Origin of the sequence: Exiguobacterium sp. s193, from assembly GCF_018618755.1 — a bacterium.
In the GTDB taxonomy this organism is placed as follows: Bacteria; Bacillota; Bacilli; order Exiguobacteriales; family Exiguobacteriaceae; genus Exiguobacterium_A.
This window is the reverse complement of record NZ_JACSMR010000015.1, coordinates 1-54898: the sequence shown is the minus strand read 5'-3', so window position 1 is coordinate 54898 and position 54898 is coordinate 1. Positions and strand designations below refer to the sequence as shown.

71 protein-coding genes (1 of these 71 cut by a window edge) are annotated in these 54898 nt (G+C 46.9%); 20 read left to right on the top strand and 51 right to left on the bottom strand.

Translation table 11 applies throughout. The features are described from left to right. On the bottom strand, positions 1-347 hold the 5' end (the start) of the coding sequence (locus tag KNQ04_RS14460; RefSeq protein WP_214851624.1) for an SDR family NAD(P)-dependent oxidoreductase. It extends 418 nt beyond the left edge of the window; only the first 347 of its 765 coding nucleotides appear in the window; its start codon is at positions 345-347; the stop codon falls past the left edge of the window. An 82-nt stretch (positions 348-429) separates the two neighbouring features. On the opposite strand from KNQ04_RS14460, the gene KNQ04_RS14455 reads away from it, so the two are divergent. After that, positions 430-825, top strand: coding sequence for a MerR family transcriptional regulator (locus KNQ04_RS14455; protein WP_214808007.1), 396 nt, complete (start codon positions 430-432; stop codon positions 823-825). On the opposite strand, the gene KNQ04_RS14450 is transcribed toward KNQ04_RS14455, so the two are convergent. After that, on the bottom strand, positions 822-1895 hold the full coding sequence (locus KNQ04_RS14450) for a threonine aldolase family protein (RefSeq protein WP_214851622.1): 1074 nt from the start codon (positions 1893-1895) through the stop codon (positions 822-824). The two genes, KNQ04_RS14455 and KNQ04_RS14450, sit on opposite strands and share 4 nt — an antisense overlap. A gap of 313 nt (positions 1896-2208) precedes the next feature. Here KNQ04_RS14450 and KNQ04_RS14445 point away from each other — a divergent pair, with 313 nt between their 5' ends. Further along, positions 2209-2691, top strand: coding sequence for a hypothetical protein (locus KNQ04_RS14445; protein WP_251137074.1), 483 nt, complete (start codon positions 2209-2211; stop codon positions 2689-2691). A gap of 158 nt (positions 2692-2849) precedes the next feature. Then, positions 2850-3146 carry a hypothetical protein gene (locus KNQ04_RS14440; RefSeq protein WP_214851620.1) on the top strand — a complete coding sequence of 99 codons (297 nt, stop codon included), beginning with the start codon at positions 2850-2852 and terminating at the stop codon, positions 3144-3146. A gap of 63 nt (positions 3147-3209) precedes the next feature. Here the strand turns inward: KNQ04_RS14440 and KNQ04_RS14435 are convergent, their stop codons facing one another. From KNQ04_RS14435 to KNQ04_RS14410, 6 genes are all read right to left on the bottom strand, one after another. Next, positions 3210-4352: a GGDEF domain-containing protein gene (locus tag KNQ04_RS14435; protein ID WP_214851619.1), complete on the bottom strand. Its 1143-nt coding sequence runs from the start codon at positions 4350-4352 to the stop codon at positions 3210-3212. Between the two features lie 129 nt (positions 4353-4481). Continuing rightward, a complete protein-coding gene (locus KNQ04_RS14430; protein WP_214851618.1) occupies positions 4482-4718 on the bottom strand; it encodes a phage holin in 237 nt (78 codons plus the stop codon). Beyond that, the gene (locus KNQ04_RS14425) at positions 4715-5377 is read right to left on the bottom strand and encodes a M15 family metallopeptidase (protein ID WP_214851617.1); all 663 of its coding nucleotides are present in this window, start codon (positions 5375-5377) and stop codon (positions 4715-4717) included. Before KNQ04_RS14425 ends, KNQ04_RS14430 begins: the two co-directional genes overlap by 4 nt. 17 nt (positions 5378-5394) lie before the next feature. Next, on the bottom strand, positions 5395-6207 hold the full coding sequence (locus KNQ04_RS14420; RefSeq protein WP_214851616.1) for a helix-turn-helix domain-containing protein: 813 nt from the start codon (positions 6205-6207) through the stop codon (positions 5395-5397). 145 nt (positions 6208-6352) lie between these two features. After that, positions 6353-6553 carry a hypothetical protein gene (locus KNQ04_RS14415; protein ID WP_029333566.1) on the bottom strand — a complete coding sequence of 67 codons (201 nt, stop codon included), beginning with the start codon at positions 6551-6553 and terminating at the stop codon, positions 6353-6355. A 15-nt stretch (positions 6554-6568) separates the two neighbouring features. Beyond that, positions 6569-6748: a hypothetical protein gene (locus tag KNQ04_RS14410; RefSeq protein WP_214851614.1), complete on the bottom strand. Its 180-nt coding sequence runs from the start codon at positions 6746-6748 to the stop codon at positions 6569-6571. Positions 6749-7265: 517 nt separating this feature from the next. Here KNQ04_RS14410 and KNQ04_RS14405 point away from each other — a divergent pair. Both KNQ04_RS14405 and KNQ04_RS14400 read left to right on the top strand, forming a co-directional pair. Then, complete coding sequence (locus KNQ04_RS14405) at positions 7266-8378, top strand: GGDEF domain-containing protein (RefSeq protein WP_214851612.1); 1113 nt, start codon at positions 7266-7268, stop codon at positions 8376-8378. Positions 8379-8393: 15 nt separating this feature from the next. After that, positions 8394-8651 (top strand): hypothetical protein, encoded by a 258-nt coding sequence (locus tag KNQ04_RS14400; RefSeq protein WP_214851610.1) that lies wholly within the window; start codon positions 8394-8396, stop codon positions 8649-8651. Positions 8652-8729: 78 nt separating this feature from the next. On the opposite strand, the gene KNQ04_RS14395 is transcribed toward KNQ04_RS14400, so the two are convergent. Continuing rightward, positions 8730-8921, bottom strand: a complete 192-nt coding sequence (locus KNQ04_RS14395) for a hypothetical protein (RefSeq protein ID WP_214851608.1) — start codon at positions 8919-8921, stop codon at positions 8730-8732. Between the two features lie 124 nt (positions 8922-9045). Between KNQ04_RS14395 and KNQ04_RS14390 the strand changes: the two genes are divergently transcribed. The 7 genes from KNQ04_RS14390 to KNQ04_RS14360 all read left to right on the top strand — a co-directional run bounded on the left by KNQ04_RS14390 (position 9046) and on the right by KNQ04_RS14360 (position 14037). Beyond that, positions 9046-9267, top strand: a complete 222-nt coding sequence (locus KNQ04_RS14390) for a DUF4177 domain-containing protein (RefSeq protein WP_214851606.1) — start codon at positions 9046-9048, stop codon at positions 9265-9267. A gap of 14 nt (positions 9268-9281) precedes the next feature. Continuing rightward, on the top strand, positions 9282-9734 hold the full coding sequence (locus KNQ04_RS14385) for a GNAT family N-acetyltransferase (protein WP_214851605.1): 453 nt from the start codon (positions 9282-9284) through the stop codon (positions 9732-9734). A gap of 461 nt (positions 9735-10195) precedes the next feature. Then, a complete protein-coding gene (locus KNQ04_RS14380) occupies positions 10196-11461 on the top strand; it encodes an MFS transporter (protein ID WP_214851603.1) in 1266 nt (421 codons plus the stop codon). A gap of 371 nt (positions 11462-11832) precedes the next feature. Next, a complete protein-coding gene (locus KNQ04_RS14375) occupies positions 11833-12399 on the top strand; it encodes a hypothetical protein (protein ID WP_214851602.1) in 567 nt (188 codons plus the stop codon). Between the two features lie 413 nt (positions 12400-12812). Continuing rightward, positions 12813-13256, top strand: coding sequence for a MarR family winged helix-turn-helix transcriptional regulator (locus tag KNQ04_RS14370; protein ID WP_214851601.1), 444 nt, complete (start codon positions 12813-12815; stop codon positions 13254-13256). After that, a complete protein-coding gene (locus KNQ04_RS14365) occupies positions 13253-13678 on the top strand; it encodes a MarR family winged helix-turn-helix transcriptional regulator (RefSeq protein WP_214851600.1) in 426 nt (141 codons plus the stop codon). Before KNQ04_RS14370 ends, KNQ04_RS14365 begins: the two co-directional genes overlap by 4 nt. A 23-nt stretch (positions 13679-13701) precedes the next feature. Continuing rightward, positions 13702-14037: a hypothetical protein gene (locus KNQ04_RS14360; RefSeq protein WP_214851599.1), complete on the top strand. Its 336-nt coding sequence runs from the start codon at positions 13702-13704 to the stop codon at positions 14035-14037. A gap of 37 nt (positions 14038-14074) precedes the next feature. Here KNQ04_RS14360 and KNQ04_RS14355 read toward each other — a convergent pair whose 3' ends face one another. The 9 genes from KNQ04_RS14355 to KNQ04_RS14315 form a co-directional block, all read right to left on the bottom strand. Next, entirely contained in the window at positions 14075-14434 is a 360-nt protein-coding gene (locus KNQ04_RS14355; protein WP_214851598.1) for a hypothetical protein, read from the bottom strand. Beyond that, positions 14431-14649 (bottom strand): helix-turn-helix transcriptional regulator, encoded by a 219-nt coding sequence (locus tag KNQ04_RS14350; RefSeq protein WP_214851597.1) that lies wholly within the window; start codon positions 14647-14649, stop codon positions 14431-14433. The genes KNQ04_RS14355 and KNQ04_RS14350 overlap by 4 nt, the downstream gene beginning before the upstream one ends. 99 nt (positions 14650-14748) lie before the next feature. After that, complete coding sequence (locus tag KNQ04_RS14345; RefSeq protein WP_214851594.1) at positions 14749-15543, bottom strand: ATP-binding cassette domain-containing protein; 795 nt, start codon at positions 15541-15543, stop codon at positions 14749-14751. Continuing rightward, the gene (gene nikD, locus KNQ04_RS14340; RefSeq protein ID WP_214851593.1) at positions 15540-16334 is read right to left on the bottom strand and encodes a nickel import ATP-binding protein NikD; all 795 of its coding nucleotides are present in this window, start codon (positions 16332-16334) and stop codon (positions 15540-15542) included. Before nikD ends, KNQ04_RS14345 begins: the two co-directional genes overlap by 4 nt. Before the next feature lie 14 nt (positions 16335-16348). Further along, a complete protein-coding gene (gene nikC / locus KNQ04_RS14335) occupies positions 16349-17203 on the bottom strand; it encodes a nickel ABC transporter permease subunit NikC (RefSeq protein WP_214851591.1) in 855 nt (284 codons plus the stop codon). Beyond that, the gene (locus KNQ04_RS14330; protein WP_214851589.1) at positions 17200-18144 is read right to left on the bottom strand and encodes an ABC transporter permease; all 945 of its coding nucleotides are present in this window, start codon (positions 18142-18144) and stop codon (positions 17200-17202) included. Before KNQ04_RS14330 ends, nikC begins: the two co-directional genes overlap by 4 nt. A 424-nt stretch (positions 18145-18568) precedes the next feature. Next, on the bottom strand, positions 18569-20182 hold the full coding sequence (gene nikA / locus KNQ04_RS14325; RefSeq protein ID WP_214851587.1) for a nickel ABC transporter substrate-binding protein: 1614 nt from the start codon (positions 20180-20182) through the stop codon (positions 18569-18571). A gap of 427 nt (positions 20183-20609) precedes the next feature. After that, positions 20610-20969 carry a DUF2178 domain-containing protein gene (locus tag KNQ04_RS14320; RefSeq protein ID WP_214851586.1) on the bottom strand — a complete coding sequence of 120 codons (360 nt, stop codon included), beginning with the start codon at positions 20967-20969 and terminating at the stop codon, positions 20610-20612. Between the two features lie 64 nt (positions 20970-21033). Next, on the bottom strand, positions 21034-21711 hold the full coding sequence (locus KNQ04_RS14315) for a VOC family protein (protein WP_214851585.1): 678 nt from the start codon (positions 21709-21711) through the stop codon (positions 21034-21036). 110 nt (positions 21712-21821) lie between these two features. Between KNQ04_RS14315 and KNQ04_RS14310 the strand changes: the two genes are divergently transcribed. Then, complete coding sequence (locus tag KNQ04_RS14310) at positions 21822-22688, top strand: alpha/beta fold hydrolase (RefSeq protein ID WP_214851584.1); 867 nt, start codon at positions 21822-21824, stop codon at positions 22686-22688. Between the two features lie 121 nt (positions 22689-22809). Here the strand turns inward: KNQ04_RS14310 and KNQ04_RS14305 are convergent, their stop codons facing one another. Continuing rightward, the gene (locus tag KNQ04_RS14305) at positions 22810-23859 is read right to left on the bottom strand and encodes a DUF871 domain-containing protein (RefSeq protein ID WP_214851583.1); all 1050 of its coding nucleotides are present in this window, start codon (positions 23857-23859) and stop codon (positions 22810-22812) included. Between the two features lie 134 nt (positions 23860-23993). On the opposite strand from KNQ04_RS14305, the gene KNQ04_RS14300 reads away from it, so the two are divergent. Continuing rightward, positions 23994-24482, top strand: a complete 489-nt coding sequence (locus KNQ04_RS14300) for a DUF4825 domain-containing protein (protein WP_214851582.1) — start codon at positions 23994-23996, stop codon at positions 24480-24482. 516 nt (positions 24483-24998) lie between these two features. On the opposite strand, the gene KNQ04_RS14295 is transcribed toward KNQ04_RS14300, so the two are convergent. The 5 genes from KNQ04_RS14295 to KNQ04_RS14275 form a co-directional block, all read right to left on the bottom strand. Further along, a complete protein-coding gene (locus KNQ04_RS14295; RefSeq protein ID WP_214851581.1) occupies positions 24999-25616 on the bottom strand; it encodes a hypothetical protein in 618 nt (205 codons plus the stop codon). 77 nt (positions 25617-25693) lie between these two features. Continuing rightward, positions 25694-26308 (bottom strand): hypothetical protein, encoded by a 615-nt coding sequence (locus KNQ04_RS14290; RefSeq protein ID WP_214851579.1) that lies wholly within the window; start codon positions 26306-26308, stop codon positions 25694-25696. A gap of 589 nt (positions 26309-26897) precedes the next feature. Further along, complete coding sequence (locus KNQ04_RS14285; RefSeq protein ID WP_214851577.1) at positions 26898-28271, bottom strand: PTS transporter subunit EIIC; 1374 nt, start codon at positions 28269-28271, stop codon at positions 26898-26900. 12 nt (positions 28272-28283) lie between these two features. Next, a complete protein-coding gene (murQ, locus tag KNQ04_RS14280) occupies positions 28284-29168 on the bottom strand; it encodes an N-acetylmuramic acid 6-phosphate etherase (RefSeq protein ID WP_214851575.1) in 885 nt (294 codons plus the stop codon). Between the two features lie 148 nt (positions 29169-29316). After that, positions 29317-31257 carry a glycoside hydrolase family 3 protein gene (locus KNQ04_RS14275; protein WP_214851573.1) on the bottom strand — a complete coding sequence of 647 codons (1941 nt, stop codon included), beginning with the start codon at positions 31255-31257 and terminating at the stop codon, positions 29317-29319. Positions 31258-31569: 312 nt separating this feature from the next. Here KNQ04_RS14275 and KNQ04_RS14270 point away from each other — a divergent pair, with 312 nt between their 5' ends. Next, positions 31570-32232: a type 1 glutamine amidotransferase domain-containing protein gene (locus tag KNQ04_RS14270; protein WP_214851571.1), complete on the top strand. Its 663-nt coding sequence runs from the start codon at positions 31570-31572 to the stop codon at positions 32230-32232. A gap of 75 nt (positions 32233-32307) precedes the next feature. Here KNQ04_RS14270 and KNQ04_RS14265 read toward each other — a convergent pair whose 3' ends face one another. Further along, the gene (locus KNQ04_RS14265) at positions 32308-33171 is read right to left on the bottom strand and encodes a LysR family transcriptional regulator (RefSeq protein WP_214851570.1); all 864 of its coding nucleotides are present in this window, start codon (positions 33169-33171) and stop codon (positions 32308-32310) included. 117 nt (positions 33172-33288) lie between these two features. On the opposite strand from KNQ04_RS14265, the gene KNQ04_RS14260 reads away from it, so the two are divergent. Beyond that, positions 33289-33798, top strand: coding sequence for a hypothetical protein (locus KNQ04_RS14260; protein WP_214851569.1), 510 nt, complete (start codon positions 33289-33291; stop codon positions 33796-33798). 56 nt (positions 33799-33854) lie between these two features. Here the strand turns inward: KNQ04_RS14260 and KNQ04_RS14255 are convergent, their stop codons facing one another. Further along, positions 33855-34154 (bottom strand): hypothetical protein, encoded by a 300-nt coding sequence (locus KNQ04_RS14255; RefSeq protein WP_214851568.1) that lies wholly within the window; start codon positions 34152-34154, stop codon positions 33855-33857. A gap of 157 nt (positions 34155-34311) precedes the next feature. Continuing rightward, positions 34312-34641 (bottom strand): winged helix-turn-helix transcriptional regulator, encoded by a 330-nt coding sequence (locus KNQ04_RS14250; protein WP_214851567.1) that lies wholly within the window; start codon positions 34639-34641, stop codon positions 34312-34314. A gap of 336 nt (positions 34642-34977) precedes the next feature. Between KNQ04_RS14250 and KNQ04_RS14245 the strand changes: the two genes are divergently transcribed. Next, positions 34978-36180, top strand: a complete 1203-nt coding sequence (locus KNQ04_RS14245) for an MFS transporter (RefSeq protein WP_214851566.1) — start codon at positions 34978-34980, stop codon at positions 36178-36180. A 77-nt stretch (positions 36181-36257) separates the two neighbouring features. Here KNQ04_RS14245 and KNQ04_RS14240 read toward each other — a convergent pair whose 3' ends face one another. Next, complete coding sequence (locus KNQ04_RS14240; protein ID WP_214851564.1) at positions 36258-37004, bottom strand: class I SAM-dependent methyltransferase; 747 nt, start codon at positions 37002-37004, stop codon at positions 36258-36260. A 157-nt stretch (positions 37005-37161) separates the two neighbouring features. On the opposite strand from KNQ04_RS14240, the gene KNQ04_RS14235 reads away from it, so the two are divergent. Next, positions 37162-38067 (top strand): TerC family protein, encoded by a 906-nt coding sequence (locus KNQ04_RS14235; RefSeq protein ID WP_014970243.1) that lies wholly within the window; start codon positions 37162-37164, stop codon positions 38065-38067. Between the two features lie 83 nt (positions 38068-38150). Here the strand turns inward: KNQ04_RS14235 and KNQ04_RS14230 are convergent, their stop codons facing one another. From KNQ04_RS14230 to KNQ04_RS14205, 6 genes are all read right to left on the bottom strand, one after another. After that, positions 38151-39005, bottom strand: a complete 855-nt coding sequence (locus KNQ04_RS14230) for a hypothetical protein (protein ID WP_214851563.1) — start codon at positions 39003-39005, stop codon at positions 38151-38153. A gap of 105 nt (positions 39006-39110) precedes the next feature. Further along, the gene (locus KNQ04_RS14225; protein WP_251137073.1) at positions 39111-39341 is read right to left on the bottom strand and encodes a hypothetical protein; all 231 of its coding nucleotides are present in this window, start codon (positions 39339-39341) and stop codon (positions 39111-39113) included. Position 39342: 1 nt separating this feature from the next. After that, positions 39343-40134 carry an ankyrin repeat domain-containing protein gene (locus KNQ04_RS14220; protein ID WP_214851562.1) on the bottom strand — a complete coding sequence of 264 codons (792 nt, stop codon included), beginning with the start codon at positions 40132-40134 and terminating at the stop codon, positions 39343-39345. Positions 40135-40175: 41 nt separating this feature from the next. Further along, positions 40176-40853: a UbiA prenyltransferase family protein gene (locus KNQ04_RS14215; protein WP_214851561.1), complete on the bottom strand. Its 678-nt coding sequence runs from the start codon at positions 40851-40853 to the stop codon at positions 40176-40178. Further along, positions 40850-41464 carry a hypothetical protein gene (locus KNQ04_RS14210; RefSeq protein WP_214851560.1) on the bottom strand — a complete coding sequence of 205 codons (615 nt, stop codon included), beginning with the start codon at positions 41462-41464 and terminating at the stop codon, positions 40850-40852. Before KNQ04_RS14210 ends, KNQ04_RS14215 begins: the two co-directional genes overlap by 4 nt. A 66-nt stretch (positions 41465-41530) precedes the next feature. Then, complete coding sequence (locus tag KNQ04_RS14205; protein WP_214851559.1) at positions 41531-41788, bottom strand: hypothetical protein; 258 nt, start codon at positions 41786-41788, stop codon at positions 41531-41533. A gap of 337 nt (positions 41789-42125) precedes the next feature. On the opposite strand from KNQ04_RS14205, the gene KNQ04_RS14200 reads away from it, so the two are divergent. Continuing rightward, on the top strand, positions 42126-42344 hold the full coding sequence (locus KNQ04_RS14200; RefSeq protein WP_214851558.1) for a hypothetical protein: 219 nt from the start codon (positions 42126-42128) through the stop codon (positions 42342-42344). Positions 42345-42430: 86 nt separating this feature from the next. On the opposite strand, the gene KNQ04_RS14195 is transcribed toward KNQ04_RS14200, so the two are convergent. From KNQ04_RS14195 to KNQ04_RS14180, 4 genes are all read right to left on the bottom strand, one after another. Beyond that, positions 42431-42811 (bottom strand): DUF5412 family protein, encoded by a 381-nt coding sequence (locus KNQ04_RS14195; RefSeq protein ID WP_214851557.1) that lies wholly within the window; start codon positions 42809-42811, stop codon positions 42431-42433. 46 nt (positions 42812-42857) lie between these two features. Continuing rightward, positions 42858-43250, bottom strand: coding sequence for a hypothetical protein (locus tag KNQ04_RS14190; RefSeq protein ID WP_214851555.1), 393 nt, complete (start codon positions 43248-43250; stop codon positions 42858-42860). 31 nt (positions 43251-43281) lie between these two features. After that, positions 43282-43473, bottom strand: a complete 192-nt coding sequence (locus tag KNQ04_RS14185) for a hypothetical protein (protein ID WP_214851553.1) — start codon at positions 43471-43473, stop codon at positions 43282-43284. A 647-nt stretch (positions 43474-44120) separates the two neighbouring features. After that, a complete protein-coding gene (locus KNQ04_RS14180; protein ID WP_214851551.1) occupies positions 44121-44360 on the bottom strand; it encodes a hypothetical protein in 240 nt (79 codons plus the stop codon). Positions 44361-44494: 134 nt separating this feature from the next. Between KNQ04_RS14180 and KNQ04_RS14175 the strand changes: the two genes are divergently transcribed. After that, complete coding sequence (locus tag KNQ04_RS14175; RefSeq protein WP_214851550.1) at positions 44495-44998, top strand: DUF2199 domain-containing protein; 504 nt, start codon at positions 44495-44497, stop codon at positions 44996-44998. A 35-nt stretch (positions 44999-45033) separates the two neighbouring features. Here KNQ04_RS14175 and KNQ04_RS14170 read toward each other — a convergent pair whose 3' ends face one another. From KNQ04_RS14170 to KNQ04_RS14110, 13 genes are all read right to left on the bottom strand, one after another. Then, positions 45034-45468: a hypothetical protein gene (locus KNQ04_RS14170; RefSeq protein WP_214851548.1), complete on the bottom strand. Its 435-nt coding sequence runs from the start codon at positions 45466-45468 to the stop codon at positions 45034-45036. A gap of 33 nt (positions 45469-45501) precedes the next feature. Continuing rightward, positions 45502-46251 (bottom strand): hypothetical protein, encoded by a 750-nt coding sequence (locus KNQ04_RS14165; RefSeq protein ID WP_214851546.1) that lies wholly within the window; start codon positions 46249-46251, stop codon positions 45502-45504. A 7-nt stretch (positions 46252-46258) separates the two neighbouring features. After that, positions 46259-46426: a hypothetical protein gene (locus KNQ04_RS14160; RefSeq protein ID WP_201302342.1), complete on the bottom strand. Its 168-nt coding sequence runs from the start codon at positions 46424-46426 to the stop codon at positions 46259-46261. Between the two features lie 14 nt (positions 46427-46440). Beyond that, positions 46441-47445 (bottom strand): DUF2716 domain-containing protein, encoded by a 1005-nt coding sequence (locus KNQ04_RS15690; protein WP_251137072.1) that lies wholly within the window; start codon positions 47443-47445, stop codon positions 46441-46443. Positions 47446-47525: 80 nt separating this feature from the next. Next, complete coding sequence (locus KNQ04_RS14150; RefSeq protein WP_214851545.1) at positions 47526-48077, bottom strand: DUF2691 family protein; 552 nt, start codon at positions 48075-48077, stop codon at positions 47526-47528. Positions 48078-48770: 693 nt separating this feature from the next. Continuing rightward, a complete protein-coding gene (locus KNQ04_RS15685) occupies positions 48771-49043 on the bottom strand; it encodes a hypothetical protein (protein ID WP_251137071.1) in 273 nt (90 codons plus the stop codon). A 116-nt stretch (positions 49044-49159) separates the two neighbouring features. Further along, positions 49160-49741, bottom strand: coding sequence for a hypothetical protein (locus tag KNQ04_RS14140; RefSeq protein WP_214851544.1), 582 nt, complete (start codon positions 49739-49741; stop codon positions 49160-49162). Between the two features lies 1 nt (position 49742). Further along, entirely contained in the window at positions 49743-50465 is a 723-nt protein-coding gene (locus KNQ04_RS14135) for a DUF2750 domain-containing protein (RefSeq protein ID WP_214851543.1), read from the bottom strand. Positions 50466-50510: 45 nt separating this feature from the next. Further along, positions 50511-50780 (bottom strand): hypothetical protein, encoded by a 270-nt coding sequence (locus KNQ04_RS14130; RefSeq protein WP_214851542.1) that lies wholly within the window; start codon positions 50778-50780, stop codon positions 50511-50513. Between the two features lie 510 nt (positions 50781-51290). Next, positions 51291-52562, bottom strand: a complete 1272-nt coding sequence (sstT, locus tag KNQ04_RS14125) for a serine/threonine transporter SstT (protein WP_214851541.1) — start codon at positions 52560-52562, stop codon at positions 51291-51293. Positions 52563-52891: 329 nt separating this feature from the next. Beyond that, positions 52892-53761: an SMI1/KNR4 family protein gene (locus KNQ04_RS14120; protein WP_214851540.1), complete on the bottom strand. Its 870-nt coding sequence runs from the start codon at positions 53759-53761 to the stop codon at positions 52892-52894. Between the two features lie 26 nt (positions 53762-53787). Further along, positions 53788-54063 carry a hypothetical protein gene (locus tag KNQ04_RS14115; RefSeq protein WP_214851539.1) on the bottom strand — a complete coding sequence of 92 codons (276 nt, stop codon included), beginning with the start codon at positions 54061-54063 and terminating at the stop codon, positions 53788-53790. A gap of 74 nt (positions 54064-54137) precedes the next feature. Then, positions 54138-54898 (bottom strand): hypothetical protein (locus KNQ04_RS14110; RefSeq protein ID WP_214851538.1); only part of this gene is annotated, 761 nt, incomplete at its 5' end.

The window sequence follows — 54898 nt, the reverse complement described above, 5'->3', positions numbered from 1 at the left end:
AGAACCGTCAATGCTTCGATGTTCAACCGAAGCATCTTCTCGATTTTTCCGATTTCGACGTCTTTGACGTTATCGAAATCGCCGAACCCAGCGTTGTTGATCCACGTCTCGATTTCAAGGTGCTTGACGTCGTCATACAACTGATGCACGTTTTTCATTTCCGTCAAGTCGACTGAATGGAGAATGATGTCGATTTCCGGGAACGTTTTCAGCAAATCGTCTCGTAATGCTTCGAGCTGATCGTTCCGTCGGGCGACGAGGACAAGCGATTTTCCTTTTGCGGCAAGGACTTTCGCCGTTTCAAACCCAATCCCTGAACTTGCTCCTGTAATGACTGTATACTTCATCTGTTTTTCCCCATTTCGTTTTGGTATAGTGAGAGTCTACTCCTTCGAGTGAACTCTAAGTCAAGCAGAAAAGGTGATGTTGATGTATTCCATCTCAGAAGTCAGTCGATTGACTGATACGAGTGCCCACACGATTCGTTATTACGAAAAGGAAGGACTGCTGTTTCCGGACCGGACGGCAAGCGGCGTCCGGCAGTACGATGACAAGCACATCGACTGGCTCCGGTTCGTCCTCCGCCTGCGGGCAACACACATGCCGATCGACCAAATCCGACAGTATGTCGCGTTGTTCCGTGCTTCTTCAGACGATCATGATACGACGCTTGATCGGCTCGCCCTGCTCGAACAGCACCAAACCCTAGTCCGGGCACAGCTTGCCGAATTACAACTGACGGAACAGATGATCACCGAAAAAATCAGCAGCTACCATCGCCTACATCCGTCCATTCCCGGGAAACAGCCTTCTCAATCCCGTTAAGCTGAAAAATCTGCCGTCAAGCGGGTGATCAACTGTTCGAACGCCTCGTTTGAGACGGCGTCGAAGGCGTCACCGAAACTGATTTCCGTCGAACAGTATCCGTCGTGTTCGACGAGGTATCCGACGATGCCAAGTCCAAGTTCATCCTGGATGCGCGTCAATCGTGCGGCGACATCTGCCACCTCACCATTAAAGTGGAGGTGGAACATGTTCGAGACCGGAATGCGTGGTGTCGTGAAAATGTTATCGATCGCATTCAACTGCTCGGCGACGTGTTTTGCTTGCTCATAATAGTGCCCCATCCGGTCCTTGCGTTGCTCATAATAATAGTCGGACGAAATGACATAAGGGTAGAGGCTGATCAAGTCGCCCCCATAACGTCGTTTCCAAATCCGTGCTTCTGTCGTAAACGATTTTGGACCGGCAAGAATTGCACCGGCAATCCCGCCGATTCCTTTATAAAACGAGAGATAGACGCTGTCGAACAAACTTGCGACGTCGCTTGCCGTTTTGTCATAATACGGCAACAGTTCCAGTAGGCGGGCACCATCGAGATGAAGGCGGATTCCCCGCTCCCGGCAGTAAGCGACAATCGTTTCTAGCTCACTGAATGTTGGTGCGACACCGCCGAGTTCCCGGTTCGGTAGTTCAAGTAAAAGACAGGCGATTTCCGGCAAGGCTTTAATCTCTTCAAGCGTCATCATCTCGTCCGGTCGCCCGACGAGGACCGGTTCAATCGGATGAAGCTGCCGTAAGCCATCCTGTTCATGCAGCTCTAAGTGACAGAGCGGATGGTAGGCGACGTGCCGGTTGTCCCGGTCATCGGACCAAATCCGTAACGCGATTTGCTGCGCCATCGTACCGCTCGGGAAAAAGACGGCCGATTCATGTCCGAGCAATGCCGCGATTTTTTGTTCGAAGTCGTTGATGACTGCCCCGTTCCCGTAAATGTCACTGCTCGTATCGTCGGCGACATTTAGCAAGACGTCTTTTAAGACACCGACGTTCCGCTTGCCGTGTCCACTGACTTGATGCCGTGCTGCTTGAAAACTTCTACGTAATTCTTCCATGACTGAAAACCCCCTATTATTTTTGTAAATAATGACTATATTTTGAAAAAATGACTAACAGTACTCGCTTCATTTGCTATACTCAGCTTAACGATGCTTATGTTCAGAGAGGAGTAGGTTGATGCACACGTCACTTCGTCTAAAAATCTGTTTAGCCCTATCTTTGACCTGCTGCCTGTTGCTGGTCGCGCAGTCCGTTCTCCCTTCCTTATTTTCTTCGACGCTGTCTCTTTTACATACAAAAACCGATTCCACCTGTTTCATACGATGCGGTCCTTCAAGTGAAGAACCGATTGCCTCAAACGGAGATTCGATGTCTACCGGTGACGGTGGCACAATCGTCGACGTCGAGCCGCTTACACCGAAGCAACCGCTGTTCCGGACGAGCTTCGATTCTCCGATCGTTGCACCACCCTATCTCTTTATCTTAATCGTTCTGACCTTCGCGACGCTCAGCTTTTTTTATTATTACCTGACGATTTACCGGCCGAATCGTTTCCAACTTGCCGGCTTCGAAGAGGAATCCCGCGTCCAAGTCATCATTCAGTCAAGCCCTGAAGTCCCATCCGAACGCATCCGGGAACACATTCAACTCTTTAATCGTCGCCTCCCAAAACCACTGCAACGCCTTCACCACGAAACGATTACAGAATGGTTCAAACGCATCAAATTCCCGTCTCCGGTCGATCCGAGTTACTTCGAAGTCCGGTACGGCGATACGTATGTTTTGAAAGTACACCAGTTTACATTCTTTAAACAAGCGACTGACGACTTTTTACGGAAGCGCTTGCATTAATTTTAGACAAGACAGCCCGGCAAAAAATCAGCGAGCTGTCTTTTTTCTATTCCTAAACTGATATTTTCATTTAAAAATGGGTAATACCTACTATATAAAGCAAACTGATATTTTTCCTAATTTTAAACGGTTTTTGCAAGAGAGCGAGGTGAAACGGGATGATTTCAGCCCAAGAGGCATATTTTATTAAAAACGGATTGAATGAGCAATTTGAGGATCCCCGAATCGACTGTGACTTTTCTATTTTCTCGCTCGAACCATTCCAACTCCTATTGCACGTACATGATGCAGACATGGATGAACTCAGTACGGAAATCCGTTATGGCTTAAGTCGTAAAATCCGCTCGCAGCTCCATCAACTCGATGCGAAGCTTGATGGAACACCGATCAACGTCGTGTTCGTGATCTCTGCTCCATTGATTTCGGACCATTCCTATTGTGTGATTTTGCAATGAACATGAGAAAAAAGCATCCGCTCCCGATTTATTCGGTGGTGGATGCTTTTTTGTGTCCATCGTTCAACTCGCATCATGTCGGACAAGTTGATTTTTTCCCGCTTCTTTTGCGGCATACAGTGCCATGTCGGCACGATCAATCAAGTGAATCTCTGTTATCGCATCATCCGGCTGAACAGTCGCCATCCCTAAACTGACGCTGACTTGGCATAGTGGCGCATAACGCTCATGTGGCAGGTTTAACTCTAAGATGCCCATCCGGATGCGCTCGGCGATGATTTCCCCGTCAACTGACGGTTCCGCTAGGATGACGGCAAATTCTTCGCCGCCGTACCGCGCGACGTGACCAAACGGTCCTGCTTGTTTTTTCAAGACACCAGCGACTTGTTTAAGACAGGCATCTCCTTTTAAGTGACCATACGTATCGTTATACAGTTTAAACGCATCGACATCAAGTAAAATCAGAGTCACGGACGTCGACGACATCCGCCCTGTTTCAAAGACACGCTCGAGGTGCTCATCGAACGCCCGGCGGTTCGGGATGCCGGTCAGGCTGTCATGGAGCGACCGCCGGATTAAGGCCCGCTTACTTCGTTCGAGGCGGAATGTCTGCAAGAACGCAAACAAAATCAAGACGGCGATGCTGACGACGATGACGATAACCCACTTCGCCGACGACGATGCCGCTTTGGATCGGTTCGTCGCTTCCATGATAATCTGTTCGATTTCCATCCGAATTTTGACATCAACCGGTCGAAATTGATTGATGTATGCCATTCCGTCATAACGGTTTTCCTGGGCCGCGATGATATTCCCCGCTTGAATGCGTTTGAGCTGTTGTTGATAAAACACGTCGGTGTTCTGAAGGATCGGCATTGCCTCGTCTTGTAAAATCCGTCGCATCTCCGGGTCCCGGTCATCTAATTGTTCTAACGCCTTCAGTGACGCCTGTAAAGTTACGTTCGTCATTTCAAACCGTTCAAAATCTTGCTCGCGGCGTTCGAGGTAATAACTTCGGACCGTCAATTCCTGGTCGAGCAATAACGGAAACAATTGGGATGCCGTGTTGGAAATCGGGATTGCTTCAGCGAGAATTCGTTCGTTTTCCCGTTCAATATTGGAAAATGCATTGTAACTCCAGATACTTGTAAACAGTAATGAAAATAAAGCTGCCATTAAAAACCACTGCAATGCGGAAAATTTCACGTCCAGTCAGACCTCTTTCTTTAAACGCTCTTGCTCACACAAGACCGATTCAATCCATCATCTCTTTATCGGCATCTCGACTTCAAAGTATTAGCCGAAAATCAGAAACTAGCACATTCAATCTACCGTTCATTGTCGTTTCAGTTCCCGCAATAAGACTTGCGCTTCTATGGCGGCAGGCGTCAGATTGTTATTTTTCCACCAGGCGATAAGCGTCCCAGTTACTCCTACCACTGTCGTGACTGCGAGATCGACGGCCGTCGTATCGAATGGTAACGGGTCATACCCGCTCGCAAGAAGCGTTAAATTGACAATCGAATAGAGAGGGGCGATCAGCCGTAGGGCTGCTACATGTCGGTCCGTCATCTGCGTCCCCCCTGAAACAAGTGTCGCCATGTCAAAGGACCGACGATTCCGTCGACTGTGATTTTCACCTGTCGCTGAAAGTCTTTGACGGCACGCGTCAAAACGTCATCAAACCGTCCACTCGCCGGAAGCCGCAACTTCTTTTGAATCAAACGAATCGTCTCCTTGTCCTGACTCCCTTTCGCTAGAGCACGTCCTAGATAGAGTGGGGCAAGGAGTGGCTTCTTTTTTCCGTTGACGGCGTCGAACAGTTGAAAGTGCGGATAATCCGGAAACCGTGTCCAGTCCCCGCCCCATTCCATTTGTCGCTGTTTCATCGCCGCGACAATCCGTGACAGCCGTTTGTCGGGGGGTGCTAAAAATTCAGCCCGTGTTCCGTCAGAAGAGTAACAAAAGAGATCGACGGCGACACCGAAGTTATGATTCGACTGTCCCCCGCGCGCGTAGGTGACGATTTTCCCGGGGACTGTCCGTCCTGACGCATATAGGGCATCTTGTTCTTGTTTTGTCCGGTAACTTTGCGCGACACCAACGTAAATCTGCTGCGGTGCGAGTTCTTTGATGACGCTCCGCGTGATCGTGACAACATCCGCGTCCATTCCTTTGACGGATAATTTCCGATCGGCGCGTTCGAGTAACCATGTTGTATTGATAGTCATCTGTCTATCCTCCTTTTTTAAATCAACTGGGCGAGCAAATCGGTCAGTTCGGCTTCACTCGGAATTGATGCTTGTAGTGCCGCTCGTCGCTTTTGTTCGAACAGCCGTTGTTCTGTCCGCTCCGTCTCGACCCAAGCCGGTAAAACAGCTGCTGAGCGGTGTTTCATCTGTTTTGTCTGTTTCGTCCGTAGCGGTCGTTCCGCCCGTTTGGATTCATGACGCTTAATTTGTTCGCCTGACGTAAGTTGACGTGCATGTAACTGATCGATGACGGCTTTGACATATTGCCACTTGCGGACGTTCGCCGCTGCCGCTTGCTCGATTGCATGGACGATGACGTCATGGCTCGTCTTTGTCATGGCTTGTACCAGTTGCTGTTTGATCCAAGGGGAAGTGCGGCCAATTTCCGCTTCGAACAACGCACAGATGGATGACGTCGTTGGGGATGATTCTTTTTTTAAAGATTGTTTCTTCAAGACAGGTTCTTCGTCGTCGGCTCGCGCCACCCCGGCAGTCGGCTCGTGATCCCCCGGCAGTCGTACTGCGTCCGTCACCGGTCGGACGCGGTAGACATTTGACGTTTGTCCGCCGTGTCGGTTAAAACGTTCCTCCTTTTCAATCCATCCTTTTTCAAGGAGAGACGCGAGACACGTTTTGACGGTCGTCTTGCCGCACGGGACGGCGTCAGCGATTGTCTGGTGCGACGGGAAAGCACTGCCGGACGCCCCAGCATAGCTCGCTAACAGTAAATAAATCATTTTTTCATGGACGGATGAAAAACGTTGTCCGTCGCGTAAAACGTGGTGCTCGACTTGTAGATAAGGGTGCATCGTTCGTTCCTCCTTTAATGGATTAAGGAGGTCCTCCTCCTTTCTCTTAAGAATTAACAGGACCGTTTCGACAATTGTTCGAAAAAAATAAAAAAAACGTGCGTCAGCTGATTAAAAAAATCAGTGACACACGTGTTGTCAGCCTTCACTCGAACCAAACACTAAATAACAACGGCAACAGGCCGGCGAGCAAGACCGCCCCGATCGACGACGAGACGGTCGCGAACACGAACAGTCCTTTTGAGATTTGTTGCCGGCGGTAAGCGATTGACCCGGCCCGGATGATTGTAAAGAGCATCCCACCCGCAATTAAAAATGAACCAATAAGAATGATGAGTTGTTCCAAGATATTACCTCCACGTCACTTAAATATCGATAGGATAAACGGTACGGCGAGCAACAGGATCGCTGTCGTAAAGACGATTTTGTAAGTCGCTTCCTGATCCGTGTTCCGTTTCTTTTTTTGTATGTAGACGACACCATAGATAATCGTAACAAGCATAATCAATATGGCGAGTAGTGAACCAAGTGTTGTATTCATCTGTCTCCCCCTTTTCAACTACTATTACGAACTAAATGCACGAAAGGTTTCAACTCGCCTTTTTTAAAGCTTATTTTAAAACGCACGACGTCCTTTACTTTTTGCATCAATCAATACTGAAAGATTTATTCATATCAGTGTGTAGACAAACGCTTATGAAGCGTGAACATGCGATAATAAGAGACAATCCGGTCGCACTTCCCTGTCTCGCCTCGTCTTCAAAGCGATTCGAGACGGATTGCGCTTTAAACCGTCTGCATGACTGGCTTTTCGTCATAGTATTCCCTAAAAAACGTCGTTTTTCTGTTGACTCCTGCGGGGAAAAGTGCTTTTTTAACGTACGTTCAGAGGCAGGCAACGAAAAAAGACGCTTGATCTCCCGATGGCACGTTGTCTATAGCCTGTACTGAACGATTCATTCATTTCTTTACAATTCTTTAATCCAATACCTATCTGTTATTGACATCTTTTGTCAGAATGGTAATGTGAAAGTATCATGTGCAAGGATGTGAAAACCATGTTCATCGTCGAACTTCTCGTGAATGCCTGTATCGCCTTCACCGGCTTTTATATCATCTCGAAAATCATCCACTCTAGCCATCTCAACTCACCAACATTAAAGTCAATCATCGTCGGCCTTTTGACAGGGGCGCTCGGCGTGTTATTGATGTTCAAAGGGATTGCTGTCAATGATTCGCTCCGCATGGATTTACGGCACATCCCGCTCGTCCTGCTCGCTTTTTACGGCAGTCGTTTTCCGCTCATCATCGCGACATTGATCATCGCTTGCTCCCGTTTCCTGTTCGGCGTAACGGAACAGGCCGTCGTCGCTTTCGTCGCCGTCCTTTGCATCAGCATCGGGATGCTTGCGATTCACCGGAGGCTACTCAATCGTCCTTTTCTTCAAAATATCTCGATGAACGTCTGGGCACTGATGATGATTACTGTTGCCGTCCTGATCAACCTCGGTTGGAGCGAACCCGCATTTAACTTGATGGCGTCGACCTGGACGATCGGCTTGACGGTCGGCGTTCTGTCAAGTCTGCTGACACTCGATTTCCAACTGTTGAACCGGCAAGTCGACATTTATAAAAAGTCAGCCGAGCTTGACCACTTGACCGGACTCTTCAACCGCCGCGTCTGGGATGCCCGGACGGCAGGGCTCGAACAAGAAGGACGTGTCTATAACGTGCTTGCGCTCGACATCGACCATTTCAAACATGTCAATGATACATACGGGCATGGCAATGGTGACCTTGTCTTACAGCAATTCGCAAACATCTTAAAAGAAGAGACACGACCACACGACATCACGGCCCGGATCGGTGGCGAAGAGTTTATGATTTTGATTTATGATTTAGCTCCCCAAAAAGCGACCAAAGTCGCGAACCGGATCCGGCAACGGATTGCGTCGCAACGCTTTCAAATCGACGGTTTCCCAGCAATCGATGTGACGACTTCAATCGGCATCGCCCACGGCAAGAATATCCATATTCAGCGGATGAGTGCCCTCGCTGACGAAGCCTTGTACACCGCAAAACAACAAGGCCGGAACCGAACGATTTTGTTTGATAGCGAAAGCGATCGACATGTCGCAGCAACAGCGAACCGGGAGACGGTTCGCTCCTGATTGGAGGGAAAAAGTATGCAAGAAAAGAAAATCGATTTCCTTACGACGGCAGAAGCGATTCTATTCGTCGGCTCACTGTTCATGTGGATTTATGTCGCCCACACATTTGTTTTCATCGATTCCTTTGCCTCGTTGTTTTTCATGCAATCATGGTGGCTCCTGTTACCCTTGATGACATTTCTGATGTTTTTGATTTCGTTCATCAGTCGCCGGACAGAGTGGCGCTGGAGTAACCAGGAAACAAACGAGCTGAATGAAAAAAGAAACGCCTGATTGAGACAGAACAGGAGCACAAGCATGTCCGATTGCCTCGGGCGTCGCTTGTGCTCCTGTTCGTCATGACGCGACGGACTAGTCGCGGGATTTATGTACTTTTCGATTAAAGAAATATTCGATCGTAATCAAGAGGAAAGCAACACTGATCAAAATGATGAATGCTAGTAAAGAATGGAGTAGCTTTTTATCAACAGTAACGTACATCGACAAATAGTAATTGATTGTGACGATCAATCCGAAGTAAATCACGTAACGTATGTATTTCATGACGGTTCCTCACTCCCTTAATAACTGATTTCTTCATTTTACATGATACGTGGGAATCATTCATAAGAAATTTCTCCGATTTTGAAACGTAGGTACGAATAAGATTGTCAAAGGAGGTAGCTTCATGTTCGAATACAAGTTCGTGCGGATTGATTTTAAGCGATTGTCCGGTAATCCGAAGGAAGATTACCGGGAAGTAATCGCAACACATGCCACAGACGGATGGCGTTTCGTACAAATTTTTGCTCCGGATTTCGTCACGTCCGGTGTTGCCGTCGGTACTTACTATGAATTGATTTTTGAGCGAACAAAACGGTCCGAAGTTACGGATACAAAAATAGATTAAGGAGACTCAAACGGATGCATATCGAGACAGCTCGATTACGACTTGTTCCTTGTACACAGGAACACCTTCCGGTTATCACCCGTCAAAACTATCGGAACGGTCCCGAAATTACGAACCATTTAACGGCTCTGGAAAAAGATTCGTCGTTATTCTTTTGGGGAAGTTGGTTAATCATCCGGCAAGCAGATGATGTCATCATCGGCGATGCCGGCTTCAAAGGGAAACCGAACCTAAATGGAGAAGTGGAGATTGGTTACGGTTTGCTCGAGCAATACTGGCAGAATGGATACGCAACAGAGGCTGTCGCAGGACTGATTCAATGGGCGCAACAAACAACATCCGTTTTGAAAGTCGTTGCCAAAACGGAAGCAACCAATCAAGGATCAATCCGTGTCTTAAACAAAGTCAACATGGAACGAGTACAAGAAACGGATGGAATGATTTATTGGGAGATACAAACAACTTAAATTAACTAGTTCTAAAACACCATGTGGTAGCGATATTATTGTTGCTACTTCAGGCTGTATACGAACTCTTATACATCATGGAAATTCTAAATGAGGGTACAATCAGTTTGCGCTTCCTTGTCTTACCTCGTCTTCAAAGCGGCACGTTTCGTTGACTCCTGCGGGAAAAGTGCGTTTTTAACGCACTTTCAGAGGGAAACAAGACCCTGCTCGTTGTCCGTGAGGATCAAGGAGCAACGGCTTGTCCCTCGCCCGAGGAAAGCAACGAACAAGGGACATGCTTTTATCATTCATACTACTTTGTCTACGCACTGCAGTAGCGATATTATTGTCGCTACTTTTTTTGTGTCGCATCAAACATTTGATTGCTTTCAAACAAACAATCGCGTAATATCAAATGTAATAAATTTCTATTTTAAAATAAAAATTGGTTATTAACAACCAGAAGGGAGCGACTGACTATGAATCATACAGCTTGGAAATACCCTGCTTTGCTCCTGGTCGGTGTCGGAATCTCAAACTTAGGCGCCTGGGTGTACTTCATCGCCCTCAATTTGATTATTCTTGACCGAACAAGTTCTGCGTTCGCCGTGTCACTTTTATACATGTTAGTCCCTGTCGCTTCTTTAATAACGAGCTTATGGTCCGGTTCTTTAATAACGAGCTTATGGTCCGGTTCTTTGATTGACCGGGTCGATAAACGCAAATTGATGATGGTACTCGATTTATCTCGTGCACTCTTCATCGCCCTTCTCCCCTTCATCGACTCGTTGTTCTTCATCTATACAGTCGTCTTTCTGATCAACGTTGGCAGTTCCTTGTTTGAATCCACTTCCATGATCTATATGACGAAACTTGTCTCAAAAGGTAATCGTCAACGCTTTAATGCGTTGAAAAATTTCATTCAATCGTGTGGGTTCATCCTCGGTCCGACGATTGCCGGTCTCCTGTTCATCATGGGTTCGCCGTCCCTTGCGATTCATATCAATGCTGCCGCGCTCGCCATTTCTGCCCTTATCTTATTTTTCCTGCCGGCTTTAGAAAAAGAATTGACTTTTGCTCAGGCAGAACAGTTAAGTCTCCAAATGATTATCAGCGACTGGAAAGAAACGTTACGTTTTACGAGCCAGCACCGCTACATCACACTCGTCTACAGCCTCTTTTGCGTCATGATGATTTTCATGTCAGGTCTTGATTCACTCGAAGCTTCGTTTGCGACACTCGTGCTTGGTTTCTCGGAAAGCACCTACGGATTCCTTGTCAGTATCGCCGGAACCGGGATCATACTCGGTTCCGTCGTCAATGCGACTTGTTCAAAGTGGTTGAGTCTTCGGTTTTTGATTGGCTTTGGTGCGGTCATTACACCTATCGGCTACCTTCTATTCGCTACTTCCGACAACTTCATCGTAGCTTCCGTCGGTTTTTTCCTACTGACGTTCGCGCTATCGTTTGCGAATACGGGCTTCTTGTCGTTTTATCAAAACAATGTCCCGGTCAGTCTCATGGGGCGCTTTTCCGGAGTCATCAATGTCGCCGAGTCCCTGCTCATCATCCTGTTGACGGCGACAATCGGTTTCCTTGCCGAAGCCTTTTCCATCCGCGCGACATACATCATCTTTTCAATTGGTTTTTTACTCATCGGTTTACTCACGATACCGATCGTCTTCAATCGTTCGAAGCAAAACCTGTATGTACAGACGATTGAAGAAGAATCAAAAGTTTCATGAGTCATGAAAAACAGGACATGAAGAATGAACGCTTCATGTCCTGCTTCCATTACTTGTTCGCAATCTTTCGCAAAAGATATAGTGCGTAGACGATGGAGGGAACCGCCATCACCAATACGATCAATTGCAACAATCCGAAAATGAAATTAAGCTCTGTCATCTGATTCAATTCCTCCCGTCCATTAAAAAACATTTGTCTTTTTCATGGTTTTTCCACTTCACTTTAAAAAATATACATTAATTTCTATTTCATAAGGGTATAATTACAATACTGTAAGTACATGTTTGCTTATTTCTCCAACATTCCTTTTGTTTTTTTTACAAAAAGTGTATATTTAACACATTGATTAATAAGGAGGTCCCCGTACATCATGAAATTCACGCGAACACCACGTATGTTTGAGTTGAAATGGATTCCAGAATCCGACTGGTCCGAGGTTTGTCAACGGCAACAGGTAACGATCCAAAATCATCCGCTTGAGACGCTTGTCGGTTTAGCCTATAACAATCAAAATCAAATCGTTCAAGTCACGCGTAACGTCCACATGTCACACTTCATTTATTACGTGACGCTGTTAGAAACTCATGACGCACGTCAGTCGCTCCTCTCGACCCGGTCACATATGACGATTCAATATATGGCAACTCAACTCCATGGCAGCATCGAAGTCGCAGCATTTTCCTTGGTCGATATTCACGTCCGGACAGAGGGACTCGGTGAGCGCGGACTGTTGTTAGAAGCATTCATCAATGATATTCAACAGGTGCATCCGTATTATCGTGTCAGCGGTGACGTTGAAACCATCACTCATCAGGGACAGGTATCGCAAGCTTGTTTTACGACGTATGGTTTCCAGTTACACCAACGGGCATTGGTCCTACAAAACTTTAACGATCCGCATTTAGTCCATCCAAAGACAGTAACCGAAACTGTTTAAAGGAACAGGCACGACTCATCCATCCGAATGCGACCCGGTCCGTTTTTTAAGCGGTACGCTCCCTTTCACTCAAAACGTTTCGGTGCTGTCCGGCTTTTTTTTCCTACTAAAAAAAGTCGCCGACAGACTAAGTTCTTCAGCATGGTCTTTCATCCGTTTTCTGCCCCGATTGGATACAACGCTTTAAACTCATCCATCGTTTTCACTCTGCCCATCACATGCTTGCTCCAATCATACCGTTGATGCCACTTTCCTCTCACATTATTCCTGACTAAAACGCTTCCTCATATACTGGTCATTCGACTGGATATCCTCCCATATTTTTTCATCAAGTAGTGCTAGTCCGTCTACTGATTTTATGTTATTTTGAAACTAACTAAATATTAGAATATTTTAAAAATAAGAGGTTACTTATGAAAACAAATACAGAGACATTACCGAGTGCATGCTGGAATACGATTACGACATACCACAATCACCAAACGAAACAAGTTAATGCCTTTTTAAAGAAGTGGGAGCTCTCGCATACGATGCTTGAAGTTTTGCGTTGTCTCAAGGCGACGACGTGTACGAGTCAAAAGGAGATTGCACAATCCATTCAAGTGACGGACGGGACGATTTCGCAAGGCGTCAAAAAACTATTTGCACGGCAACTGATCAAAAAATACCGTCACCGTAAAATCAATTATTTCCATTTAACGCCGGCCGGTGAATTATTTTTAAACGAAGTCCTGCCTGCGTACGAAGCATTCCAAGCGCAACAATTTAGCCTCTTATCTTTAGCCCAACAAAAAACATTATATGAGCTCGTGACTCAACTTCATACCACGCAACCAGAGGAAGGAGACGCTCGATGAAACAACAAGCTGCCTTTTCATCGATTGGACACTGGCAGTCAATCCAACGTGTCCACAATCGTTATGTCAAAGAAGTCAACGATACATTAAAACAATGGGAGTTATCCCGCTCTCAGTTCGATATGCTCTATACGCTGTACCAACAACGCAGCGCGACCCAAAAATCACTCGAAGCGACACTCGAACTTTCAAGCGGCTCGATTTCTCAAACGTTAAAAAAATTAATGCAAAACCGTCTCTTGATGCGTAAACGGATTGATCGCGAAAAGCGGATCATTCTGACACCGACGGGCGAGACGCTCGTAAAAGAGTCGGCCCCTGTCATCGAAGTGATTGACGAACGGTACTTCAAGGCGTTCACACCGCAAGACCATCAGACGTTTAATCAACTGTTGAACAAGATGCAAAGCAACCACTTCTAAATCGATCGGGGAGGTAAACATCGATGATTCTCAGACACTACACAGAACGCCGCCTGCTACCGGCTATCGTCGCCCGCGGCGGCCTCTCGACGAATCTGTATGAACCGGGACAACCCGGGTACTTGCAGTTTGAACTGAACCCAGAAACCGGGCAGCCCAATGCGGCAGATGCTGTGACGCTCGACTTCGACTTCGTCAAGATGCAGACAGCCGGGATCAAGGTCCACGAGCAGATGGAAGTACACGCTGAAAAAACCGGACCAGTTCCATCGGGTCGTCAAGTCCGGTACGTCCAAAGTTTTTTATCGCTCGGGTACTTGACTGAAGAGTCACGGGAACAGCTGTCGGAATACTATTAAAAAAGAACAGGCGTGAGTCGCCTGTTCTTTTTTGTCGTCAGTTCCTCCGGCTGTAGACAAACAGCATTACCGGGAAGGTCATGACCTGAATGACGAGCACACACAACAACGCTGTCATGAGATCGTCAACGACTTGCCACTGAACGAGCATCAGCACGATAAACACATAGAGGATACTCAAGGCATATGACATGTTGCCACTTTTCATCTTGATTTCTTCTTGTCGTTCATCATAAGGTTCAGCAGCCGGGAAGACGACATCGGTCGCGAGTTGACTAAGCCCCGCTAATGTCAAGATGATACTGAGTGGATACGGTCCGTCGAACAGCATCAGATAACTGCCGTACATCAACATGACAGCGGCGAGTAATCGATTGATCATTGGCATGTGTTTCATAAAAGACCATCTCCTTTTTTCTTCGGTTCGGGTACAAAAATCGCTTCAATCGGACATTCGAACAGCGAGGCAATCGAAAACGCGAGCGCAAGCGACGGATTATACCGCTCCTTTTCAATCGAGATGACTGTCTGTCTCGACACCCCTAATGCGTTCGCGAGGTCCCCTTGCGACCAGCGGCGTTCCTCCCGTAACAGCTTTACCTTATTTTTCATTTCGACCACCCTTCCACTTCCAATAATATGTAAAATCGAACCGACGTGTCAAGTTTCCTTTACACGCCGCACAAAAAAAGCAGACACCGGTATAGGTGCCTACTTTCGTATCGTCCGTTTTCTTGGGTGCGTGGCGAGCATCGCATCCTTGATTGCGGAGACATACGGATCAGTTGCCTGGTCAAACGCTTGGGGTGTCGGATAATGCCCGACAATTTGACCCTGCTCCAAAATCATAAATTGATCACTGAGTGCTTGGGCTGCCTGGACATCATGAGTAATGAAGAGGTATGCCAAGTCATATGTTTCTTTTAACTCACGTAACAACTTCAAAATCATCGCCTTATTGACCATATCGAGACTGCTGACGGCTTCGTCGAGCACAATCAGCTTCGGATTCGTTGCAATCGCCCGGGCGATACAAATCCGTTGTAACTGACCGCCGCTGAAGGCGGACGGGTACTTCGCCAAATCGGCGCGGGTCAATCCGACCTGTTCGATTAACGTGATCAGTTTTTGCTCCAGCGCTTCCGGACTAAGACGCGTAAAGTTCGTCAACGGTTCGGCGATGATTTGCCCCGCCGTCAGCTTCGGATTGACGGCTGCAAAGGAATCTTGAAAGACGACCTGAATGTCTTGCCGGTAGTCCTTCGGATGCGTCCCATAGATGTCTTGCCCTTCGAACAGGACACGTCCCGCTTTCGGTCGTTCAAGCCCCAGTAAAATCCGTCCGAGTGTACTTTTTCCGGCACCACTCTTCCCGAGCAAACCCAGGCACATCCCGGTTTCAAGCGTCAACGACACGTCCTGCAAGACGGTCCGTTCTGCTTGCCGCGACAGGACACGTCGTTTGCCGTAACGGTGTGATACCTGTTCCATTCGTAAAAGACTCATGCGTTCCTCGCTCCCGCCTGCATACCGTGTTGTATCAATAGGCGCTGCGTATATGGGTGTTGCGGACGGTCGAACAGCTCAAAGACGTCCGCCTGTTCGACGATTTCCCCGTCCTGCATGACAAGGACATCATCTGCCATTTCAGCGATGACACTCAAGTCGTGCGAAATCAATAAAATCGCCGTTCCATAAGTGGCCCGGACCTTCTCGAGATAATACAACACCTGCTTTTGATTGTAGACGTCAAGCGCCGTCGTCGGTTCGTCGGCAATCAGGACATTCGGGCGCAGACAGACCGCGAGCGCAATCATGACCCGTTGCAGCATGCCGCCGCTCAGTTCAAACGGATAGGCTTTCAAAATCCGTTCCGGTTGTTCGAGATTGACTTCCCGTAATGCTTCGACCGCCCGGCTCGTTGCTTCGTGTTTACTGCACCGGTCGTGCGTCCGGATCGTTTCCATTAATTGATGACCAATTGTGTAGACCGGTGTGAAGGCGCTCATCGGATTTTGCATGATGAAGGCAATCTTCCCGCCTCGGATTGTTCGGAGCGAACGGTCGGACAACGCCATCACGTCTTGCTCCTCTAACACGATTTTTCCTGATTGACGGATTATTTTTTCATCAAGCAGACGCAGAAGCGCAAGACTCGTGACTGTCTTACCACAGCCGCTCTCCCCGACCAGACCGACGATTTGTCCGGCTGCCAGTGAAAAAGAAATATCACGGACGAGCGGCTGACCGTTTGTCGTTTCGACCGTCAAGTGTTCGACGGATAATACAGGTTTCATCCGAGTCTCTCCTTTCATTTCGTTTGTTTCGTCACGCCGAACCGTTCCGATAATGATTCCCCGAGCAGATTAAAGCTGGCAATGACGAGCATGATCATCAGGCCGGGATAAATCATCAGTTCCGGGTTCGACCGGATGTACGATTTGCCCTCATGAATCATCGCCCCCCACTCGGCTGCCGGCGACTGGACACCGAGTCCGAGAAACGACATCGCCGAGATATCCATGATTGCCCAGCCCATCTCAAGCGTCCCGATGACAAGGAGCGGCGGCAGGATGTTCGGCAGCAAGTGCGTCCGGAAGATTTTCCAGTGCGAGGAGCCGTTGACGCGTGCAGCGGCAATGAAATTCTTTTCCTTTAGTGTCATGATCAGCCCGCGGAACATCCGGGCGTAGTAGACCCACTGGACGAGCATTAAGGCGATGATGACCTGTTTCAGTCCCGGTCCGAAAATCCCGACGAGACCGAGGACAAGAATCAGACTCGGGAACGCCATCACTCCGTCACAAAACCGCATCAGCAGTTGGTCGACCCAGCCGCCGATGTAGCCGGCGAGTGTCCCGACCAATAAGCCGATCAGCAAGGATGAAGCAAAAATCAGGACGGCGAATCCGAGCGACACGCGGGCACCGTACAACAGACGTGACAACGTACAGCGTCCGAGATGATCGGTCCCGAGCGGATACGTCCAGGACGGATCCTGCAGTTTGACTGCCAAATTTACGAGAAACGGATCATGCGGGGCAAGCCACGGTGCAGCCAGAGCCGCGAGAAACAACAGCCCTAAAAATACGGAACAGCCGATTAAAATCAGCCGTTGATTCGACAGGCGTTCAAGCAGACGCGGTCGTCCAAGCGGAACATTCATCGTCTGTCCCCTCCTTTCCGGGCAATCCGTGGATCGATTGCCAGTTGCAATAGATCAACGAGCAAACTGCTGCCGATGAAAAGTAACGCAGCGAGAAACACATATCCTTGAATGATCGGCATGTCGCGGTCAAAAATCGCTTCAATAAAATAACGGCCGAATCCCGGCCACGAGAAGACTGTCTCGACGATGATCGTCCCCGTCAACAATTTCCCGAGATTCATCCCGAGTCCCGTCAACATCGGCGGAATCGCGACGCGGAGGACATGTTTTCCTAAGATGACCGTTTCCCGGATTCCGCGCGTCCGGGCAAACAGGACATACGGTTCACGCATCGTCTCGATGACACTTGTCCGCAACAGCCGTGTATAAAGTGCAATCAACGGCAACGCCAGCGTGATCGCCGGCAAGATGACATGACTCGGACTGCCAATCCCGCCGACCGGTAACAAATCGAGCTGGACGGCAAAAAAGAATATCAACAGGTAGCCGAGCCAAAACGACGGAATCGACGCACCGATGAAGGCAATCGCCCGGCTTAAATGGTCAAAAAAACCATTCTTCCGGATTCCCGCAAGAAAGCCGAGCGGGATACTGACGAGAATCGCCAGCATAAGGCTCGACAGTGCCAGTTGGACCGTCGCCGGCAGACGAAGCAACACTTCGTCAAGGACCGGTTTTCCGGAAACGTACGATGTCCCGAAATCAAATCCGGCGAGCCGGACGACCGTCGTCGCGTACTGGGTCAAAAATGGCTGGTCGAGTCCGAACTCGGCCCGCTTTTGCGCGAGCACCTCTTCCGTCGGTTGAATGTGGGCGGCAGACAGATAGGCTTGTGCCGGATCGACCGGTGACAAGTGAATCATCACTGTCAGTAATAAAATAGCGAGGAGCAGGATTGGAATGACCGACCCGACCCGTTTCAGAATATAGAAGCCCATTCCGTACACCTCCTTTTACCAAAATCAGGCGAGAATACTCCCACTTCTAAACGTCTAGGACGAAGCCCAAGTGAAAGTGGGAGATGAATCGCCTTCGGACAAGGCGTGTCTTGCGACACGTCAATTGTTCGACAATGCTGGTTTAAAAACAATGAAAAACAGGAAAAATTAACTGTCGCGTTCTTTGAAAACTGAAGATATGGGGTTGTGACAGGAAGTTCGTCTGTCACGTAAAATCTTCAACGTTCACCTTACGGATGACCGAAGTAGCGAAAACCAAGCAGAGTAGGCATCCGCGCAAAAGAAACGGACAAGATAGACTTACAACCGTCGGGACGACGGGGTTAGCCTGATCAATTTTCGACCGATCGGTCGGATAACTCAGGAATCCTCCACCTCTTAGCGAAGCGCAGGTGGGGGTAGTTCAATTGATGCCGATTTGAGCGAACGGGCTTTCATCCCGGTTTGCGGCAAATTTAAAGTTCGTGACCCCGTTTTGATAAATCGCCATCTTTTTCAAATACGAGATCGGAACGAGTGCTCCCTGATCCTGGAGCGACGGCAGAATTTCGGCATACATCTTCTGACGTTTCGTTTCATCCGTCGTTTTGAGGACATCTTTCATTTCCTGTAACAGTTGATCCTTGTTCGGATAAGCAGCAATCGCTTCTTTGAACCCGAATCCGTCCGTACCGATGATGTTGACGAACGTGTGCGGATCGTACGGTGCCCCGAAGTTACTGTACATGTTGATATCGAATTCATTGTCTTTGAAGCGCTGGACTTGGTCCGGTAGCTCGACACCGACAATTTTTAAATCGACGCCGATTGTCGCCCACTCCGACTGTAACGTCTCCGCCATCGCTTTTTGGACAAGTTCTGCTGCATCATACATCATTTCCATCTGTAACGGTTGACCGTCTTTTTCGCGGACTTTTTTCCCGTCCGGCAGTTTCCAGCCGGCTTCGTCGAGCAAGGCGTTGGCTTTAGCGACGTCAAAGTCCCGCTTCTCGACCTTCAGGTTCGACGTGTACGGCAAGTTCGGCGGCAGGATGAAATCAGCCGGGGCTTCGAGACCGGACGTGATGCCTTCGACGAGTGTCTTTTTATCAAAACCGTATTGCAACGCCTGACGGACGCGTTCGTCCGCGAGCTGTTTTTTCTTTGTGTTCATGATTAACAGGCGGGTCGCAACCGGTTCCGATACCGTCGTCTTGTAAGACTTCGTTTCTTTCAGCTGATTAAAGGCGTCGACGCTGATTGCCCCTTCGCCGTAAATCAAATCGATGTCGCCTTTTTCAAAGGCGAGTACGCGGCTTTCGGCATCGGGAATGATGTCGACCTTGATTTTTTTGACGTCCGGCAATTTTCCCCAGTAGTTTTTATTGACTTTAAACGTCGCATATTGATCCGCTTTATACTCGTCAAGCACCCATGGACCGGTCCCGACTTCTTGTTCGACACCTTTTGATGTGTCGCCGTTTTTCGGGAAACCGGCTTCGCCGAGGAACCGGACCGGACGGACGACCGCCAGTTCCTGAATCGTCGGGTAGTAGGCTTCCGATAACGTCATCCGGAACGTCTGCTTGTCGACGGCTTCCGTTTTTTTGATTTTTGAGATAAAGCCGAGCCAGCTATGTAAGGCTTTGTTTTTGAGGACGGCGTCAAAGTTCTTTTTAACGATTGTTGCGTCAAACACCGAACCGTCGGAGAACTTAACATCGTCACGCAACGTGAACGTGTAGGTTTTTCCGTCTTTTGAGATGTCCCATGACTTGGCGAGGAATGGCTCAAGCTTTCCGCCTTCCGCGTAATGGACGAGCGGCTCATAAACCATCGACTGGGCGAACAGTTGCGACGGGTTGTAGACGTGCGGATTCATTTCGCCGATGTCGCGCGGCCAGGCAAGCGTCAGCGTGTCGTTGTCTTTTTTATTGTCAGCACCTTCGTTCGGATTCGAACAACCGAACAACAGGGTCGTAATTGACAGGATGGAAACAGCTTGGATAATGGATTTCTTACGGCGTGAAACGTTCATGATAGACAGGACTCCCATTCGTATTGATAATCATTTTCAATTGTAAGAGTGAGCACTAAGAATTGTCAATGGATAATCGGTGAAAGGGTTGATTTTACTGTTATTTTTAAGCCAATCCGCTTTCATGTCGCAATAAAAAAACACTCACCAAATTGATGAGCGCTGAACTAATCTGATTCGTTTTATCAAAATCAGGCGAGAATACTCCCACCTATAAGCGTCTCAAGGCGAAGGCAAGCGCAGGTGGGAGATGAATCGCCTTCGGGCAAGACGTGTCTTGAGACACGTCAATTGCACGACATTCTTAGTCTAAAAACACTCAAAATCAGGAATAAAATCAATGTCATGTTCTTTGAAAATTAAGCGACTCAAGCTTCTTGTTTCTCACTCTTTTTGAAGGAAAAGATAGAAAGCGCCCGCTGTTCTCCTACATAACACGTTTATAGAAGAATAGCATTGCCGGGTAGGTGAGCAATTGTAAGCTAATCATGATCAATAACGCCGTCATGACATGTTGAATAAGATTAAAGTGAACGAGCGCTAAGAGAGCGAACGCATACAGAATACTTAAAGCATAAGTTGTACTCCCACTTTTCGACTGGACGGACCGTTGCTTCTCATCAACCGGATCGTTCGGCGGAAAAACCAAATCAACCGTTAACTGGGTGATGCCCGCTAAAATTAAAGCGATGCTGAGCGTGTCCGGTCCTTCAAATACAGCTAAGTATCCTCCATACAACAGAAAAGCAGCAGCTAGAAAACGCCTGAACACATGGACTTTTTTCATGATTCACTCTCCTCTTTTAGACGTCATTGACACATTTTCAATCGCGTAGACACCGCTCTACCTCTTATTTACGATGCAGCACACCATCCCGATCAAGTCGGACATGCATCCGATTATCGATTTCTAACTCGAGCGGACTCGTCAGCGCTATTTTGGGTGAAAATAACCACGGCCGTCCAGCACGTCCAAGCAACAGATGGGTCCCGTCTTCCGCTTCTCCGAGGAAGTTCAGGAAATCCGGTTTGACCGGCTGACGATCCCGCCGAACGATACCGAACTCAGCAAATTTTGCCCCAACACCAGCGACGTCCGGCGTCGTCACATTCATTTCACCGATATCGAGCATATCCTGTACACTAAACGTTGTAAGCGACTTATCCGGATTGACGGCATGCCGGGCAATCAACTCGACGACGTTCTCATCTGGATCGTAAAAGTAGACGGAATGGGCATCGATGTTTTCAAAATAAATTTCGTCTTCCCCGTTCTCGATCAATAATGGGACGCGTTGCTGCAACCAATTCTTCGCCAGCTGAAACGCATCCCCCGGAATATTGAACGCAAAGTGATACTGTTTCGCTTGCTGCGTCGTGTCCAGTTCAAACCGAAGCTGACTGGTTCCGATTTGGACCGCAAAGGATGTCTCCGTTTCCTCGACGAGTTTGACACCAAGTGTCTTCGTATAAAAGTCCTGCATCGGTTTTAATTGATTCGTCCAAAGTGTCGCCACTGTAATTTTCATTCCACATGCGCTCCATCTGTCTTTTAAATTTTATAGCTTCAGTATACAGCATTTGATGTATAATACTGGTTAAAAAGTAAGAACTCACCTATCGAAACGGAGGAAATCAAATGAAACGGTATAACATTGAATGCGCAGGTACCTCTACACAAGTCACCGAATGGGGCGAATCGGGACGTCCGGTCATTTTTTGCCTGCATGGTCTCGGCGGAACAAGTCTCAGCTTCATCGAACTGGCGGATACCTTGAAACATGACTACCGGATTGTTTCGATTGATGCGCCGGGTCACGGGAAAACGGCACCGTTCACGGACGAACGCGATTATCAGTTCGCCCGCTTTTCCAACTGGTTGAACCGACTGTTTGAACTTCTACATATCCAAGACTTCTATTTTCTTTCGCACTCTTGGGGCAGTTTCATCGCGCTCTTTTATCAGAAGGAACAGCCGGAGCGGGTCCGCGGCTCGATTTTGATTGACGGTGGATATCAGAGCAAACGGTTGCGGGGCACACCACTCGAGGAGGAAGCGGCCTTTTACGAGACGGACTTTGAAGAATCGGTTGCGACACTTGAAGAGTTTTTAGACGTCGCCGTCTATGGACCAAAGATGCGCCGGTCACCGTTACTCGACTTGGCCGGACAAGATTTTGTCCGGATGCAGGACGGACGGTATTACTGGCATGCCCGAGCGAAAACGGCACGTGCGATTCTGACGGCAATGTATCAGGACGAAATTCTCGACTTCCTTGACGACGTCCCGGGGGAAAACGTGCTGTTGCTGCGGGCGACGTTACCCGTCTCGGATGAAACGTTCCGTCAAGAAGCGATTGCCATCTGGCAGGAGAAAACCGGCGGGACGGTAATCGCTGCTCCGTCGACTTCCCACATCTTACACTGGGATGATCCGGAGGTTGTCCTTGAAGCGATTCGTGAAAACTGGTCAAAGGATGATGTTTCCGTTCCCTTCACGAGATAGGATGACACGGAGGTAATCGTGATAGTTTGACACATACACAACAAGAGACGCCCTATCCCTTGCGCATTTATACAAGGAAAGGGCGTCTCTTCCAATGTGACCGGTCATTATGCCTCGACGGTCAGCACCATTCAATTTGAAAGCGTCCCCCGGGTCCAATCTGTTGCAGCAACGGCCGGTCCGCTTCAATCACGCGTCCGATGACATTGACCCGTTCGTCGGCCGCAAGATCCCGTTTCGTCAGTTGTAACTCACCGGCGTATCGACCGTAACGCAAATTATCGATCGTGATCGATCCGACAGGACGGTCTGATAAGGCCGCGGGTTCTAATAATCCACTGTCCGGCCGACCGGAACTACGCGACTCGACTGACCGGATGACATCCCGTGCCGGATCCAGCCGGTTCGTCTGTACGTGCGTCAACAGCGGATCATCGCTTTGCCCTGTCGCCCGGAGGACAATGATTCCCTCCTGGTATGCAGCAAACTGTTTCATCGTGCTCGCCGACAAACCGGGGTCCCCGATCAGAATCCGGTCGACGGATGTTTGAAGCTCAAGGTAACAGGCAAACGGTGCTTGTCCGCGGTGGTCTTCGAGCGTCGGTAACGTGGCATGAAGCGGACCACGCCGTTGCCCATCTCCCGGAATGAAGGCTTGGACACGGATCCCCTGTTCACGGAGCCAGCGGTTTTTCGCATTGAACCAGTCCTGGTCGAGTCCCGTTTCCGGTCGTGGATAAAAGTTGTGCCAGGCTTCGACCTGCTCCAGCACAAGGCCCTCCGCTTTCATCGCGTCGAGTTCCTCCGCCGTCAGCGTGCTGGCGTTTAAGGCGACCATCAGTTGTTTGGACAAATCCGCGATTTGTTTGGGTGTGACACCGTAATCAACGCGTAATCCGGTCACGCCCCATTCGGTCAACGATCCGGCATCGTCCCACGTCTTGCCGAGTGCGGCAAGCGATTTTGGTGCGATATCCGCGACGAGTTCCATCTCGAGCTGTTGCGCCAGTCGACCAAGTTCCTGCAAACGACTCGTGTACAAGGAGGAATCGTCTTCCGGAATATGTAACGACGTAAAGATCGAGGTAAAACCGAGATCGCGCATCTGTATTAATCTGTTCGTACTTTCATCTGTCAGTGGTTCACTTAAATAAACAGCGAGTCCTTTCATCTGCTTCCCTCTTCCTGATTGACTGGGTGTATGAACGCTATGAATTGTTACGAAAGTTCCAATATAAGAATTTTTTAGGAGATTCTTCATGAATTATGATACCATGAGTGTGAGATCCAAAAAGGAGAGATTGTATGAAACGAATGTTAATTCCGTTTATGGCGGTTGCCTGTTTGGTACTGATTTGGACTGGTTACAGCCAACATGCCGATTCGAAGACAGATGTGTTCCGTTATAAACACTCCTATGTCGGCGACAACAGTGCCGTCGGGAACATCGTCAATCAATTGGCACACCATCAAGAGTTGCGTCAAATTGAACTCGAAACAAAACAAGCACCCTATGGGATTCATTTGACTTATCAGGAAATCGACGCTGAAGCCGTCGAACAAGAGATCAAAGAAACGGTTCTGTACAACGCAACGTATCTGTTTGCACTCGTCGACAATGTCGACCGGATTACGTTTACCTTTCCGGACAATGAATACACGGTAACTCGGGCAACACTTGACGGGTGGTACAACACGCAACTCAGCACAATCGAACAGGAAAAAGCAGTCACAAAATTGATTCAGCGTCATTTAAAGTCTGAAAACAAGATCAACCAGTTTTTCGCTGACTGATCTTAAAAAGTAATTACCCATTTAAAAACCAATGAGGTCATCTGCATGTTCGCTTGGTTCGGCATGACACAGGTAAAAAAACGAACCGTCAATTCTTTGAAAATCTGCAAAAACGGACTGTGACCTTGATCCTGCTGACAGCCCTCCTCGTGTTGAACGGTGTGAAGTCTCTGTTGACTTACCTGATTCCCGCAGTATATTTAACTGACTCAGTTATTGCTATTCTGCCAGGGACAGCGGGAGTTTTTGTTGCCTTGGTCTATGTCCTGATTTTTGAACGTATACTACAGGACAAGACCGTCGATACGAAGATTCAATAAGCGGTTCAAGTCTGTCCTCGTTCAGGGGATACACTTCACTTGAAGACAAAAGTGGTTTTTCTCTTGATCGAGAAGAACCATTTTTTTGCTCACTTCAAATCGTATGCCTAAGACAAGCACCACGTCGCCATTATCGATAATAAGTTTACTAAAAAATAATCGATTTTTTATGAAGAGTCTTATACATTGGATATTTTTACAGAAACGCCAACAACCTTCGCATCGATTTCTCTATCATCGGGAGCGAAGTTCGAATATCGATCCATCTTCCGCTCTCCGGATCAAAGTACAATCCCTCTTGACGTATTTTTTCTTTTGAATTGATTTCGTCGCATTCTAAAAACAGGTCTATTTTCTGCTCGGCCTTCTTGAAGTCATCAAAAGGACCTGTCCCAAAATAAAATAAACGTCCCTCTTCTGTATAACCTGCTAGTTCCTCCAGTCTCTCTTCCATTTCTGCTTGTGGTCTTATTTTTCCTTTGACCATATCAGTGATGGTCGCGTACACTCGAAACGGTACCTGAGTCTTCAAAAATCGTTGTGAATACCATTCCCAAATCGCTACCCATTTAAAGATAATGTATAGAATATAGTCACATTGAGTTCCTTCTTCTCGTTCGTGAAAATCAACAGTCCAAGTGACCATGCCTGTACTAAATTTAAAATCCACGATAAACTCACCGACTCTTGTTTCATCGTCCACAAAATCACCTAGTCGAACACTATACTTTTCCACGTAGTCCTTTAACGGAATTGGCTGCTGTCCCGATTCTTGTACAAAGATTGTAATGTCCTCGAAGATACTACTATTCATGCTAAACCCTCCAAAATCACCTGATAAAAAAGATTTATACTTCTAATGATGAGAAAACATATATTTCTCGTAACAATTTAACCATGAAAATCTACTACTCTGATGATTTGTTTAATTGCAGGTAACGAGTACTCTAAATCAATCCACACGTTTAAGTCATTATCGTAATAATTTTTTTCAGTTCTCATCCGCTCAATTGAATTTTTTTCGTCAAAATCCAATACCCAGTCCATGTTGTTGTAATTTAATTCTGAATCACTTGTTTCCTTAAAAACCAAATTGATAGGAATGGAATTGGATGAAGATAATGATAATGATAATTCACGATATTCTTGACTATGTTCACCAAATCTTTTTTTTATATCTTCTTCACCCAATATGTAACTTTTATTCGTAACAAGATCAGCCTGATAAAACCATTCCCAAATGATTGTCCATTTCTGGACTAATTTATCGACCCAATAATGCCCCCACTCTATGTCTTTTCTGTTGAAATCAAAACTGAAAGTATCGTTTTTAAAATTAGAAGTGACATGCATGACAACTCTTGTTCCATTGATTACATCTGGATGCTCAACGAAATAAAAGCCATTATCAAACTCCTTCGAGAATTCTTCAATCGATTGGATTTGACCATTTCTTTTTTTGAACTTCAGTTCGATTTTGTCAATTTTCATTACAGTTTTCTTCATAGGCTAAAAATCTCCTTATTTTATACTGATTTCAGTTTATCTGCTAATCAACAAATTGAACTCTAGTTATACAACGAATTGCCTACAAAACGACACTTTCTTACAGTATTGTTAGGAAAGTTAATTTATCAAAATTAGACGAGAATACTCCCACTTCTAAACGTTCAGGGCGAAGCCCTAGTCCAAGTGGGGGATGAATCGTCTTCGGACAAGGCGTGTCTTCCGACACGTCAATTGTCCGACGCGCTTCGTTTGAAAACAATTAAAATCAGGAATAATTAAAATGTCACGTTCTTTGGAAACTGAAGATATAGGGTTGTGACAGGAAGTTCGTCTGTCACGTAAAATCTTCAACGTCCACCTTGCGGATGACCGAAGTAGCGAAAACCAAGCAGAGTAGGCATCCGCTCAAAAGAAACGGGCAAGATTAACGTTCAACCGTCGGGACGACGGGGTTAGCCTGATAAATTTTCGGCCGTTAGGTCGAATAACTCAGGAATCCTCCACCTCTTAGCGAAGCGTAGGTGGAGGTAGTTCAAAAAAAACAAAAGGGATGACTCAAATCTGAGCCCCCTTTGATTGGAAATTATTAAATCCCGTCTGCCATTTCTTCCTTGAATCCAAACCAATACGTAAACAGGAATCCTGCCGCGTACGAGATGACAAGACCACCGATATACGTCAGGTACATCCCGTTATCAATCAACGGTGTCAACGACAGACCGGACACACCGACGCCAAGTGCCGCTGTCTTCATCGTCGCCTGGAAGGCTCCGCCGACTGCGGCTCCCATACATGCCGTCAGGAACGGACGTCCGAGTGGTAACGTGACCCCGTAGAGTAACGGTTCGCCGATCCCGAGGAACCCGACTGGAATCGCCCCTTTGATGATGTTACGCAACCGTTGATTGCGTGTCTTGACGAAAATCGCCAGTGCCGCCCCGACTTGCCCGGCTCCTGCCATCGCAAGAATCGGCAACAGTGCCGTAGTCCCGACCGTGTTCAGCAGTTCGAGATGAATCGGTGTCAATCCATGATGGAGACCAACCATGACGAGCGGCAGGAAGAATCCGGCCAGCACCGCACCGGCAAGCGGACCACCGACTTCAAGGATCACGTTGATCGCTTTCATGATGCCGTCTGATAACACGCCAGCGACCGGCATGATGGCATAGAGTGCGGTAAAGCCGACAATCAACACGGTGAAGAGTGGTGTAAAGATGATGTCAATCGAGACCGGCATGAACCGGCGGATATGTTTTTCAAGATACGTCATCAACCAGGCGGCAAAGATGACCCCAAACAAGCCACCCCGACCGACGACAAGCGGTTCGCCGTAAATAACGATATCGACGAGTAACGGATTAAATAAAATCCCCCCGGCAATTGCTCCTAGGACCGGTGTGCCGCCAAATTCCTTCGCCGTATTCCAACCGACGAGGATCGCTAAGTAAGCAAAGACGGTACTGCCGATCAGTAACAGAATCTGCATCCAGGTCACTGTTGCATCAACCCCGGCATTTTTCGCAAAGTTCGCCCCCCCGTTGATGATCCCCGACGCGACCAGTCCCGGGATGAGCGGGATGAAGATGTTTCCGATTCGTCGTAAGAAACGCTTGAACGGTGACTTTTGTTTGTCCTTTACTTTTTGCCGTTCGATGGCTGCCCGCTCTTCAAGCGTCAAGTTTTCATCAACCGACTCTTCACCGATCGCCAGTCCCGTCTCGCGGCTCAAATGATCGGCCACCCGATTGACCGTTCCCGGTCCGACGACGATTTGCAGCGTCTCATCATCGATGACACCCATGACACCGTCAATTTGTTTTAGGGCCTGGATGTCTGCTTTCGTCGGATCTTTCAGCGCCAACCGGACCCGTGTCATACAGTGGGCGAGTTGCCGGAGATTGTCTTTTCCCCCGACATGTTCAAGAATGGCGGATGCGAGCACTTCTTCCTTCTTCATGTTTGTCCCCCCTTAAAGCGCGTCACGGACGAATCCGTGTGCACGTTGTAATCGTTCGACTGCCTCAGTATACGAAACATCCGCTAAAATCATGACGATCGCCGTCTTAACGTGACCATTCGCTGAAGTGAAAGTACGCGCGGCTGTCTCAAAATCAACCCCTGTCGCTTCGACGATCATCCGTTTTGCCCGGATTTCGAGTTTTTCATTCGTCGATTGGACATCGACCATCAAATTTTGATAGACCTTTCCGACGCCGATCATCGCCGCCGTCGAAATCATGTTCAAGACGAGTTTTTGTGCCGTCCCTGCTTTGAGTCGAGTTGAACCGGTCAAAACTTCCGGTCCGGTTTCGACTTCAATCTTATACTGCGCGTGCTCACTGATGACCGCCTGCTTGTTGCAGGACAGGGCAGCCGTCGTCGCACCGACTTCACGGGCATAGTCCAGACCGCCGATGACGTAAGGGGTCCGACCGCTTGCCGCGATGCCGATGACGGTATCGTTTGCGTTTAACTCGAGTGCCTGTAAATCTTCGACAGCAAGCGTTTTGCTGTCTTCCGCCCCTTCGACGGCTTTGATCAGTGCCCGTTCGCCCCCGGCGATTAGGCCGACGACCATGTCCGGTGAGACCCCGAACGTCGGCACACATTCGGCCGCATCCAGCACACCGAGTCGACCGCTCGTTCCGGCTCCGATGTAAATCAATCGTCCGCCCGCTTGAAACGATTGAATGACCCGATCGACGACTTGTTTGATGACCGGTATTTCCTGTTGAATGACAGCGGCGACCGTTTGATCCTCCGCATTCATGACGGTCAACATGTCTACGACCGACATGTCGTCGAGACGCATCGTCTTTTCATTCCGACGTTCTGTCGCTAATTTCTCTAACATGACCTTCATCCTCTCCGACAACTCCTTTTATTCTCCATACACAAAATATAATGACAAGTAAAACTAAAAATAAGTAAAATTTAATTGCAATACAAGTCAATAGGGAAAGCCCAATCAGATTGATTGAGCTTACCTATTCCCATCATTTTTACCGGTTCCAGTTCTTGAACCCGTCCCCTAATTCAAGATGAAGTCTGTTCCGGAACGTGCCGTCTTTGAACTTCGGAACGTCAACGGGCAGTTTCCCTTGTGGTTTCACTTCACCAAAGATGGCGCGGATTCCTGCCGGTAAATTCGGTCCAGCTGATTTCGTGTTCCCGGATTCCGAGTCCGGACCATTGGGATCCCCCTTGAAACCGTAGACAAGCAGTTGTGCTTTCGCGTCCGGTTGCACGGCGACATCATACGGATTCCGAAGACTGAGGAGGACGGACGGTGTGTTAGTCCGTTTCACCTGACGGAACACTTCCGCCGGTACATAATGGTCCGCCGATGTCGTTTTCAGCTTCTCACTGTTATTTACGTTTGAGCCGACGATGATGTAGTCCGCCGCATCAAGCTTTTCCTGCAAGACCGGATTTTGCTTCAGGTGCTGAGTTGATGCTGTATAATTTTCCGTCAAGATGTTGACGTGTTTCAGGTTGCCGGCGTTTTTCTCAAGCGAGCGGATTGTCTTGACCATACTGTCTGTCTGATCTTTTGCCGGTGACAGGACAAGGATCGTCTCGCCTTTTTTCGGTTTAAACGGCAAGGTTTTCTTATCATTTTTAACGAGTGTGACCGCCGCTTCCGTTATTTTGCGTTCAAGCGCTTTATGTTCAGGACTACCGACAACCGCCTTTGCCTGTGTCAGTTTTTCGTCGAGCGCGACCGGTGTGTCCGTTTCACTCCATATGCCGCGTTTTGCTTTGAGTGTCAAAATCCGCGTGACGGACTGATCGATGTCCACTTCCGACAGGTCACCGCTTTCGACCGCTGCAAGCACATCGTCAAAAATCGTCTCCAGTTTCGTCACGTCTTCTGTTGAGCGAAGAATCGTCGGCATCAAGGCGATATCGCCGCCTGCTTTAAACGTTTTGATGACGGCTTCCGACTCCGTGAAGTTGTCGGCAATCGCCTGCATGTTCAAGGCATCGGTGATGACAAGTCCCTCATAGCCGAGCTCTTCCCGTAAGACACCGGTGATGACGTCATCCGACAACGTCGCTGGTAACGGGAACGTTCCTTGTTTTGACTCGACGACTTCATCCTCAATTTGCGGCATCCCGATATGTGCCGTCATGATCATGTCGATGCCTTCCGCAATCGCCCGTTTAAACGGAATCAGTTCAAGCTGTTTCAGTTCAGCCAGTGATTTGTCGACGACCGGCAGACCGTAATGCGAATCGACCGCCGTATCCCCGTGACCCGGGAAGTGTTTCGCCGTCGCAGCGACACCTTGCTCCTGAATGCCTTGTGTCATCGCCGAACCGAGTTTCCCGACCAGGTTCGGATCACTCGAAAACGACCGGACGCCGATGACCGGATTGCCCGGATTGTTGTTGACGTCTAGGACCGGACCAAAGTTGACGTTGATTCCGAGAGCGTTCAACTCGGACCCGATGATGCCGCCTGCCGCTTCCGCGTATAATGCACTCCGGGTCGCCCCAAGTGCCATGTTGCCCGGTAAATTCGTCCCCGTCCCGAGGCGTGTCACGATGCCGCCCTCCTGGTCAATCGTCACGAACAACGGGATATCGTTGCTTGGATCCTGTTTGACGACCTCCTGCAGGTCATGGACCAATTTTGTCGTCTGCTCCGTCTCACTGACGTTTTCCGCAAATAAGATGACGCCCCCTAAGTCAAACTGGTCGATGACCCGTCCGACTTCCGGTGCCAGCTTCGTATGATTGACCCCGTCCCATAACCGGAAATCCGGCATGATCATTTGTCCGATTTTCTGTTCGAGTGTCATCTGTTCCAGTTGCGCGTCGACCCGTTCCGTGACGGATGGTGTCGTTTCGGCCGCGACCGGTTGCATTGGCAGTGACGCGGCGAGTAGCGCCGTCGTCAATCCGAGTGTTGCTGTCCAGTTGAGTTTCTGTCCCATATGCTCAGCTCCCCTTTTGTTTTGACCCCTGCTTGAACTGCTTGTACATCCACTGATTGGCGTTTTTCCAACCGCCGTTGGTGCTTTCCCCTGCGTTCACCGTTAGTATAACAATCACCCCAAATAGAAACAATGTTTTATTTGAAAGCGTAATCAAATTAAAATATTGTTTCTAAATAAATTTTCCTTTTCTGTGAATTCTGATATAAATTTATTTATAGATAAACCTATTTTTATTAATTTGTTTTTACATCAACTACGCGCTATTCTAATCACGTAGCCAATCGGCAAACGAAAAAGGAGGAAAACAACATGAGTAAACACGTCTTAATGGTTGTCACAAACGCCAGCGAAATGAAAGAAGGACACGCGACAGGGATTTGGTTATCCGAGTTCGGCGAAGCCTATGTCGCGTTCCAAAAAGAAGGCTATACGATTACGGTCGCCAGTCCAAACGGCGGCCTTTCGCCAATCGACGCCCGCAGCCTCGAAGACGAAGTACCGACAGACATTCAAGCGACAGCACCACTGCTCGAAAACACACTCGATCTGAAATCCATCAGCGACTTCAGTCCGTTTGATGCCATCTTCATGCCGGGTGGTCACGGGACGATGTTCGACTTGCCACACAGCGATACCTTGAACCACGCACTGCGGACGTTGTTTGAAGCGGGTAAAACCGTTGCTGCCGTCTGCCATGGACCAGCTGGACTCGTCAATGCGACACTGACAGACGGAACGCCACTTGTCGCAGGTAAAACGATCGCCACATTCACGGATGAAGAAGAACGCGCGACAGGACTCGACATCTACATGCCGTTCCTGCTTGAGACACGTCTCCGTGAACTCGGTGCGAACATCATCGTCGCCGACAACTTCACAGAAAACGTCCAAGTCGACGGAAATCTTGTAACCGGTCAAAATCCACAATCTACGGTTGCTGTTGCAAATGCCGTCATCAAGACGCTTAATTAATCCAAAGTAGACCTGTCTATATTTAGGCGGGTCTCTTCTATGTACAACATAAAAAGTAGGATCCGCAATTGGATCCTACTTTTTGTGTTGCAAGGCAGCTAAAATATCGAGCATCAACGGATCATGCCGCGATTCGGTCCGGTACGCCATATAGATGTGGTTCGTCGCAAAACGTTCCGGTGCGATGATTTGAATCGTTTTGTCCTTGAGCGCTTGCCGAATCAAATAATCCGGCAACACGCTGACACCATGTGAAGAAGCGACGGCTTTTAATATCGCATCGACGTTCGGCAACACCATCTCCGGTCGAATGTCCGGCCGTTCCCCAAACTGGGTTTGGTAATAGCGCCGGATGATCGGCAGTTCGAGTCCGTAACTGATCCACGGCTGACGATCCATCCAGCTCTTCAAATCATCATCCGGTTGCTCCCAGGCGTAAGGGGCGACCAGGAAAAAAGTTTCGTCGGCAATCGGGACATACTGAATACCTGGTTCCTCAATTCGTTTTGTCGAGATGACAAAGTCGAGTTCACCTGCTGCGAGCCGCTTCAGCAATTGGTCGGTCAAACCGAAATCGCCGATGTACTGGGCAAGATCAAGCGGCAGGACCGGAATTACTTCATGGGTAATGAATTCGGTCGGTCCGCCGAACTTTAACAGCGGACGAGTTTGTTCCCCTGCGACATACTTCATTTCAAGCGACAGTTCTTCCAAACGGTCAATCAAACCGACGACTTGCGTATACAGCTCCTTGCCGGCATCGGTCGGCACCATCTGCCGCGGAGCCCGGATGAACAGCGAGCTTTGCAATTCCGCCTCGAGGGCCGCGATATGCTGGCTGACGGCGGGTTGCGTCAAGAAACGAATCCGTGCGGCCGCTGAGACCGAACGTTGTTGGTACACATGGATAAAGCTCCGGTACCATTCAAAATCTATCATTGTGTTCGCTCCTTTTCCTGCGATACTTTAAGTATAAGGAGCCGTCAGGCATTAGACAAATAACATTTCAAGCAGACATCCATAAGAATATTTATAGTAAGAAAGGATTTACATAAGATGAAAAAATTCAGAGGCAAACGGCGTTACTTCCGAAATCTGCAAAAAGAACAACAACTCAGCGATCATCCGCTCGATTTCAGTCCCGACAGCTGGTTCGATTTTTGGCATGTCCATCTTGATTTTGACGGACGCGGGAACGGTCACCTTAAAATGCGAAAAGCACATGTCCAGGCACTGTTTCATCTGATGGATGAGTTAAACACCGCCCTTCAAACGTGGGGTCAGCCGTACCAGCTCTGGATCGAACTGTCCCGGCTGGATGCAGGATTGGACGCCGTTTTTATCCATACAAACAATCCGAACGACGATAATTTTCCGTTTACCGATTCAACTTTAACGGAACCGACCGAACGATTGCCGAACTATTTGCAAACCATCGAGGGTTTGGAGCAATACCAAATCTGGTTGTCCGAACGAATCACGTATGATCCGTTCGACGACGAACCGGAAGAAATCACGGATCACATTCTCGTCATCGAACGACGAGGCAATCGTTACCCTCTTTAACCACGTACATACGGACGGTCCTATGAAAGGAACCATCCGTCGATTGCGACTGACCTTTATATTCTTTTGAAAAGCATTTTGGAGCAAACAAGGAACACGATCAAAAGTACTCCGCCGAATACGAGATTGACCAGCCAAGGCAACGTGCCCATAAAGACTTCTCTTGCCGCACCGTTGAACCAGTAGGCTAGTGCCGTGAACAACACCACACTCATCAGCAGGATAAACGAAAAGCCGCTGTCCTGCTTTTGTGTTTTCTTGGCAATCCCGTAACCGATGAGAAAAACAACCACTGCCCCGATGGCAAAATAAATGTAAAACCATACATCGACCGAAAACATTAACGAACTATTCAAATCGACCACCTCCTATTAAGGTATGAATTTCCTTAATAAGGAATTCGCCGTTTTAACCCCTACTTCCTTTCGCATGGTCATACACTCCAATCGGACTAACAAAAACGACCGACCTGACTCCAGGCGGTCGTTTTGCTGTGCAGTATGATGGCCCGCTTTAAGAAGACACGACTTCCTCGCCCGTCAAATCGATATGTCCTTCGCCCCAGGCGCACATCGCGTCTAAGATTGGGCGCAACGACCAACCGTATTCGGATAAGGAATAGATGACTTTCGGCGGGACCCGTTCGTAAACGGTCCGGATGATGACACCGTCCTGTTCCAGTTCCCGTAGTTGTTGCGTCAACATTTTCTGCGTGATGTTCGGCATCAGTTTTTTCAATTCGCTTGTCCGGCGTTCGCCTTTAATGAGATGACACATGATGACGACTTTCCATTTGCCTCCGATGACTTGTAGCGTCGCTTCGACCGGAATGTTGTAGGCCATGCTGATTCTTCCTTTCGATTCTTGAAGTACAGCGGGACAGGTACTTTTTAGTGCCTATCGTACTTGAAAGTGCGTACTTCTCAAGTTGATTTGATGGGTTTATGATAACAATTGTCAACGGAAAGTACAAGCCACCTTCGTCCATTGCTTCAATCGATGAGGGTAGGGTACTTTTTAGTTTCTATGGTACTTGAAAGTACGTACTTCCATTTATAAAACCCTCGCTCTATGATGAGGTCACGCCTAAGCGTTTCTCATTCATCAAAACGAACCGGGCCCGGTCGTTCAGAGCACGCTTACGCTGCTTTACTTCATTTTACTTTAGGAGGAATCATCATGAATCAATTAAATCCGCGTGCCGAACGGGAACAGGTCCCGCAAAACGGCCGCTTCGCCCTGCTCGCACTTGCAATTAGCGCTTTTGGTATCGGTACGACGGAGTTTGTCCCCGTCGGACTGCTCGCAGCGATTGCCGATGACTTAAATATCGGTATTACACTCGCTGGTCTCATCATTTCCGGTTATGCGATTGGTGTCGCCGTCGGTGCGCCGATTCTGACTGCTCTAACAAATCGGATGAACCGCAAGACGTTGCTGATGGCATTGATGGTCGTCTTCATCGCCGGCAACCTTGTCTCCGCCATATCACCAACGTTTGAACTATTGATCGTCGCCCGTTTCATCACTGCTTTCTCACACGGCGTTTTCTTCTCGATTGGTGCGACGATTGCCGTCCAGCTCGTACCGGAACATAAGAAAGCCAGTGCCATCGCCTTGATGTTCACAGGATTAACAGTCGCGACCGTCACAGGTGTACCGCTCGGGACGTTCATTGGTCAATCGTTCGGCTGGCGCGCGACATTTTTTGCCGTCGCAGCACTCGGAATCATTTCCATCATCGCGAGCTTCTTCTTGATTCCGAAAGACTTGAAACAATCACCACCTGCTAAGTTCTCGGACATGTTCAAACTGTTGACGAACGGACGCTTAATGCTCGGTTTCCTGATCACAGCTCTTGGTTACGGCGGAACGTTCGTCGCGTTTACGTACTTGACGCCGATCATGCAGGACGTAACGAAAATCAGTCCAAGCTTGATCAGTATCATTCTGCTCGTCTACGGGATTGCCGTTGCGATCGGCAACGCCGTCGGCGGAAAGCTTGCTAACGGTAATCCAATCAAAGCATTGTTCTATATGTTCATCGTCCATGCGATTGTCATGATCGCGATGTCCTTCATGATTCCGTTTAAAGTCGCCGGTATCATCGGGATTATCTTGATGGGACTTCTTGCGTTCATGAATGTCCCGGGACTGCAACTCTATATCGTTCAACTCGCTGAAAAATATGTACCGGCTGCCGTCGATGTCGCGTCCGCGTTAAACATCGCCGCTTTCAATATCGGGATTGCCCTCGGTGCGACGATCGGCGGACTTGTCGCCGACACGATCGGACTCGTCCACACACCGTGGGTCGGTGGCGTCATGGTCATTCTGGCAGTTATTCTCACTGCCGTTTCCCGTCGTCTTGAACGCCTGTAAAAATGAATTTTCATATTTGCAAATGACAAAAACCGATAATCGTCAAACAAACCCAGCATCCATCAGGACGCTGGGTTTTATCTTGTCGCGACAATCGTGAACTCCCACGGGATGTTTTCATCGTTCCAGCCCCGGTGTTCGTCCAGTTGCGCGAGCGTGAAGCCGCTACTGATGACGGTGTTCACAATCTCACTCATCGTATAATGCCGCAGCATCACCTTCGGAAACTCCGTTTGTTCAGCCGGATCAAAATGTGTTTGATAGGCAATTTCCGCTTCATATGTATCCTGACCGAAATAACGCGGGATGTACTGTGATTCCTCATCAATACAATATTTGATTGGATGATAGTCACTTAAAATTAGCTTCCCGCCCGGCTTAAGTAAAGCAAATAAAATTCCCATAAACGTTTTCAGGTCGTGGAAATAATGCAGAATCCCTCCTTCAAGATACAGGACATCAAACTGATGCTGATAGGTTTGCAAGTCGATGTCATGAATATCACCAACGATGTATTCAATTTCCGTCCCGGCACAAGCCGCAAGCTCAAGCGCATACCGGCGATTGGCTTCCGAGATGTCGAAGACCGTGACGTCAGCACCGAGCAACGCCAGCGGAACCGCTTTGCGACCGTTCGAACCACACAGGTTAGCAATCCGTTTGCCGGTCACTTCCTGAAAATAGTCCTGATGTTTTTTAAGACTTGCTTTCGGGTTACTCAAAATCTCGTTTGCTTTATCCAGCGGCGCCCCGTCACGTTGTCGCCAAAATTCATAAGCCCGGTACTCCCAGGCAGTTTTGTTGATCGCACTGTACGGCTTCATGTCTTTCATCCCCTCTTTCTGCTATGTGACACTTTGATCCGTTACGTATTCGTCCTCGTCATCTAAAACAATCAGCACATTTAATCCTTTACTTCGAGTTCATTTGAACCTATAATTGAAATATGAACAGAACACCACTTAAAAGGAGGAAGCGCTGTTGACACTATTGATTGTATTTTTAGCCATCGTCTTCATCATGCTCGCATTGGACCTTGGCGTATTTCACAGGAAAGCCCATGAGGTCTCGCTCCGCGAAGCCTGGACGTGGACGTTCGTCTGGATCGGACTCGCCGTTGCCTTTGGCGGTTGGTTATTTTATGCGCAAGGCAGCGACGCTGCCATTGAGTACACGAGCGTCTATTTCATCGAAAAGGCACTTGCGATTGATAACGTCTTCGTCTTCTCACTCGTCTTTGCGTACTTTGCGATTCCGTTGAAGTATCAGCACAAAGTCCTGTTTTGGGGCATTCTCGGTGCCATCCTCTTCCGCGTCATCTTCATCGTCGCCGGGGTGTCGCTTCTTGATAACTTTGCTTGGGTCTACTACATCTTCGGTGCGTTCCTCGTCTACACCGGTTACATGATGTTTAAGAACATCGGGCAGGAAACGTCGCTTGAAGAGAACAAGACGGTCCGTTGGCTTGAAAAACGTTTGCCGATCACACAGGACATCTCGTCCGGTAAGTTTACGCAGCGAATCAACGGGAAGTTGTTCTTCACGCCGCTGTTGATTGCGTTGATCTTCATCGAAATCTCGGATATCGTCTTCGCCGTCGACTCGGTCGCAGCAAGCTTTGCCTATTCGCGTGATCCGTTCATCATTTTCTATGCGAACATCATGGCAATCCTCGGACTCCGGAGTCTCTACTTCGTCCTCGCGAACCTGATCGACCGCTTCTACTACCTGAAGCACGGACTCAGCTTCATGCTCGTCTTCATCGGAGCGAAGATGATTCTCGGTGATGTCTACAAAATGCCGATTTGGATGTCGCTCGGAACAATCGTCCTCGTCATCCTGATCAGCGTCTTCTACAGCTTCTATAAAACAAAGCCAGGAAAATAACCGATGACAGGAAAGGGAGAATGATTCTTCCTTTCCTGTTTGTTTACGTAAAAACAGCACCCCGGCAGGATGCTGTTTTATATTTACTTCTTCATATACCGTTCAATGATTTTCGTGTACAACGCGTCTAATCGGGCGTTTTCCTCGACGACGATCGTGTCTTTCGCATACGTAAAGAGTTCGTTCGCTTCTTCGAATTTACCGGCGTAAATCAACAGGAACATCTTGCCACGCGTGTCCCCTAACCGTTCTGACGATTCTTCCCGTGCGTTTAACATCCGTTCACTGTTAAGGTCGATAATATCCGCTTTTGCATCCTTGCTGTAATGATTTTCTATTAAATAGTTGTCCAAGCGCGTCAAATAGTCCCGGTAGCTGATCAGCGTCAACGATTTGCTGATCGAACCGTACTGGCTTTCAAACGAGAGGACTTGTTGTTTCTCATAGTTTGTGATGACTTTGTACAAAGCTTGGCCCTGTTTCAACAACGCTTGTGATTTCGTCTTCAAGCGTGCCGTTTCTTTCTTCAAGACCGCGACACGTCGATCCGTTATCTTTTTCTCCTTCGCCGTGTTCACTTCAGGAATGAATTTTTTAATTGCTTTGACTTCTTTGACCGCAGCTGCACGGTCTTTTTTAAACGCCTCGACTTTTTTATTATACCGTTCGACTTGTGCACGGTAGACAGGATCAGTCACATAGTCCGGCACCTTGATGCCACCAAATCGATCTATGTGAAAGAGGGTGCTATCGTATGAAGCAACAACTTTCAATTGTTTCGCGCGATACTTTTTATAGTCCGTCTTCTTCTTCACGACTCGGGTCGTCTTTGTTTTTGTCGCCGCATCGGCGACTCCTCCCTGGAAGGAAGCCCCTGTCAATACGAGCGCTGTCACGACACCGCTTGCTAACACGTTCCGAAATGTTACTTTTTTCATATGAACCCACCCTTTTAAATAAAATTAAGTAAATATCAGGATAAATCTCCCATCTTTTATTTTATCACCAGACATTTGAATCGACCTACACTTTTTTAACCGTTTTCACTTTAATTTATCTTCCGGGATGAGGAGAAAGATCCCGACAATGATCAAGATGCCAAATAAGACATAATCCATTACCGGAAGGCCGCCTCCCCAAGCAAGACTACCGTTTTTCGTAGCGATATATGCCCCAACTTCCGCAATCGTGTCTGTCATTTTGTCGAGTTGAATAATCAGCATGCCAAACAAGATCGTTTGTACAATAATGATAAGACCAATCCATTTTTTCATCTCAATTCCCCCTATGTATGGTTTGTAACAGCTTAATGATTTCCGGATACCGGTGTTTCAATGCAAAGTCGAGCGCCGTTCGCCCTTTTGCATCCTGATGATCCCGCTCTGCACCGTGTGCCAGCAACACTTTCGTGATGTCCGTCAGACCATACTGACTGGCGAGCATCAGGGCTGTATTGTTAGCGTCTAACGTATTTTCGATTTCGATGTCTGCTCCTGCCGCCAGTAATGCTTCCACCGCTTTGACATGCCCTTCTCCCGCTGCGAGGTGCAACGGTGCAAATCCGTTCATTTCGATGCGATTGACATCAGCTCCCGCCGCTGCCAACATGACAATCTTCTTTGCTTTTCCTTCCTGCGCGGCATAATGCAGAGGTGTATGTCCTGCTCCGTCGTCCGTCTGCCATTCAACACGTGCCTGATCTTCAAGTAAGCGACGCAAGACTCGTTTGTTGCCGGAGCGCGCAGCGATGAAGTGCAACGCCGTGAATCCGTGTCCGTCAAAATCAAGAGCGGCAACACGGTCAATTAGTTGCATCGCGATAGCGGACCGGTTTTCATACAAAGCAAGGTGCAATGGCATTAACCCGTCCCGGCTCCGTCGGTTGATGTCTGCCCGGTGGTCAAGCAACAGCGTGACGATTTCGTCATACCCTTCCTCGATTGCCCAGTGCAATGCCGAATTTCCTTCTTCATCCAGTGTATCCAGATCGTCCCCGCGGTCGATACACTTTTTCAGCTTTTTGATGTTTCCGTAAAAAGCATGGTCCTGCAGTGATTTTTTAGGCAAGCTGATTTCCCCTTTTTAGATATTGTAAAAATTGAATGCAATCACCACTCTTCTTCTGAATACTCTTGCAACGGACTGGTTTCAATCGTCGGTGCACCTTCATTTGCTTTCTTTGAAGGGTACAAGTAATGCTTTACAACTAGTAAAAGAAGAACAATTGACGACAGAATGCAGCTAGTCGCATAAACCGGTTGCAGGACATTTTCCAGTCCGAAGACTGACAGAACTTGTAACAGTGTCAGGATAAAAAGCGTCAGGTGGAAATACTTGCGCACAATTTTCGGAATACCGGTTTTCCCATAAATCCCCCACCAGACATATAAACTTAAGCTGAATGCCACGACGTTCGGAATCGTATAGGGACTGACGAACAGTAAAATGCCCATTAAAAGCATCAACCAGGCATAAAGAATCGCCTGCTTAAGAAAGGTTGAATCGAGTTCTTCGTCACCGTTGACGATTGCTGCTTCCTCTTCCGCTATCAACGACCGAAAGCCAAGTGCTTTCTTTTCTTCCGCCAAGTGCCGCATTCTTTTTCGCATGCCGATGTACAGCGGATACCGTTCCTTCGTCATTTCGCCGTCATTCGATTGACCGCTTTCGTCCTCCTGGATAAAACCCTGGTGCAGCGTCCGACCAATTCGGTAACAGACCCAGTGGTCAACCTGCCGACCGTTTTCTCGTTTCAAATAAATCAATTGTTTCTCCTTGTCCCTCATAGAGTAATTTCCTTCGTCTCTTCTTCTTTTAGCGTTTGGATTACATGCAACAGTAAGAGAAAACCGGAGACGAGGCACACCGTACCGCTGATCGAAAGATTAATCGGGTTTAAGTAGTCTTTTGACGTTCCGCCCAAGGGAATCAGCATGATGGCTCCATACCAGCGATAGAAACGGGCACTCCTCGATTTCCCTTCATCCATCGGCCAAACCCACGGGAGATAAAATAACGGAATATAGCCTGGGACGGGCAACACTCCCGTCAGTGATGACAGTCCACAAAGCATCGTGAACAGTGCGACAAATACTTTCCGTTTTTTACTGCGACGTTCAATCCATTTGTCCATCGTTTTTGACGAAGGGAAATCTGACTTGAAGTAGCCATCCGCTTTCTTTAGGCGAATCCATTCTTTCTTTTGCCGATATGCTGCTATTACGTGCCGACATTTGACTACCATGGTCGCTGTTTCAACATTGACCTGGACTAGTTCGTCACTTCCCTCTTGCTTCTCCTTACGGGCAATCCCTTCCCGGTAAAACAACGTTCGTCCTTCCTGATGATAGACGATGTGGTGCACTTGATCGTCGATTTGTTTTAACAATTGAATCATCGTGCTCTCCCTTTACTCCGCTTTATGTACTACTTCCAAGATGAGCCAATTCCTCATCTCAATCGTTTACCAGACAGAATTGACACCGTACAGTACGAACAATCCTCCTGCGATACATATATAACCGTACTGTCTGACGGTCAACGAACAAAAAATGATCGTTCCGATTGAGAGTAGGATGCCAAGAACGAATGAATCGATGTTGTCGACGTAACTCCCATGTCCCTCTAAAGGCGTCTGCTTCGCATGCTTCGACCGGATGAAGTACGTTCCTACTATCAATAAGAAGAGACCGGCAACAAGACCGATGAATGGTAAAATCACAAGCGTTACCTCCAAGATATGTATCGTGTTCTATTAGTAGCTCGTTGTGTTTTATAAAAACATTATACTACTAACAAATACGATATTTCCCTTTATTAAGTTTCATTTATGAAAAAAGTTCCAAAAAAACCTACTCGGAGTGGATGATTCTTCCCGTCACAAAAGAAGCCCCATTGCTATGCTAATAGTAAGTTGACTCCTCAAAAAGGACCACATCACCAATCAGATGTGGTCTCATTTGCTTACATTGACAGCATTAAGCAACCCTTTGATTGTTTCTTCAATACCTTCTTGAACTACCTCCACCTACGCTTCGCTTAGAGGTGGAGGTAGTTCAATGAAGCAGCACGGTGCATCAGATACGTGCTATTGTCTATCAGAAAACGAGCTGATCAGCGGGAAAACGTTACCTCTCCGTGAAGCACTCGAGCACGCCATCGGCTTCGGATTTGCCTCAATCATTTCCTGTATTCCAGGCGAATTGGCGTATTTCGAAGCAGAGCAATCTTTTGGTCCGCCACCTCGTTATTTGTTGAAGAAACCAAGCAGTTGGTAAGCATTGTGCTTCATCCATGCTTGGTTTCTAACAACTACGTAACTTGATTGTTCGTCAAGATTTGCTGAATACCCATTATGTTCTTCTTAATCTGCTTCGTATATCCCCTCTCTGAAGTCATAGACTTGACTCCATATCTTAATTTTTGTGCCATTGATCGTCACCGTATCCTTTGTCCACTTCACTTCTTTTATTTCGCGACAAGGATACTCCCAGTACATTCTGCGCTTTTCTCCATCCTTGTTCTCCATGATGCCAAGCATCGCGAAATCCACCGTCGCACCACCATTTGCGCGGTAAAAACGAATCGTATATGCCTGATCGGGCGAGGTACTTTTCGAGATATACTCTTCTTTTGGAACAACATTGATATCAACTAAGAAAAATAATCGATAGATCATCCACACGACAGATAAAAATAGACTTACACCCACTACAATTCCAGTTATCTTCAGCTTTTTTCTCACTTTTCAAAACTCCAATTTATACATATATTCTTTAATATTCAATCGTTTAGTCGCCCCAAAAACAAACCAACGTATTCTGATAGACGGACGCGATGCACATCCGCTTCAACAATTCTAAAAATTGATGTAGTTCCATCATTCGATTGTCTGACGGATGCATCATCCACGGCTCATTCGCATAATAATTCGCTTGATTCATCATCCATGCTTCCTTCGGTGTGCAATAGCGTTGAATAAGCAGCTCGCAAATTCCGATCAACTCGTTCACTTCTCTCGCTCCAAACAATTTATCGGCGTAAGGATCGAGATTAATCAGGAGATCGCAACGATTGGATGTACTTGCGAAGTCTTCTCTTAAAAAGCGTTGGACTTTGCTCGGATACCAGAGCATCTCTGTTTCTTTTGGCATTTCTTTTAAACTCGTACTAATTCCAAACATGATATCCTCCCTTATATCACCCGTCCGGATGTCAATCATAGTAGCCGATGCTGTCTCCTTTCGGAAGAAACGCTTTGATCTTGTCTTCAGTATTAAAACAAGCTTCATTCGAAAACAGATAATAGCCCATGAAATCATGCTCCATCGTGATGAACGACATCTCGTTCGTCGCACGAATGACGGGAACGATACGTTCTTTTTTGAAAAACCATCCTTTGACCATTCTCTGCTCAAACGACAGGAGATTCGTAAACGATAGGAAAAAAAATCGTTTACTGCCGCATACCAATACGTTTCGTCCAGTAGACGCTCAAGTTCGCTCGCATCGTTTACTTGAAGGCTATAATAAGGACTGCTCTTATCTGATTGAATCTTTGTATATAACAGATTTTCCTTCTGAAAAAACGGTTCCACTTCTTCATTGGTAAAACCACCGCCGAACGTAACAAATAGCGGAAAGCGATTCAGACGCGTCAAAAAATGCTTCAATACATCATTCGAATCACGTTGATAGTCTCTTTTCTCGTCATTCGGAATACAGCCCATCGAATAAATCGACTTAATAGCACCTGGTTGATCAATGTCGAGATAACGCTCTTTGATCACTTTTGCATGATTCGTATGTTCTTCGAGATCGATGTATAACATGGAAATCCCTCCACGTGCTCTGTTTGATCCAACTACATAATCCAATAAATCGGTGAAAGCAATCAAATAGTAGCCGTTGTTACTAGCCAATGAAATAGACTTCGCTAGTATTTGCAGTAAGTCAGTCGGTTGATTCACTTCGACGGTCATATATCTCTCACGCTTAGTGATTAGAATCTCTGTATACGGTAATTGTTTGTGCTTAACCGTAGACATCAAATCTTATTTTTCTAAATCAGTCAGTTCATGGAATCCAAAAGAGAGATAGATTGGAAAACGATTCAACCGCTTGAATAATTGGGTTAACATTATTTCGTACGAGATGATTTCTTCCTCATCGGAATCATCGTTATAATACTCAAAAGAAAAAATGGATTTGATTCGGTCTTGTCCCTTCATCACAAGATGGTATTCCTTAATCGTCTTTGCATGATTCTGCTGTTCTTCGATGTAAATGTGCATATTAATCCCCTCACTTTCGTTGGATTGTCACCGTCGTCTTCAGGATTGTTAATAAAATGATGCTAGACTATAGTTATGGTCTTTACTGATACTCGACCGCAAACCATACATAACTCCAGTTAGAGGTGATTTTGATGAAACAACTTATGCCTTGCGCCATCTGTGGCGAACGCCACGAAGAACTCCCGACCGAGTATGAAACGCTCGGCCCGGTGTATTATGAACAAATGTCTGAGAAAGAAAAAGCGACGAAAAGTGAGATGCACGACTTGTGGTGTGTGCTAGAACTGGATGGTCCACATTACTTCGTAAAGGGGATTCTTGAACTCCCGATCGCTGGACAAGACGAATCCTTCTGGTGGATCACATGGGTGAGCCTGAGCCCTGACAACTTCGCTCGCTTCAACGAGAAGAAACGTCCTCTTATCGAAGAGCCGATGTTCGGTTGGTTCTCAAGCGATCTACCGGCTTACCCGGATACCGTCAACTTGAAAGTGATGGTCCATGACGAAGGACCCGGTCAACTTCCCTTCTTTGAACTCGAGCCAACGGATCACCCTTTATCAATCGAATTCTATTCTGAGATGACACTTGCGCAAGTCCATGCCATCGCAGACATCGTCTATGCACAAGAGTGAATCATCTAAAACGAAGCCGCTGTGATCAGCGGTTTTTAGTTTTCACTCTGTTTCGTGATCAAAATATGGGTTCTTTCAGGAATCTCAATGTCTTCTAACTGATTAAGTTCTAAAGACAGTGTCATACTTTTCTCTTGCGGATAGGACTCATCCCCAATCCAACATGTATACAGTTCAAACGATTCACCCTCATCTAAGAAGTCATTCATGAACGTAAATAGATAACGTAGCTTTTCCTTTGACTCCTTTGAAATGCTAGAATCAAAAGGTTCGACGATCTCGATTCCCCAATCACTTGAAATCTCATATACATACCATTTATGAAAATGTCTCATTTTTACTTCATACAGACAATCTTTATCCGCAAAACTGGGTCCTATATATAAGGGAAGTGTTTCATCTTCTTCATCCAAATTGAGATACTTTTCAGGAATTTGTCTCTCCATACAGATATATGACGCTAAGCTCATTACGCTTCCTCCTTATGTTTGATACTTCTATCGTTACTTGAAAGATGTCTCTACATTGTCTATTTTTCCAAAATGTGCGATCTTTCCATTCGTACAAAAGTGATCGAGCATGCCAAATCGATCCGTTGCATCGCGGGTCACGATGAAGTTATACGCCATCAATAACGAGAATTCAGACATGAAGTCCTCGAGCGTTTGTTTCGAGGAACGCGAAGACTTCCCTGTCGTCACTTCTTTTCGATTCAGCAAATGCAATAAATGTTCTTCAAAAACAGCTTGCCAATTGGAGTCGTGCAACGTCATCACGTGAATCGAATCATGGTTTTCTAAAACATCCCGACCACAAAAGACGACCTCGACCGGAAACGTGGCATGCGGTAAGACTGCATCAAAAAAGTTCTCATATTCTGTACCTGATTCATCAAGCTCCTCATATGCGACTCCATACATCGCGACACAATCGTTCGTGACCCGGACGATTCCTTGTTCTTGTTTTTGGACGATGAGCGTCACTTCTACTTCAGTCGCCATTTCCTGCTGTTCGATGACAAGATGTTCGAGAAATTGTTCAAGTTGCGCGGCATTGGTCATGATGAAATGGGATCGAACCGTCCAATCCGAAAAATCGCTGATGTTCGGATTCTGCTTGAGTGGTCGTTCCAGCAACTTTACTTCAAACGGATACAAATGCTGACTCACCTGAAGACGGATGAGGTCTTGCCAATCGTCGCATGGTAGCAGTTCCCGGAACACATCAATCCATTCGTCTCGTTGAAGTCGCATTCTATTCTTATTTTCCATCTTTAATCTGATCTTCTAGTTTGCTGCAAAGATAGCCCACAATATGTTCATGTGTCGTCCGTTCTTCGAGATCATCATTGTCGACTAATTCATCGATTGCTTTCGAGATGACCTGCCATAATGCTGTGCCTTGATACTGATCGTATGGTGTTTTCACTTTCTGACCTCCTTTTATCCTCTCCGGATTTCATTCATAAAAATGTCTGTCCCTTGGAACGCAGAAATCATATCTTCTCCAAATAACGTGATGCTCCCCTCCCACGGATGACCAAGATATCCCCAGCGAAAATCACGAGCGATGAAAAAGGAGTAATCGCCATCTGGAACGGCCGGAATCATCCAGTCTCCCTCTTCATTTCGAAGAAACGGATGTCTTGGGTCAATCCAGTATCCTTGATGATTCCAATCAAGTGCCATGACACGTTCTCCTTCAACGGTCAGCTCGGTCAGAATACGTCGTAGCTCCCGCTCCATCTCTTCTCGTTTCTCGTAATCCACTTCGTATGTAATGAACGGACTTGGGGCATAGAAGGATGGAAACATCGTCGTACTAGGCGAGAATTGAAATTGTTGATCAATGACATGCCAGACCTTCTCGTCCTCCGCTTGCGTCATCGGAATCCAGCTCCATGGTTTCCCCTCACCAATCAGATCGAACGTCGCTCCTTCAGGATATAGACCAGTGTATGTTTCTCCTTCTGGTACCGTGATGATCGGTTCGCCTCGCACATCGTGTTCTTTCATCCCTTCAAAGATCAGAGAAACAGCCGCCTCGACATCAAGGACATGGTAAAAGATATTCGTCGTATTACCACCGATATCTCCCCCTTCACAGTAGCCGTTTCCTGTATGAAGCAGACCTTCATCGATCATCTCTTCCATCATATGACGGCGCTCAAGCGCCGCTTCTGCCTGACCCTCGGCATAAGGAAACTGGACGACTAGTTCCTTGTAATCTGTGTCGTCCAGCTCGCGATAGCCTTGACGTTCAAACTCCTCAACCAACCTCAATATCTGTACACCTAATCGTTTGAAGCGTGAGACGCGCATCTGTTTTACGTCTTCTGTTTTCACCCACGCTCCAACGATTCCTTGATACTGCACGATGAGACGTCCCTCGGTATTGATTGTTCGGTAGAGCATATCTGAGCCGCTTTGTTTTATTAGTTGGATCATGATTGGTGTCGTTCCCTTCCATCACAATGCGTGCAAGTCATGAACGCTTAGCGTTTACATCTGTTAGTCAGGACTACTTCTTATTCTGACCATACCGACAAACGGGTGCGAGGATCATTGTCATCTGTCACCCACTCGATTCTGGTATATCCACGTTTCACAGCGTTCTCATAAAACGCTTCCGATACGTGCTGCTCCTTACAATAGATATCGACGTACGAGCAGTCATAAATCAAAATCGCGATTTGACAATTACTTTCCTGAAACCATTCATAAGTCATTCCGACTTCTTCAGTCTGACCACTTTCAAATGCAAACAATTCAGCAAAGATCAGGTAATTGCTAGGTCCCCTTAGCCATTTCGCTAGTTCACGTCCTGTCACATTCTGATCGACCGAAAACTCTTCTAAACTGTCATACCATTCCCCGTCCATGGTTTGGATGGGAAAATCAAAATTGCGAAGAAACCAATCATACGCTTTCATCTCGATCGCACTTAATATGTCGATCAAGACACGCCCCGGTTCATTCGGGATTTCAAACGATACACCACGCAGACTCATTGAATCCCTTCTTTCTACCTTGTCATAAGAAGGCTGCAGTAAGAAAACACTGAAGTTCCTGTTCTTCACTCGAACTCCCCCACGTACAAACAGCGTAACCTCGTGCGGTGAATGTCCTAACTATCTCGGTGACTGGTAAACTTCCGCTTTCTGTTAAGCCGATGTCATGTACCTGCGCAAGTAGCTCCTGACAATATGATGGTCGATCATGATTCGTACAAATAATGGTATACATAGATGGAGAATCACTAATCATCTCAATGGCTATCGAGACCAAATTCAGCGATACCGACGTAAATTCTTTTAGACTGGAACTCATTTCCGACAAGTATTACTACATAAAAGCGATAGGTGCCCAGCGCATGCTTTTGCGTTAGCTCGTCATGGAACATCTCACTACTGATTTGTTTGAATTGGACGATGTCTTCTGGAAACAAAAGCATTTCACCGACCAGACATAAACAACGAATCGATGAACTCGCATCCGCAAGCCATGGAAAGATGCGTGTCGCATCGCTATGCCCTTCGACATACGTTTTCGTGAAGAATCTCCTTTTTTAATCCCACTGACACGTCACGCTTTGATTGACCTCAAGACGAAGACAAACAAGTTCATTTGTTTTGAGACTAGACAGTCGGAGCGAGCGTTGCGCTTCATGGGTATAGGACAACTCGAATCTGACTTTATCCACCTTCTTCAGTAAAAAGTATACCCAGTGCTGATTGTATTCACTCTCGGACAGGACTTCCCATAACGCATCCTCAATGATTTGCCTCGCAGATATGCAATTTCATGAACGCATTCTCTGCTATCACGGGTAACGCCGCAAATACGGGAGGGTTCGGAATTCGCGGTTTCTGAATGACCAAGGTATAGCCATCTTTCAGAAGACGATCCAATTGTTCTCGGCTATCCGGAATCCCTTCTTCGATGACGCAAGACGGTAGTTCTCTGATTCGGATCGGTAGCCCCACTTCATATTCAAATGGGTCTTCGAGTGCTAACAATTCTTCGTGAGAATAGGTTACTTTCATACTGTTATTTTCCCCTACCTTTGTGCAATGCTTTGAAGTTTTAGTCATATCAGAAATTGATTCTTTAAACGGATTCGTAATCTCTTTGTTTCATTCATATGTAGCGATCTCCACATTCAGGAGATTTTTTCGATTTTACGTTTGTGCTTGCTTCGAAGATATAATAAGAGTGCCGTTCCTGTACCAATCGACAGAATCGGAAATAGATGCGGAATATACTGCACTTGCCGAAAACTGACATGCATCAAGAAATAATCGACGAAACAGATAATCCGTAACCACATTGGTAACTGATCTTTACTGATGAATGCTAAGAACATCAGAACGATACCGATACCTAATACAACAATCGGTAATAGAGAGAACGGTGTCACGAACTGAAACAGACCGAGTCCCACAAGAAGATAAGCGAGCCATTTCGTCCGGCGTCGAAACGTCTCGCGTTCTTTCCGTCCGGGTTGCATCCCGTAAATATCATCCTGCTTGTATCCTTCCGCTTGCTTCTCTGTAATCAATTCCTCCATCCGTCGTTTTGCTTGGCGCCGAAATGTATATTTTTCTTCAATTGAATCACTGACATCTTGATTGAGTTTCCATTGTTCGGTAACACCGCGATACATCTGGATCGTTCGACCGTCGCGGTACAAGAACCAGACATAGGTGATGCCACCCATTTGTTTACTGAGTGTCTGAATCATGTTAACCCTCCAGATCTGCTAGGACATCTTCCGGATCAAGCTCAAGTCCGACGAGCTCCGGTCCCCAGTTCAAGCCACAATAGAGTCCGTCGTCGATCATGTTCGGTAACCAGCCATTCATGAACAAATTCAGGTCTAAGCGAATCAGGTGATAGTTCGCCCATTCCTTTGTCTGTAAAGCCTTCGCTGCTGCTTCCGTCGAAAAGAATAACAATACGTCCGTCTCGTCTTGATTCGACGGACAATACGCCCAGCCCGACTGTTCGAACTTTGATAGACCGTAGACAACTCCTGTCTCGATAACGGTTTGTACGAAAAGTTCTGCTTGTTCCGCACTCCGTTCCATTTGTTGTTCCTTTTCAATAAACGCCTTCAACGTCGGCGCTACTGGAAACAACTCTTGTTCTACATGATCCCATAAGACGATCGTCTCCGTGTCCGGAAGCTGATACCCGAGTTCGTCACCTGTGCCGTCACTTGCGATCCGCAAGAACCCGGATGGATAGTCCTCCGCATCCGTCGTGTTAACACGAACGAGATCGTCCCATGTCCGTTTGATATATTGCTCGTCCTTGATCGGATGAAATTCCCATTCGCCGACGCTGAACTTGTTTTCGCGCTTGTACCTATTTCGTAGTTCTTTCGGAAGCTCAAAGCCGAGTTCTGACTCTACCTCTTGGAGGCGTTCTTCCGTGATGCCAGGTAAGCCGATTGGGTATTCCATGAATATCACTCCTATTTATATATTTTCCGCCTTTAATTTTTCCGATTAAAGTTCTTCCCTGTAGGATAAAGTCCGGTCAAGCGTTTGCCGTAATGAACCTTTGCCTGCCCCACCCAAATCTTGAACGACGTAGTATCCATCTTTCTGCTTCTCTACTACAAGTTCCCGGGTATAAGCATCCAGATTAAAAAAACGCGAGAATTTCTGCTCGCTCTTTGGTTCTTCTAACCGCTCTCCCATGATGCCGTGAAACGTGTAGAGTGTCCGACCATCCTTCTCGAACAGCCAAAAATGATTCTGACCGTCGAGTTGCATGACTCCCCTCCCGTTCTTATAGATCCGCGAACCATTCTCAATTCAGCTGCCGAATCACCGTATCGCTTGGCAACTGTTGTCGCAATCGTTCCGCCCAGTCCGTCCGAAGATCAAGGCGTCTCCTGATGGACGACGGCTCCGTTCTCGAATTGTAGCGGAAACCGGAATAATCCGAGAGACGTCATCGTAGCCGCATTCGGAAACGGTGCATCCTGAAACTGCATCAATTGAATCCATCTTTTTGTAATTCTTCAATCTCGAGATGGTACGTTATCTCGCCACAGTGAACTTCTAGATGTTCTATGTAATTCATATATTCTGCTCGATGATTACTTTTCTTAAAAAATCAAATTTTCTTATTCATTATAAAATGGATAACCATTTATGGGAATTTTTATTTTATGATGTTAATCCAAGATGGTCGATTCGTCTAAAGAAAAAAGGTTAAAACACATCCCAACCGGGTGGTTTTAACCTTTTTGTAGCATCACCGATATATTTACAATCGAGTCAGCTATTGACGACTTTTTCAGTTGTTTCTGCAGCCATGACCGATCGGTTGATCGACAGTTGCTCCCCTTCCTTCAAACGTTTTTTATATTCAGCTGTCGCTGTGAATAAAACGTCTGTTGACGAGTTGAGTCCTGTCTCAAACGAGTCTTGCAAGACACTGATGATCAGTCCGACGGCTACGACCTGCATCGCTAAATCATTCGGAATCCCGAACAGGCTACAAGCGAGCGGAATCAGGAGGAGCGATCCGCCTGCAACACCGGAAGCTCCACATGCACAAACGGCAGCTAAGACGCTTAAGAGAATGGCCGTCGGGAGATCGACCGCGATGTCAAGCGTGTTGACCGCAGCAAGCGTCAAGACGGAAATCGTGATCGCCGCGCCGCCCATGTTGATCGTCGCACCGAGCGGAATCGAAATCCCGTAGGTTTCTTTATCAAGGCCAAGCTTTTTACAGAGTTCCATGTTGACCGGTATGTTCGCTGCCGAGCTCCGTGTGAAGAAGGCCGTAATCCCGCTCTCACGGAGACATTTGAAGACGAGCGGATACGGATTTTGACGGACATTGATGAAAACAATCAACGGATTGACGATCAGTGCAACGACGAGCATCGTCCCGATCAGGACCAATAATAAATTACCGTAATCAAGCAGTGATTTAAGACCATTTTCCGTCACCGAACCGATGACGATTCCCATGATGCCAAGTGGAGCGAGTTTAATGATCCACCCGACGACTTGTGCGATTGAGTCGGAGATGTTCGAGATGAACGTCTTCGTCGTATCTGAGGCATTTTTAAGTGCTAACCCTAAGACGATCGCCCACGCTAAAATGCCGATGTAGTTGGCTTTGATCAATGCGTTGACCGGATTGTCGACCACATTCAGGACGAGTTTTCGGAGCACGTCGACGGCATTATCCGGAGCAGCCAATTTCTCTGCACCCTCCGTCAGAATGATAGAGACAGGGAACAGGAAGCTGATGATGACAGCAATCGATCCCGCTAGGAACGTACCGAGAAGATACAGGAAGATGATCGACTTCATGTTCGTCTGCTGTCCCTTTTTATGCTGTACAATCGCAGCCATGACCAGGAAAAATACTAGAACAGGTGCGACTGCCTTCAGTGCGGAAACAAACAGTGTGCCAAAGATGGTTAAGGATTTTGCGGTTTCAGGAATCGATACCGCTAAGATAATACCAAAAATCAAGCCAATTACAATTTGTTTCACTAAACTAATCCGGTTCCATCTTTTCAACACTTTCATACTTTCCCCTCCAGGCTTAAAGCAAATAAATTATTTAGAATTTGAAAAATGACGATTTCTCTCTCCTATCCCGAAAAGCAGATAGTCTGTTCGTTCATTTTTCTAAAAATTCTCTCAGTTTATTGTTTTCTATTCTTACACAAAACCTAAGAAATAAAAACTAGTTTTTTGCAAGAAATATGATTCTTTTAGGACAAGGTATTAAAAGAATAGGAATGCAATCGCTTGCATAAATACAAAAGGAAGACACCCTCGTTGCGAGACGTCCTCCTTTGACTTTTCTTCTTTTCTGTTACGTATTACACTTCATTTCCCAATCCACCAGATGTTCATTCGTCCTCTGCGAAGTTGACCCGTACGCCGACGATTTGCCGCGAGACATCATACTGGATGTCAACATCATACAGCCCGTCTCCAAAACCTGACGTTGAGACGGCACCAAATGAGACGATACCAGCCTGATCATCGGCAGAAACAACTGTCTCAAACTCCATCGCTTGATTCTGACGATAAGCTGTCCAATCAAAAATGCCGGCCAGTGCCGAGTCGACGCCGACCAGTTTTTCCTGCCGGTGCCATTTGCCGCTTCGCTTTTTGTCCCCTTCAAAAACAAGTAATTGCTCAACCCATTCGTCTTCCGTGTAAATGATAGCTGCGGTCCACCTGCCTGATTTCACATTCGACAAAATCAGCTGTAAATCGGTGTCTTCTTCTAGTCCGTAATAAGGATCCGTCACGATTAGCTCGTTGCCTTCTACCGTGAAACGACCAATTCGGTAGGCCTGATTCGTTTTTCGTTTCGGGACATGCCAATCGACGAACTCTCCCAAAGAAGACGACGGGTATTTTGCGATTCCCGACCGTTCATTCCATCTAAAGACGAGCTCCTGCAGGAAACGTTTCCGAATCCGGTAACACAACTTGTCCCCGTTCAGATTTTCACCGATACAAATCAAATCGTCCGGTAATCCGGCGGGACGATTCTCGTTTTGACGAACGATATCCAGTGAAAACGTTTGACCTGTTGGTACAGGGTACAAGGTCCATTCACCAAACTGTGCACCGTTCGACTGTAAGAACAAGTCTTTGTATTCACCCGGAAACAACACACCTAAGGCACGCTCTGCTTTTTTCAGGTCAACAGCTGATACCCCGGGGGCCCTTGCATCGGGATGGAGACGTTTAATGAGTTTGCTCACGATAGCATCGCTCCTATCCATGTTGTTTAGACGGCGTAAGGCAACCAAATAATTAATACAAGTGACAGCACCGTTTTCGAAAATTGTTTTTTCTCCAGAAACCATGGCAGTAACACCAGTCCGACTATCGTCATCGCGAGCAACACCAGTCCTAGATTAAAATAATGCGCTCCCGCTGCTAACGGAATACTCAAAATCCGGAAATCTGCATTCGGAAAATAACCGAGTCGATCGAATAAAATATTTCCAAGTACCCCACCTGCAATCAACAGGATGGAAAGAATCAACATTTTTTTCTTCAATATGAACAGCTCCTTTTTTAATACGTATGTATGATTCCTAATATATGTCACTCTATAACCGTTCCGAGCAATATTTATTGTCTTTCTTTTTGGAATTTCACATAATCATCATGGATTAGCTTGAAAATTCGATCAGTTGATAAGAAGAAAAGTAGAATAGTCGTAATCAAAACTAAATCACCTCTGATTTTTTTTATATCGAAGTTTTTTTCTAACTCTATTAAATCTTGATACCAAGCATATGATGAGAGTATAAATACACCTATATAAATAACAACTTTTTTTTGAGTCATATATACATCATACTCGTTAGTTGTTTTAATTAATTCTTCTTTTACATTAGTGAAATAGTAATTCTCCATAATGAAAGTATTAGAGTATAAGCTTAATAAAATAAAGAAACTTATAACTGCTCCTAAGATTAAGTCTGGATATAAAAAAGTTAATATATCGATATGTAGGACTATACTTATTAGAAGAATGCAAATAACCATATAAAATGAAGGCATTGTATTATTAATAAAAAAATAGATTCTATCCGTCACATAATTTTGCGCTTTAATTACTTTTACGTCTTTATTCGTCATTTCTATACTTATCTTTCTTTGAACGATCAACATGTTATCTATAGTTACAACAAACCCTAAATCAATAAATAGTATTAGAAAACCAAATAATTGGAAGGATAGTTTTCCAGTTCTTATTGCCTGACGAATTGTAATATTAAGTGCAACACCTAGGAGAAAACACAAAAAAACCCATAACGACCTCGTGTAGAATAAAGCTACCACACCACATTCAACGGAGGATTCGTTATGAGCTATGTTCATCTTAC

Bases quoted from the DNA above. Each gene is read 5' to 3' on its own strand.
- KNQ04_RS14455 (WP_214808007.1), top strand. From the start codon at position 430: ATGTATTCCATCTCAGAAGTCAGTCGATTGACTGATACGAGTGCCCAC.
- KNQ04_RS14450 (WP_214851622.1), bottom strand. From the start codon at position 1,895: ATGGAAGAATTACGTAGAAGTTTTCAAGCAGCACGGCATCAAGTCAGT.
- KNQ04_RS14445 (WP_251137074.1), top strand. From the start codon at position 2,209: ATGTCTACCGGTGACGGTGGCACAATCGTCGACGTCGAGCCGCTTACA.
- KNQ04_RS14440 (WP_214851620.1), top strand. From the start codon at position 2,850: ATGATTTCAGCCCAAGAGGCATATTTTATTAAAAACGGATTGAATGAG.
- KNQ04_RS14430 (WP_214851618.1), bottom strand. From the start codon at position 4,718: ATGACGGACCGACATGTAGCAGCCCTACGGCTGATCGCCCCTCTCTAT.
- KNQ04_RS14425 (WP_214851617.1), bottom strand. From the start codon at position 5,377: ATGACTATCAATACAACATGGTTACTCGAACGCGCCGATCGGAAATTA.
- KNQ04_RS14420 (WP_214851616.1), bottom strand. From the start codon at position 6,207: ATGCACCCTTATCTACAAGTCGAGCACCACGTTTTACGCGACGGACAA.
- KNQ04_RS14410 (WP_214851614.1), bottom strand. From the start codon at position 6,748: ATGAATACAACACTTGGTTCACTACTCGCCATATTGATTATGCTTGTT.
- KNQ04_RS14405 (WP_214851612.1), top strand. From the start codon at position 7,266: ATGTTCATCGTCGAACTTCTCGTGAATGCCTGTATCGCCTTCACCGGC.
- KNQ04_RS14400 (WP_214851610.1), top strand. From the start codon at position 8,394: ATGCAAGAAAAGAAAATCGATTTCCTTACGACGGCAGAAGCGATTCTA.
- KNQ04_RS14395 (WP_214851608.1), bottom strand. From the start codon at position 8,921: ATGAAATACATACGTTACGTGATTTACTTCGGATTGATCGTCACAATC.
- KNQ04_RS14390 (WP_214851606.1), top strand. From the start codon at position 9,046: ATGTTCGAATACAAGTTCGTGCGGATTGATTTTAAGCGATTGTCCGGT.
- KNQ04_RS14385 (WP_214851605.1), top strand. From the start codon at position 9,282: ATGCATATCGAGACAGCTCGATTACGACTTGTTCCTTGTACACAGGAA.
- KNQ04_RS14380 (WP_214851603.1), top strand. From the start codon at position 10,196: ATGAATCATACAGCTTGGAAATACCCTGCTTTGCTCCTGGTCGGTGTC.
- KNQ04_RS14375 (WP_214851602.1), top strand. From the start codon at position 11,833: ATGAAATTCACGCGAACACCACGTATGTTTGAGTTGAAATGGATTCCA.
- KNQ04_RS14370 (WP_214851601.1), top strand. From the start codon at position 12,813: ATGAAAACAAATACAGAGACATTACCGAGTGCATGCTGGAATACGATT.
- KNQ04_RS14365 (WP_214851600.1), top strand. From the start codon at position 13,253: ATGAAACAACAAGCTGCCTTTTCATCGATTGGACACTGGCAGTCAATC.
- KNQ04_RS14360 (WP_214851599.1), top strand. From the start codon at position 13,702: ATGATTCTCAGACACTACACAGAACGCCGCCTGCTACCGGCTATCGTC.
- KNQ04_RS14355 (WP_214851598.1), bottom strand. From the start codon at position 14,434: ATGAAACACATGCCAATGATCAATCGATTACTCGCCGCTGTCATGTTG.
- KNQ04_RS14350 (WP_214851597.1), bottom strand. From the start codon at position 14,649: ATGAAAAATAAGGTAAAGCTGTTACGGGAGGAACGCCGCTGGTCGCAA.
- KNQ04_RS14345 (WP_214851594.1), bottom strand. From the start codon at position 15,543: ATGAGTCTTTTACGAATGGAACAGGTATCACACCGTTACGGCAAACGA.
- nikD (WP_214851593.1), bottom strand. From the start codon at position 16,334: ATGAAACCTGTATTATCCGTCGAACACTTGACGGTCGAAACGACAAAC.
- nikC (WP_214851591.1), bottom strand. From the start codon at position 17,203: ATGAATGTTCCGCTTGGACGACCGCGTCTGCTTGAACGCCTGTCGAAT.
- KNQ04_RS14330 (WP_214851589.1), bottom strand. From the start codon at position 18,144: ATGGGCTTCTATATTCTGAAACGGGTCGGGTCGGTCATTCCAATCCTG.
- nikA (WP_214851587.1), bottom strand. From the start codon at position 20,182: ATGAACGTTTCACGCCGTAAGAAATCCATTATCCAAGCTGTTTCCATC.
- KNQ04_RS14320 (WP_214851586.1), bottom strand. From the start codon at position 20,969: ATGAAAAAAGTCCATGTGTTCAGGCGTTTTCTAGCTGCTGCTTTTCTG.
- KNQ04_RS14315 (WP_214851585.1), bottom strand. From the start codon at position 21,711: ATGAAAATTACAGTGGCGACACTTTGGACGAATCAATTAAAACCGATG.
- KNQ04_RS14310 (WP_214851584.1), top strand. From the start codon at position 21,822: ATGAAACGGTATAACATTGAATGCGCAGGTACCTCTACACAAGTCACC.
- KNQ04_RS14305 (WP_214851583.1), bottom strand. From the start codon at position 23,859: ATGAAAGGACTCGCTGTTTATTTAAGTGAACCACTGACAGATGAAAGT.
- KNQ04_RS14300 (WP_214851582.1), top strand. From the start codon at position 23,994: ATGAAACGAATGTTAATTCCGTTTATGGCGGTTGCCTGTTTGGTACTG.
- KNQ04_RS14295 (WP_214851581.1), bottom strand. From the start codon at position 25,616: ATGAATAGTAGTATCTTCGAGGACATTACAATCTTTGTACAAGAATCG.
- KNQ04_RS14290 (WP_214851579.1), bottom strand. From the start codon at position 26,308: ATGAAGAAAACTGTAATGAAAATTGACAAAATCGAACTGAAGTTCAAA.
- KNQ04_RS14285 (WP_214851577.1), bottom strand. From the start codon at position 28,271: ATGAAGAAGGAAGAAGTGCTCGCATCCGCCATTCTTGAACATGTCGGG.
- murQ (WP_214851575.1), bottom strand. From the start codon at position 29,168: ATGTTAGAGAAATTAGCGACAGAACGTCGGAATGAAAAGACGATGCGT.
- KNQ04_RS14275 (WP_214851573.1), bottom strand. From the start codon at position 31,257: ATGGGACAGAAACTCAACTGGACAGCAACACTCGGATTGACGACGGCG.
- KNQ04_RS14270 (WP_214851571.1), top strand. From the start codon at position 31,570: ATGAGTAAACACGTCTTAATGGTTGTCACAAACGCCAGCGAAATGAAA.
- KNQ04_RS14265 (WP_214851570.1), bottom strand. From the start codon at position 33,171: ATGATAGATTTTGAATGGTACCGGAGCTTTATCCATGTGTACCAACAA.
- KNQ04_RS14260 (WP_214851569.1), top strand. From the start codon at position 33,289: ATGAAAAAATTCAGAGGCAAACGGCGTTACTTCCGAAATCTGCAAAAA.
- KNQ04_RS14250 (WP_214851567.1), bottom strand. From the start codon at position 34,641: ATGGCCTACAACATTCCGGTCGAAGCGACGCTACAAGTCATCGGAGGC.
- KNQ04_RS14245 (WP_214851566.1), top strand. From the start codon at position 34,978: ATGAATCAATTAAATCCGCGTGCCGAACGGGAACAGGTCCCGCAAAAC.
- KNQ04_RS14240 (WP_214851564.1), bottom strand. From the start codon at position 37,004: ATGAAGCCGTACAGTGCGATCAACAAAACTGCCTGGGAGTACCGGGCT.
- KNQ04_RS14230 (WP_214851563.1), bottom strand. From the start codon at position 39,005: ATGAAAAAAGTAACATTTCGGAACGTGTTAGCAAGCGGTGTCGTGACA.
- KNQ04_RS14225 (WP_251137073.1), bottom strand. From the start codon at position 39,341: ATGAAAAAATGGATTGGTCTTATCATTATTGTACAAACGATCTTGTTT.
- KNQ04_RS14215 (WP_214851561.1), bottom strand. From the start codon at position 40,853: ATGAGGGACAAGGAGAAACAATTGATTTATTTGAAACGAGAAAACGGT.
- KNQ04_RS14210 (WP_214851560.1), bottom strand. From the start codon at position 41,464: ATGATTCAATTGTTAAAACAAATCGACGATCAAGTGCACCACATCGTC.
- KNQ04_RS14200 (WP_214851558.1), top strand. From the start codon at position 42,126: ATGAAGCAGCACGGTGCATCAGATACGTGCTATTGTCTATCAGAAAAC.
- KNQ04_RS14190 (WP_214851555.1), bottom strand. From the start codon at position 43,250: ATGTTTGGAATTAGTACGAGTTTAAAAGAAATGCCAAAAGAAACAGAG.
- KNQ04_RS14185 (WP_214851553.1), bottom strand. From the start codon at position 43,473: ATGGTCAAAGGATGGTTTTTCAAAAAAGAACGTATCGTTCCCGTCATT.
- KNQ04_RS14180 (WP_214851551.1), bottom strand. From the start codon at position 44,360: ATGCACATTTACATCGAAGAACAGCAGAATCATGCAAAGACGATTAAG.
- KNQ04_RS14175 (WP_214851550.1), top strand. From the start codon at position 44,495: ATGAAACAACTTATGCCTTGCGCCATCTGTGGCGAACGCCACGAAGAA.
- KNQ04_RS14170 (WP_214851548.1), bottom strand. From the start codon at position 45,468: ATGAGCTTAGCGTCATATATCTGTATGGAGAGACAAATTCCTGAAAAG.
- KNQ04_RS14165 (WP_214851546.1), bottom strand. From the start codon at position 46,251: ATGCGACTTCAACGAGACGAATGGATTGATGTGTTCCGGGAACTGCTA.
- KNQ04_RS15690 (WP_251137072.1), bottom strand. From the start codon at position 47,445: ATGATCCAACTAATAAAACAAAGCGGCTCAGATATGCTCTACCGAACA.
- KNQ04_RS15685 (WP_251137071.1), bottom strand. From the start codon at position 49,043: ATGAAAGTAACCTATTCTCACGAAGAATTGTTAGCACTCGAAGACCCA.
- KNQ04_RS14140 (WP_214851544.1), bottom strand. From the start codon at position 49,741: ATGATTCAGACACTCAGTAAACAAATGGGTGGCATCACCTATGTCTGG.
- KNQ04_RS14135 (WP_214851543.1), bottom strand. From the start codon at position 50,465: ATGGAATACCCAATCGGCTTACCTGGCATCACGGAAGAACGCCTCCAA.
- KNQ04_RS14130 (WP_214851542.1), bottom strand. From the start codon at position 50,780: ATGCAACTCGACGGTCAGAATCATTTTTGGCTGTTCGAGAAGGATGGT.
- sstT (WP_214851541.1), bottom strand. From the start codon at position 52,562: ATGAAAGTGTTGAAAAGATGGAACCGGATTAGTTTAGTGAAACAAATT.